Here is a 56,395-nt window from a genome sequence, read left to right as displayed (position 1 = left end):
CCCGGCAAGAGGTCCTCGAGCTCGGGGAGCGGGTCGATGCGGCCGAGGCGCCTGAAGTACAGTTCGAAGACGACCCCCGCGCCAAGTCCGGCGAGCGCGGAGAAGACGAACTCCCACATGACGGCGTCGTGGTCGGCCTCGAACGGGATACCGAAGACGGTGGCGACGCCCCAGCGGAACACCGTCCAGAGGGCGGCGGCGGCCATCGTCGTGACGACGACGAAGACGACGGCGAAGGAGGCGGTCATCCGTACAGCGGTGAACGTCTGGAGTTCGACCGTGAGCACGAGCGCGACCGCGGCCACCGAGAGGTAGGAGGCGACGTGGCCCGTCAGGAGGTCGGCCCCCAGCACGATGCCGAGTGCCGGAGTCGCGGCGAGCAACAGCACCTCCCAGGGGAGCATGACCAGCGGTGATCGGAAGGCGATCGGCGGAAGGATGGCGAGCCCGACCAGGACCAGCGCGAACGTCGCCCACAGGAGTTCACGGGTGGCCAGCCCGCCAATCCCGATTCCCGCGAGGGCGACCACGATCGCCCAGCCGGCGACGGCGTTCGTCCGGTCGTCGCCGATCAGTTCCTCGAGTCGCGTTTGAGACACGGTCACTGATACCGATGGAATCCTTAAAAAGGAGAGGGCTCTCCAGAGGGGTTCGATTCGATTTTGTCGAAGATAGTATCTACAGCGGACCCACGAGCGCGTACACTGCCACGTAGGCCAAAAGCGCGACGGTCACGCCGGTCAGCGCCGTAAGAGCGATGCCGAACACGCCCCTTGAGGTGCGCCAGCGCCGCGGAATCAGGCCGTGAATCCCCGGTACGGTTCCCTCCCGGACGACGCCACAGAGGATCCCGGCGCCCAGGATCGAGAAGACGAAGTGGTAGGACATGTCGAGCGTCGGGGGCGTGCTAACCAGGGCGACGATCCCGTAGGCGGCCCCGGCGGCGGCGCGGCGGTCCAGCGCCGTGAGGAGGTTTCGGTCGGCCAGGCGCGCGTAGGTGAGCAGGGCGAGCCAGATGATACCGAGTTCGATCGCGAACGCACCGAGCAGATTCAGCGTCGGATCCGGGTGGAGCAGGACGCGAGACTCGAGGGCGGGTGTGGCGAACGGGAACAGCCACGCCGGCGGTTCGCCGGTGAACAGGTCGCCCCACGGATGCGAGCACAGACCCCAGAGCGCCGCGAGGGCGACGGTCGTCGGCGAGAAGGTGGTCACCCGGGCGGTTCCGAGCGCGACGCCGGCGCCGGCGATCGCGAAGAGGGCCATCACGAACGCCGCGACCGGACCGGACGCGGCGAACGCGACGATCACGAGTGCGGCGAGCAACCCGGCGGCGGCGGTGTGTGCAAGTCGAGCCCCCGTCGTACTCGACCTCGAGTTCGAGTGTGTTCGCGTGCGACGAATCGCGAGCAGGCCGAACGCGGATGCGCCGACGAGACCAACGACCAGCGAGTGGGTGGCCGAGCGGTGGACGGTTCGGCTGGCGTCCCAGAACGCGGTCGAGGCCCCGAGCGCGCCGTCGCCGAGATTCCACTCGGCGAGGCCGACGAGCGCGTAGGCGACGTCGACGTCGGGGATCGCGGCGAAAAGGCCGGCGACGACCCCGATCCCCAGCGCACGGCGTGACTCCCAGCCCCGCCACTCGGCGACGAGTGCCGCGACGGCGAACGCGAAGAGTGCGTGACCGACGAACACGATACATCGGGTAGGGAACGCGTCGGCTTAAGCGACTCGCGTGATCTCGGTGGTCGAAAGTGCTCGAGGGAAGGGTGACGGCGGTGGTTGGCGGCTCGAGGGTGGCGCAACGGCGATGACCAGGCCGCTCGAGGGCGAGAAATCTGTAGCGACGCGATATCAGGCGCTCGTATCCTCGTTATTCTCGGCTGGCGCGTCGTCGTCCCCGTTCTCGTCCTCGCCTTCGTTCGAATCGCCACCACTCTCGTTCGCATCGTCACCACCCTCGCTCGCATCGCCCTCCTGGCCCGCCGTAAGTCCCTCGTTCGGCCCGCGCTCGAGCGCTGGCGACGCGTCGGTGTAGTCGCTGTAGCCGTCGAACCAGCGGACGATCCGCTCGAGGCGGTCGACGACGTGGGCCGGCTCGCCCGAGCGGGAGAGCTCGTGGCCTTCGCGGGGGTACCGAACCATCCGGGTGTCGACGCCGTGTTTCTTCAGGCCGAGGTAGAACAGTTCGGCCGTGTTCGCTGGCGTGCGGTAGTCCTGGTCGGCGTGGATCAGGAGCGTCGGCGTGGTCACGTCCGGGACGTGCGCGACGGGGGAGTGCGCCCAGAGGTGCTCGGGGTCCTCCCAGGGCGTGACGCCGTAGTCACCCTCGACGAGCTTGAACGCGTCCGTCGAGCCGTAGAAGCTCGTGAAGTCGTAGACGCCGCGCTGGCTGACGGCGGCCCGGAAGCGGTCGGTCTGTCCGACCGTCCAGGCGGTCATGAACCCGCCGAAACTGCCGCCGGTGACGTACTGTTCGTCGGCGTCGACGTACTCGCGCTCGCAGGCGAGGTCGACCCCTGCCAGCACGTCGGTGAGTGTCACGTCGCCCCAGTCGCGCTCGATGGCGGCCGCGTGGGCCTCGCCGTACCCAGTCGATCCTCGGGGGTTCGACCAGAAGACGACGTAGCCAGCGGCGGCGAGGCTCTGGAACTCGTGCCACATCGTCCCGCTGGTGGTCCAACGGGCGTGGGGGCCGCCGTGAATCTCGACGACGAGCGGGTAGGTCTCCTCGGGATCAAAATCCGGCGGCGTCAATAGCCAGCCCTGAACCGGCCCCTGGTCGCTCTCGTAGCGCAATTCTTCGGGCTGAGCGACGGCTCGATCCTCGAGGTAGTCGGCGTTGACGCGGGTCAGCCGGGTGACCTCGTTGCCCCCGCGCGTGGACGCGAAGACGTCCCCCGAGTGGTCCCACTCGCTCTGGACGTAGGCGATGGCGTTTTCACCTACCGAGAAGCCCTCGAGAGTGACGCCCTCGCCGTAGACGGTGGTTGGATCCTCGCTCCCGTCGCCGGGGGCCGACCAGAGCGCGCTCGCGCCCTCGTCCGGCGTGGCGAAGTAGAGGGTCTCCTCGTCGGGTCCCCACTCGAGCCCGCCGTCGTAGCCGAGGGTGCGATCGATCGATTCGGTGACGGTCGTCTCCGTACCCGTCGTTCGATTGAACACCTTCAGTTCGGTCTGACGAAGGGTAAACCCGTCTTTCGGCACCCACGGGTAGGCGACCCGGCCGTCGGTCGTCGCCGCGAGCATCGTCGCCCAGCCGATCGTTTCGGCGACCTGCTCGACCTCGCCCGTCTCGAGGTCGTGTGCGAGGATTTCGGAATCGATGGAGTCGTCGGGCACCTCGCCGAGCTTTCGGGCGTAGTAGACCGTTTCGTCGTCACCCCAGGCCGCCCCCGTGTGGTCAACGTCGCCGTCGGTGAGTCGCTCGAGGGCGTCGTTGTCGCCTACGGTCTCGGTAACGGTCCCTTGCTCGAGCGCCGACTCGACGTCGAGCGTGTAGACGTGGTTCCGGCGGCCGTCCGCGTAGCGCTGGTGGGCCCGATAGACGAGCCGGTCGATAACCCGCGGGTCGGGCGTCTCCGGTTCGTAGTCGGGCTCGACGGCGAAGTCGCGCCCCTCCTCGCGGTCATCGGCCGTCGAGGCCTGCGTGAAGAGAACGTGAGAGCCGTCGGGACTGCACTCGAGGCCGGAGACGCCGCCGACGACGCTCGTGACCTGGCGGGCCTCGCCGCCGTCGGTCGGAAGGACCCAGAGCTGCGGCCGGTCGTCGTCGGCGCCGCGGGTGCTGACGAACGCGAGGTGTGAGCCGTCGGGACTCCAGCGCGGCTGGCTGTCGACGCCCTCGCTGACGGTGAACTGGGTCGGCTCGTCACCGCCGAGCGGGACGACGTAGATCGTCGCCTCGTAGGACTCGTCGTCTTCCGGGGCCTTCCGGACGAACGCGACTCGCTCGCCGTCCGGCGAGAGCTGGGGGTCGGCTACCTGGACGATGTCGTGGTAGTCGGCGGGGTCGACCGTGTGCATAGTCCTCACTCCGGGCGGTCGGGAGTATATGTTTCGGTTCGTAGGAAACACGGGCGTCAATGACGCTGTCACAGGCTCATTACCGGGCGTTCAGCACGTCGTGAGTGTCCAAGAATCAGTACTTTCAGCAGATACAATCGGTTATGCTCGGCATAGTAATCAGCCGAAAACGCATAGACTGCCATCATGGCGCGAAAGTTCAATCGACGCGACTTCATCGCAGTAACTGGTGCAACAGGAATTGCAGGTATCGCCGGGTGCATCGGCGAGGACGCCGAAGATCCCGGAAACGGCAATGGGAACGGAAACGGCAACGAAACTGGGAACGGTAACGGTAACGAAACTGGGAACGGCGACGACAACGAAACCGAAGACGGGAATGGCAACGGCGAAGACGAAGAAGACATCGGCGAGGCCGACCCCGACGAAGGCGGCGAGGTCCTCTCCTGGCACGCCGGCGGCACCGGCGGCACGTACTACCCACTCTCCGGCGAGGTCAAATCCATCGTCGAGGAGAACACGCCCCACGGCCTCCAGGTCCAGTCGACCGGCGCCAGCGTCGAGAACGTCGGCAGCCTCGCCCGCGAGGAAGCCGAGTTCGCGCTGATCCAGAACGACGTCGCCTACTTCGCGTTCAACGGAACCGGGATCGAGGACTTCGAGGGCGAACCCGTCGAGAGCATTCGCGGGGTCGCGACGCTCTATCCCGAAACGATCCACATCCTCACCCAGGCCGACTCGGGCATCGAGTCCGTCGAGGACCTCGAGGGGGCGACGATCAACACCGGCGACGCCGGCAGCGGGACGCAGGTCAACGCGAACCAGATCCTCGAGTCGGCGGGCATCTCGGACTTCGAGGAACAGAACACCGACTTCGCGACGGCGACCGACCAGATCCGGGACGGCGACGTCGATGCGGCGTTCATCGTCGGCGGGTGGCCCGTCGGCTCGGTCGAGGAACTCGCCTCTTCGAGCGACATCTCGCTCGTGTCCGTCGACGGCGACGTGCGCGAACAGGTCAAGAGCGACGCCGAGTGGATGGCCGACGACACCATCCCCGGCGGCACCTACGACGGCGTCGACGAGGACACGGAGACCGTCTCGGTCCAGGCGATGATCGCGACCCACGAGGGAGTCGACGAGGGAATCGTCGAAGAGGTAACGACCGCCATCTTCGACAATACGGACTCCTTTACGATCAAGGCCGACTTCATCAGCGCCGACAGCGCCCAGGACGGGATGCCCATCGACCTCCATCCCGGCGCGTCCGCGTACTTCGGCGAGTAGCCTTCCACGACGCCTCTCACCGTGTTTACCGGTCACCGTCGCCGAACGCTCGTCGTTACCGCCGTCGTCGTCGCCCTCGTCGTCGGGAGCGTCGCGGCCGCCTCGAGTCTCGATTCGAACCCCGAACGAACCCTCGTCATTCAGGACGCCGACTCGGGCGAGACGCTCCTCGAGCAGCCGGTCGAAAATGGCGAGCGGGTAACGCTCGCGTACACCCACAGCGTCGAGAAGACACCGGTCGAGGACGTCTACGTCGTCGACGGTGATCAGTTGCGGATGACGGAGATGCGATTCAAGTCCCACGGCGCCGGACTCCCCGCCGACGAGTCGATGGAACGAGCCGACGGCTGGTTCGTCGTCGAACGAAGCTCGACGTACAGCCAGCTGCGAGTCGCACCAGGTTCCGTCGCCGGCCACGAACTACTCGTCGGCGAGGATCAGTACGACCTCGTAGCGATGTCGGACGGGCCAGTCGTCATCGTCGTCGACGAGGACGAGCCGGGAGCGCTCGAGGAACTGCTAGCGTTGTCAGCGCCGGCAGAAGTGACACAGGACAGACTATTGGGCGACGAGGACCGCTCGAGCGGTGCTGTCGCGACCCACATGCATATGGAACTCACCCACTGATACCGTACCAATGAGCGTCGACACCGGCGGGTCGGATGAATTGTCCGAGGCCGAACAGGAACAGATTCTCCAGGAGGTCGAACGACGCCGGACACTCCAGGGCGGGGCCGCCGTTCTCGTCTCACTGATCGGGATCACCTTCTCGGCCTTCCAGATGTGGATCGCTGCGAGATCCTACATCTTCGAGATTACCCTGCCGCTCTACGGCACGATCGATATCGGGTCCCTGCAACTTCTGCAGGTCGGCGCGATTCACGTCACGTTCGCCCTGGTGCTCGCGTTCTTGCTCTTCCCGGCCAGCCGGGGCGACGGTTTCGTCGCTCGACGACTCGGTCGCCTCGAGCCGGCCGCGAGACGGCGCTTCGGCGACGAGCACTCGGTCACTCGAGGGGTCTCCCGGGCGAGCGGATTCGTCAGATGGGCCGCCCTCGACCGGCAGATGAACCGCGTGACGCCGCTCGACGGCCTCATGATCGGCCTCTCGTTGCTCCCTGTACACTACACCGTCACCAACTACGACGAGATTCAATCGATCGCCATCAGGCGATTCGACAATACGCAGGGCGTCGGGGACGTGCTCTGGTTCCTCGAGCCAGTCGTCACCGGGATGGCAGCGCTCGGCATCCCCATCGACGAGGCCTCCTACGCGTTCTGGATGGGCGTTCTCGGGCTCTTGCTCGTGCTCGAGGCGACCCGGCGCACGCTCGGCTTTCTCCTGATGACGCTCGTCGGATCGTTCATCGTCTACGCGCGCTGGGGCTACCTCGTCCCGCGAGATTCCGCAATCGGGGCCCTCGCCATCCAGCCCGAGAACTGGGCGAACATCGTCTACAACCTGTGGTACACCGTCCAGGCGGGCGTCTTCAGCACGCCCGTCATCGTGAGCGTCCGGTACATCTACATATTCATCCTCTTTGGCGCCTTCCTCGAGATGAGCGGCGCCGGCAAGTGGTTCATCGATCTCGCCTACGCCCTCACCGGTACCCGGCGAGGTGGGCCAGCGAAGGCGAGCGTCGTCTCGAGCGGGTTCATGGGGATGCTCTCGGGGTCGTCCATCGCGAACACCGTGACGACGGGCGCGTTCACGATTCCGCTGATGAAACGGTCGGGCTACTCGCCCGAGTTCTCCGGGGCCGTCGAGTCCTCCTCGTCCTCCGGCGGCCAGATTCTGCCGCCAGTGATGGGCGCCGCCGCCTTTCTCATCGTCGAGTACACCGGCATCCCCTACACGACCGTCATCACCGCCGCGACCCTGCCCGCCATCGCCTTCTTCTTCGGCATGTGGGTCATGGTCCACTTCGAGGCCGTCCAACACAATATCGGCGGGCTGCCTCGAGACGAGTTGCCGGACGTCCGCTCGCGCCTGCGCTCCGGCTGGTTCTACCTGGTCCCAATCGTCCTCCTGCTGTACTTCCTCACCCGCTTCTCTATCAACCGCGCGGGCTGGTTCACCATCGTCTCGGTGTTCGCCCTCATCGCCTTCATCGCGGCCTACGACGAGCGCTCGCGCGTTCCCCTGGTCGGTACCATCGTCGCCCTCTTCGCCCTGCAACTGCTCAGCTACGCGACCGTCGGCGGGAACGTCGGCGACGCCGTGCAGGTGATGGCGGGACTCGAGGCCGCCGGGGCGGGACTGGGGCTCGAGGCGGCGGCCTACGCCGCGGCGAGCGGGCTGGGAACCATCGTGATCCTCGTGAGCGTCGCCGTCATGCTCGCCAGGCCCGGAACGGTTCCGACGCTGCTCGAACTCGACGACGCCGTCGACGAATCAGCGGAGCGGGCGGCCTCGACGGTCGGTCGACCGCAACTCGCTCGCAACAGGGCCTACCGGTTCGGCGCGTTCGTCCTCAAGTCGATGGATTCGGGAGCGCGAACAGCGACGACGGTCGTGATCGCGGTCGCGGCCGCGGGCATCATCCCGGGAGTCATCAGCGTCTCCGGGCTCGGACCAAACCTGGCCGCGCTGATCAACGCCGTCAGCGGCGGGTCGCTGCTGATCTTGCTCGTCCTAACGGGCGTCGCCTCGATCATCTTCGGGATGGGGATGCCGACGACGGCGATGTACATCATCCTGATCGCGATGCTCGGCGGGCCGATGGAACAGGCGGGGACCGCCCTGCTGGCTGCCCACCTGTTCGTGCTCTACTTCGGCCTGATGGCCGACGTCACGCCCCCGGTGGCCGTCGCTGCCTTCGCCGGGGCCGGCGTCGCGAAAGCCGACGAACTCGGGACGGCGCTGATCGCCTTCCTGCTCTCGCTCAACAAGATCCTGGTTCCCTTCGCGTTCGTCTTCTCGCCGGGCATCCTGCTCCTGCGAGAACGCGGCGACGAGTGGACGATCCTCACCGCCGCCGACGTGGCCGACCTCGGCTTCTTCGTCCCCGACGTCGTCATCCCCATCCTCGGCATGTTCCTCGGTGTCTACGCCCTCGGGGTCACGATCATCGGCTACCAGTACACCGGCGTCGGCCGGGTCAAGCGAGCGCTGTACGCCATCGCCTCCATCTTCCTGATGGTACCCGAGATTCCGCTGCTGGTCCTCGAGGGCACCCTCGAGGCGTTCGGCATTCCGGCGTACCTGGCCATCTTCGAGTTGACCGCCTCCCTGCGACTCATCGGCCTCGTCACGCTCGTGGCGCTCTCGACCCGAAACCGAACCCGTGGACGGACGACGGAGGCAGCGGAGACGGCGGAGACGGCCTAATCGCCGAACGTCGGGCCGCCGTTGCATTCATATCCCCCTGCAGAGAGTCGAATAACGTGTTCCCGAATCGACAGCAGTGTGCGCCCCGCCTCGAGCGCGCCGACCTCGAGGTGGCGGACATCGGCTTCCGATTCGGTTTCGGCGCGTACGTCGCCGCGGTGCTCACCGCTGCGGTGACGACGGCCGCCGTCCTCGCCGGCGTCACCGGCACCACCGTCCTCGCGCTCGCGCCCGGAACGGTTACCGCCGGCGTGATCGGCGGCGGCATTCTCGCCGGCCGATATCACGGGTTGGCCGAACGCCTCGGTCGCCGCCGCTGGCTCGGCGTACAGTGTTCGCTTCCCGCCCTCCCGTTCGTCGGACTGGCGCTCGTCCCGTTCGCGACCGACGTCGGAGCGAGCGCCGCCGGCGTCGCCATCCTGGGTGTGATCGGGATCGTCCTGGCGGGGCTGCTCGTCGCCGCGATGGCCACCAATCGCTACGTCGACGCGGTCACGAGCGACGAACCCGTCGTCGCCTGGACGTGGGTCAAAGCTGGCGTGCTCCGCCGGGAACTGGTCATCGGCGTCGGTTTCCTGCTCGTCAGTCTCGGGTCGCTGTACGGCGGCGACCTCACTTTCGCCGTTCTCTGGGCTGCCTACGGCCTGTTCTGGCTCCTCGCCGGCTACTGGAGTTCGCTCTTCGACGCCGATTCGGTGTCGACGCCCACCCTCGCCGTCTACGAGTCCGGGCTCGTCGTCGACCGCGGACTCACGAAACGACTGCTCTCCTGGGAGTCGGTGTCTGAAATCGAACTCACCGCAGACGAACTCGTGATCGAACGGGACTGGCGCTCGCTCCGCTGTCGTCGGGACGCGATCGACGATTCCGAATCGGTCGCCGCGACGCTCGAGAGGCTCCGAACAGATCGATAACCGTGCGACCGCCGAACCCTCACTCGAGCCGGGCCCGACCACTCGTCGCACTGCGAATCCGGTCACTGAGGGCGTCCGCGTCGGCGATCGGCACCCGAACCTCGAACTGCACGTCCGCTTCGTACTCGGCCTCGAACTCGAGCCCCTCGCTCTCTAAGATGCCGCGAACGGTGCCCGAATCGTCGTACTCGAGGGTGATCGACACCTGCTCGTGGGGCCGCTCCTCGATTACGCCCGCGGCGTCGACCGCCTCCTTGACCGCTCGGGAGTACGCTCGAACGAGGCCGCCGATGCCGAGGTTCGTCCCGCCGTAGTAGCGCGTGACGACGACCGCGACGTTCTCGAGGTCGCGCTGGGTGAGCACGTTCAGGGCGGGTTTCCCGGCGGAACCGCTCGGTTCGCCGTCGTCGCTCGAGTACTCCCGGAGCCGGCCATCGGCGTCGACTCTGACCCGGTAGGCCGGGACGTTGTGGGTCGCGTCGGCTTACTCCTCGCGTACGTTCTCGAGGAACGCCTCGGCCGACTCGAGGTCGACGACGGGGCGAGCGTGTCCGAGAAACTCCGAGCCCTGGACGACGAGGCTCGCGGTCGCGGCCTCGGCGACGGTTCGGTAGGCTTCGGCGTCCATGAGCGTTACCTCGAGCTGACGTCGTTGTCGGGACGGTAGAGGTTCGGGTTACGCCACCAGAAGAGGGCCCAGCCGGTGAGAAAGCCCACGAGCATGGCGACCAGGTCCCGCAAGAACTGCGAGCCGATCAGGTCGATCGTCAGGGCGATGGCGATGCCGGCGCCCACGGCCGTTCCCACGACCAGGAAGCCGACGTCGCCGAAGATCTTCGCTCGCGACTGCTCCCAGTAGTACTGCCTGTCCGGGTCGTACCAGACGCCGACGTAGACCAGAACCGGTGCCATCGCGGTGACGATGATCGCCATCCGCCAGTCGGTCGAGATCTGCAACACTACGCTGGCCAGGTTGGCGGCGGCCGCGGCAACCATCAACCCCAGAAACAGCCACGCCCACTCCGGCAGCGTCTCCTTGTCCATGTCTCGATTCGGTCACTCGAGGACGAATATTCTATCGACTCGCGACAGGTCACTCCGCACAGCAGGCGTCCTTGCTCGCCGGCTCGCCACTGCCGCCGTCGGCCGCGACCGGTTCGGCCTCCGTGATCCGGTAGAGGCTCTGGCGCGCGTCCGCAAAGTAGATGTTCTCGTCGACGGTGCCGATGTCACTGAGGCGCTCGAGGGCGTACCTGACCGTCCGCGCAGACAGCATCGACTCCTCGACGATTTGTTTCTGGGTCAACGGGCCGTCGTACTCGAGGACTTTGTAGACCAGCTTCGCACTCGGTGGCAAATCCGTGATGTCCTCCCCGTCAGTCTCACTCATATTACGAATCGAAATGCTCCAGGAGTATAAAGTTGAGCCTTTCTGGATGACAGAACGGGCAATTTGTTCACAAAAATATCCATGAATATTGTATTTAGAGCCTCGAGAGACGGGACATTCGCGACAATTTGACCAGTCAGTCAGTCGGCGTGACAGACTCGGGTAGTGAACAAAAATGAGCACACACGAGAGTACGCGACAGATTCCAAATATGCGCGAACGATCACCGGTGTACGCGACAGATCACAGATTGTTCCAGGCGTCGTCGTCCTCAGGGTCCGGCAAGTCCTCGAACGGCGGCTTCGGCCCACTATCGGCCGGCCGAGCCCCCGGTCCGTCGCCCTCACCAGGCGAGACCACGTCGCCCGGAGTCGGCCGCTCCTCGAGGTCGAAGTCCGGCCACGCCGTCTCCTCCCAGAGCCCGCGGTCGCTGTAGTAGTAGACGACGCCGTCGCTGACGACCGCGAACAGGCCGCGACTCCCGTCGTGGATCACGCGTTCGTTCGTGTCGATGGCGACGTCGACGACGTCCTCGAGCGTGTCGAGCGAGACATGCTCGTCGCCGATCCACATCGGAAGCGAGCCTCGCGAGATCCACTCTGCGTAGCGGTTTTCGTGGATCGCTTGCCGTGCTCGGTCGACATCGACGTCGGAGCGGGAGTTGACGAACGCGGCCCCGCCGAACGACCCCACCGTGAGGATCAGGAGGGCGCCGATCAGCGCAGAACTGGGTGGGTCCGTCGTCTCGACGGTCTGGGTAACCGGGTTCGGATCCGATTCTTCGGGGTGGTCCTCGAGGTAGTAGCTCCGCTCGGTGACGACGAACGGGGTCGACGGGGCGTGCTCGCCGACGTGTGTCCCTGTATCGTAACTCGTGCGGACGATCAGCGAGAGGTCGACCGTCCCGACCCCGTCGAGGCGAGTCCTGAGTTCCTCACGCCGGTCCTGGACCTCCCGAATGTCGACCGACGCCCTGGTGACGCCCTGTCCGTCCGTGACCGTCGGTTCCTCGGCCGCCAGCACCCGTTCTGACTCCCAGAACACCTCGCCGTTGCGCGAGGCCGCGTACCTGAGGACGATTTCGTGCTCGAGGCTCGTCTCGTCGCTCGGGACCGCCGTCTCGGCGACGATCTCGAGTTCCGGCGAGGCGTTGATCACGTACGCGGGGTTGTCCTCGAGCACCGTGCCCGCCTCCCAGAGACCGTCTTGGACGACCACGGCTTCCGTGCCGACCTGCGTCGAGACCGTCTGGCGATCGACTTCCTGGGTGGTCGTGGTCGTCGACGGGTTCGCGACGACCCAGCCGGTCGCGAGCAGGGCGATCGTGCCGATCACGAGCAACGCGATCAGAATCGGCCGGCCGGATCTGGCGATCAGCAGGTCGAGGCGGGGCGTGTTCGTCACGGTGCACCCTCCCTCCCGTCGGTTCCGTCGGCCCCGTCAATCCCGTCGGACCCCACCGCTGGTTGTGACTCGCCGTCGGCCAACCCCCCATCTAGCAAAGTGGCGAAAGTCACGCGATACGATAGGTCGTCGTTCATCGACTATAACAGTAGTGGCCGTCGATCGACCGGTCTGGGAGGGTGATAACGGTCACAACCACTTCTCGAGCAGGCGCTCGAGTCGCCTCGAGAGCGGGAGATGCGAGCCGGGCGTCCGTATCCGGAGGTCGCCGGTGCCGAAGAGGGCAAACACCAGACCGACGGCGACGGCGACGATCACGACGTTAACCGCGCCGACGGCCACGAACGGGTGGACGTCGTGGAGCCAGACGAGCAGCGTCGGTGGCAAGACGAGGAGGTACCGACTCTCGACGACGTCGCGGGTGTAGCTCCCCGTCGTCTCCGGCGCTGTCATCGACAGCGCGACCTCGGCGGTGTCGCGACTACCGACCGTCGTCGCCCGCGGCTCGGCGTCGACGGCGGGGTGGGGCGCGTCGAGCACAACGACGACCGGAACGTAGCCGCTGTTGTCGATCGTTCGCGTGAGCGTCGTCGTCTCCCCGGGGGCGACGATCTGCGGGTCGTCGGTCGGCGAGTCGGTGCTCACGAGTTCGTACGCGGTTCCGCCGGCCGGGATCACCATCGCCGCGGTCGCGAAGAGGGCAAGCACGACGACGACGGCCGACAGCGCCGACCAGAGGCCGATCACGTTCTCGCGGCTGGTTCGTCGCGCCGTCCGCCGTTCGGCGACGCCGACTCGCTCGAGCAGCAAGCCGACCCCGAGCAGGCCGACCCCGAGGGCCACCAGCAGGGCGCCGGTCCCCTCGGCGTCGAAGGCGGCCGTGATCCCGAGCGGCGCCGCCAGGAGACCGAAGACGGCCCCGACGAGTCCCTGGACGCTCATGATGACGGTCCCCAGATGCGGGACCCGGACGACCGACCCCCCGACCTGCCAGGCCTCGGCGACGATCTTCCCCTCGGTGACCGGCGGCTCGCCCCCGTCCTGATCGGTGAACGGGTTGGCGTCACCCCGCGTCACGTACCCCTCGTCGGTCTCGGCGACGATTCGATGGGTCGTGAGCCCGCCCCCGTGTAACGTCTCGGCCTCGAAGACGACGACGTCGCCGGGTTCGGGCGCGTCGGTCGCCGCGCTGGGCACCGCGACGAACCCGTCCCCGGCGGCAAGCGTCGGCTCCATGCTTCCCGTCGCAACGTAGCCGAGCAGTATCGGCTGGCCCAGCACCTGGCCGAGCACCAGCAGTACCACGACGAGCCCCACCAGCCCCATCGCGACCTGTTTGGCTATCGACGTCCCGTTCATCGTCGTCGCTCCCTCGAGTTCGCTCCTGGCACGGTCGTGTTTTTCCTGTCTCGCATTCGAATCGTCTTAACTGCTCGTCTCACGCTCGCCGCCGCCGGACGACGAACCCGACGCCCAGCGCGATCGGGAGCGCGAGTGCCGCCGTCGATCGCGAGGGGAGTGCGGCCGTGACCGCCGCAATCGCCGGCAGTCCGACGACTGTGACGGTACCCACCGCCTCGCCCTCGAGCGCCAGCGCGTAGCGGCCGGGGTCGGCGAACGATCGCTCGAACTCGACCTGTCGCGTCTCACCGGGTGCGAGTTCGACCCGCTCCGTCTCGACGACGAATCCGCCGACGGCGAACTCGAGGGTTCGTACCCCCGTCGCGTTACCTGTGTTCTCGACGGTCGCCGTGACCGAAACCGGCTCCCCGATTGCGACCTCGGTCTGATCGAGGTCGACCCCCGTCACCGTCATATTCGGCACCGATTCACCCGGTTCGGGTTCGGGATTGGTGACCGTCACCGTGTGCGTCCGACCGTCGATGCCGACCTCGTACGTGCCGGGGGCGTCCATCGTCCGCTCGAAGGAGACGGACCGGTTCTCGCCGCCGAAGACGAAGACCCGTTTCTGGCTGACGACGATGTCGTCAACGGTCAGCCCAACCATCGTCGCCATCGACTGGGACCCGCCCCGGTAGATACCCGTGACCGTGATCGTCTCGCCGACGGCCACCTCGGTGTCCGAGACGGTGACGCGCTCGAGCGTCGGCGGGTCGGGGTCGGTTTCGTCGTCCTCGTCGTCGTCATACCGCACGTGGATCGTGAATGACTCCGTTCCCTCCCCCGCCTCGTGGGTGTCGATGGAGACGCCGACCGTAATCGAGTGGCCGGTAGCGGGCTCGAGCGGCGACCTCGCGGTTATCTCGTCTCGAGGATCGCCGTTTCGGTAGAAGGTGACGCCGTCGGTGCCCGAGAGCCAGATGCGGTCGACGTTCTCGTCGGTGGCGCGGACGGTGAAGGCTTCATCGACCGTCGTCACCGCGTCGGCGTTGAGTCGCTCGAAATCGAGCTCGAGCTGGCCGTTTTCGGTGGTGGCGTAGGGGCTCGCGGACTCGAGTTCGATAGAGGAGGTTGTGTCTGTGGGCTCGAGAGAGATAGCCGCCGTAGGTACCGCTAACAGGAGTACAAGCACGAACGCGGTCCCGAGTTTCAGATACATTCAGCTATTCAACTCAGTTATTCTATCGAAAGGGAACCGCTATACGGTCGAGTCAGAGTCGTTGGCGATAATGGTGATCGTTTCGGGGATTTCATCATCAGCACCACTGGCACCATCGACACCTTCTTTTGACGTGAATCCATCAAGTCCAAAGACGACATCAAAGGTTACAGATCCGCCATTACCGGACACATTATTTTGGTCTCCGTCGGTAGTAACTTCGAATTGCATCCCGCCATTGTCGGTGGCAACATCAGTCACTGCATCTGTTTCATCAATGTGTATCTCGATATCGATCTCATCACCCTCATTCTCGCGGTTGTTGGTGATAGTGAGTGCACCATTGAACCTAGTGACTGCATCAAGGTTGATGTCATTGGTGAGATCGAATGAGATTGTATCATTCGTGGTTCCTGCGAGGTCACCCGTGACGTTGATTCCTATCAAGGCGTTATCCGTGTCCCCTGCAGTCTCGATTGATACATCACGCGTCGCTTCCACACTACTAAACGCACCCGTCGCGAGTGCGCCGCCGCCGCCAGCTACGATCGTTCCCAGTCCGACAAGCACGTTGCGTCTGTTGAGTCTCATTGTATGGTCTCCGTTCGATCCGCGCCGGCATCGTAGTCGCTGGATACCGACGTGATCATTACCTCTCTCACTCGAGGCCACCCCCTTTGTATTAGGTCGCCAGAAGCAGTTCTGGGCCACCAATCGATGCTTCAAGACGGCCTTGATCGGCCGAAATCAGCATCTGAGGGGTTGGTGTGTGAGCCAAAGACATGTTTGTGTTAGATCTACGCGTGACGGCAACAAACGTTATGTAGCCTTAGTTCAGTAATTCTAGATAGATTTCGGGGGGCCAATGTCGACGATTACCGAACAGGTAGGCGAGAACGAGGCTGAAAGGACTGATAGCGGCGGGAACGCCGCCGGCCCCACTCGAGGCGAGATTTTCGACCTCCTGAGCAATCACCGTCGACGGTACGCCATCCACCACCTCAAGCAGACCGACGAACCCGTCGAACTCGGTGCGCTGGCCGAACAGGTCGCCGCCTGGGAACTCGAGAAAGAGGTGCAAGGACTCACCTCTGCCGAGCGTAAGCGGGTGTACACGTCGCTTCAGCAGACGCATCTCCCGGCGCTCGAGCGCGCGGGAATGGTCGAGTTCGACGCTCGAGCGATCGAACTCACCGAAGAAGCCGAACAACTTGAGGTCTACCTCGACGTCGTTCCGGGTGATTCGATTCCGTGGGGGATTTATTACCTTGGATTGTCAGTGGTTGCGGCCGTGGTAATAGCGGGGCTGTGGTTCGAGATCGTCCCGACCGAAACAGTCCCTGAACTCGGCTGGGCAACGCTCACCGTGACTCTGTTTGGAGTTTCAGCGGTGATCCACGTGCTCGAGAATCGACGCAATCGCCTCGGCAAGATCGAGAAGCCACCATAAGCATACTGTCAGTGACTAATGTCTAAAACAACCAACATTACGCGGCGAACGGCCCTCGGTCTAATTGCGGGTGGTTCATTGTTGGCTGCGTCCGAAACCTACGGGTTTACAGAAGTCTCTGCCGGTCGCGGTCTAAGCGTGAGCACGGCTGACGATTCGAACGCATTGCTCGCCATTGCCAATGCTAAAGAGACGTCCGCCGTTCCAACGTTCACAAACCAGAGTAACAACGAGATGGAGGTCACGCTCGACAGCTCTAGCGAAATTGAACTTGACGTCGGAAACGATGGAAGCTGGTCTACGGCGCCGGAAACGTTCTCGCTACTTCTTGAGGAGTCGAAAGAGATCAATCTTCGATTCGTCGGCGAGTGTACCGACGCGGGAACGGCGACCGTGGATATCGACGCTGTGCTAAAAGACGAGAGCAACACACCTATCGGCTCGATAGCACTCACTCGAGACTTCGACATTCCGCAAGCGGGCCAAATACAACTCACTGGAAACGTGAGCAGTGCTGGTGCGAGCGGAAAGTACTCCTTCGAAATCGAGAATAGCGGCTGTGAGGACGTGACGATGACCGGTATTGGCATCAACGAGACGACTACCACCGCCGAATTTGTCTCTGGAGATGGGAGTCTGTTTAACGATGACACCGGTGAAGAATTGATTACTGAGGAGATTCCGATCGACAACACTGACCCCAACAGTGACACACGCCGCGATATGGATCCGAACATCACGTTAGCTGTAAATGATATTGTGAGGTTCGAATTCAATAGATTCAAAGAGAATAGTACGGGACCTGGCAACGGTAACGGCAATGGTAATTCAAGTAATATTGATATGAAAGGCGAAGACGTACGAATTACTCTGTACTTCGGTGACGACAGTACCTCGACGATAAAATTGTGTATTGACGGGTGCGACTTCTGAGAGGTACGGTCATCGAGAGGGTAAAGATATATAAATAGGGCTCACCCTCAATCATTCTTCTACTCGAGAAGGGGGTTGCGTGCTGTTGTTTTGATGAAAGATGCTGCGGGAAAATTATTCTTTGCCAATTATACCACTCGTCGTTCAAACATTGGCGCTATCCAATGCGAACGGCTTTTGAACGCCCAAAACAGACTCAGTAGTATGTCAACCGCAACGATGAGCGATCGGCGCGAGCACATTCGCTCGATCGGCGTGACGGCGTTCGCCTGTCTCGCCGGGGTTGGCGCCGCCATCGGCTCCTCGATACTCACTGCCGGGGAAGCCGTCGACGCCGCGGCGACCGAACCGCTCACCTACCTCCTGGTCTTCGGGCTCATCGCCCTGCAGGTCATCGCCCTGCCCGCGACCGGCCTCTACGATAGCGAGGAGTTCGGACCAAAACACGTCCTGTTCATCGGGCTGATGACCTTCTCGTTCTGGTTTATCACCTGGGGAATCATGCTGAGCACCGGCGCGAGCTTCTAACATGGCCAAAGACAGCATCGCCGTCGTCAACCTCGACCGGTGCCAGCCCGACCGGTGTAACTACGAGTGCAAGAACTACTGCCCGCCCAACCGCACCGGCAAGGAGTGCATCACGCTCCGCGGCGAAGAGGCCGACGAAGGCCAGCCCGAGCAGATCCGCATCTCCGAGGAGATCTGTCTGGGCGAGACCTGTGGCATCTGCGTCGAGAAGTGCCCATTCGACGCTATCGAGATCATCAACCTGCCACAGGAACTCCAGGACGACCCCGCCCACCGCTACGGCGAGAACGCCTTCTCCCTCTATGGCCTCCCGGCGCCACAGGAGGGGAGGGTAACGGGCATCCTCGGACCGAACGGCATCGGGAAGACCACCGCCGTCCGCATCCTGGCCGGCGAACTCGAGCCAAACCTCGGACGCTTCGAGGATCCGCCGGGCTGGGACGACGTGCTCGAGGCCTACCGCGGCACCGAGATCCAGGACTACCTCGAGGCCGTCCGCGACGGTGACCTCTCGGTCGCGCGCAAACCACAGTACGTCGACCAGATTCCGAATCAGTTCGACGGCAACACCCGCGAGTTGCTCGAGCGGACGAACGAGCGCGACGCCCTCAAGTACCTCGTCGAACGGCTGTCGATCGGTCCGGTGATGGACCAGTCGATCGACGATTTATCGGGCGGGGAACTCCAGCGCGTAGCGCTCGCGGCGACGCTGGCTCGCGACACGGACTTCTACTTCCTCGACGAGATTACGCCCTACCTCGACATCGGCCAGCGGGTCACCGCGGCCCGCCTGATCCGCGAACTCGCTGAGGACGAAGGAAAGTCGATGCTCGTGGTCGAACACGACCTCGCGGTGCTGGACCTGCTCGCCGACACCCTCCACGTCGCCTACGGGGAGCCCGGCGCCTACGGTGTCATCACGACGCCCAAGTCGGTCCGCAACGGCATCAACGAGTACCTCGCGGGCTACCTCGAGAACGAGAACATGCGGATCCGGCCGAATCCGATCGAGTTCGAGGAACACGCCCCACGGAGCGCCACCCGCGGGGACACCCTCGTCGAGTATCCCGATCTCGTGAAGTCCTACGGCGACGGCGAGTTCTCACTCGAGGTCGAGGGCGGCGAAATTCGGAAGAACGAGGTGCTCGGCGTCGTCGGCCCGAACGGCATCGGGAAGTCGACCTTCGCGAAGCTGTTGACCGGTGCGCTCAAACCTGACGAAGGTGAGGCTGAACTCGATCTCGATATCTCGTACAAACCGCAGTACGTCACCATCGACCAGCCGATGCGCGTCGACGCGTTCCTCGCCTCGATCACCGACCAGTTCGGCTCCTCGTACTGGAACACCGAAATCGCGGGCCCGCTCCAGCTCGAGCGAATTATGGAACAGAGCCTCTCGGACCTCTCGGGCGGGGAGCGCCAGCGGGTAGCAATCGCGGCCTGCCTCTCCGATACCGCGGATCTGTACCTGCTCGACGAGCCCTCGGCCCACCTCGACGTCGAACAGCGGGTCCAGGCCACGCGAGCGATCCGTCGCTACGCCGAACAGCAAGATGCCACCGTCCTGGTCATCGACCACGACATCTACATGATCGACCTACTGGCCGACCGCCTGATGGTCTTCGACGGCGAGCCGGCCGTCCACGGCCGCGCGGGGACGCCCCAGTCGATGCGCGGCGGCATGAACGAGTTCCTGGCGAACCTCGAGGTGACGTTCCGCCGGGACGAGCGGACCTCGCGCCCGCGGATCAACAAGCCGGATTCCCAACTCGACAGGCAACAGAAGCGCGAGGGTGAGTACTACTACGCGCCCTGATCGGCGCCGCCTAGTTTTTCGCGGTTCGCAGATCAGCGCTCAAGGTCGAGACTCTCAACAGGTGCTATTGCGCTGGCTCGAGGATGGACGACTGGAGAGCGAGGCTGTCCAAAAAACGTCGTGGTCTCGTGTTCGGCCGTGCGGCCGCCTCTCGTCCGTATCGTTACTCTTCGACGTCGCTGCCTCGAGACCGCAGTCCGCTAACGTTGGGCCCACCGCCGGATTTCAGGTCGTCGAAGCGCGACTGGACGGTCGGGCGGTGTTCGCCGAAGGTCGCGCCGACGAGCGCACCGAGGGCGGCCCCGGTGCTCGCGGTCTGTTTGCCCAGTAGTCCACCCAGGAAGGCGCCGACGGCGGCGCCCATCGCGGCATAGCGTGCGCGGCTCACGGCACGGACGAGTCTATCTCTCACCATGAGTGAGTGTACGTTCGAGAGGAAGATAAGCCTGTTCCCGGCTGGTGCCCTGCGGGTGTACTGATTCACTGGTTACGCCGGGCCCCACTCGCGAGCGAGACGGAACTAGCCGATCAGCCGCTGACAGCTCCCACAGAGGTGTTCTTCCTTGATGTCGACTTCCCGGACCGTGGGCGAGAAGTTCATCACGCAGCGCTGGTTGTCGCAGTGCTCGAGCCCGTAGGTGTGGCCGATTTCGTGGACAATCTCCTTGCGGATGCGGTCCTGGAAGATGTCGCTCGCGCTCTTGTTCGAGAAGCCGCCGTCGCTCGAGGTCTGGAGCCGATAGGTCGAGACGACGCTGCCGCTCCCGTCGAGGTAGGCGAGGCCGAAGACGTAGTTGCGCCGGCGGTAGAAGAGGTCGTGGGGGGTGACGGCGATGTTCTTGTCGCCCCGGCCGACGCGCTCGGCCAGCTGGATGAACGTCTCGGCGCAGTACTGGTTGCGCCCGGAGTCGTACGCGCCGTTCGGAATCGACTGGGCATCGTTGACCGTGACGTCGCAGTCGTAGACCGACCGGAGCGCCGCGGAGGCCTCCCGCTTGACGTTCGCGGGAACAGACCCGACCGGCACGATGTCGACGAGCATGGCAACGTCTATGCCGCCCCCCAGCATAAACGTCCCGCCGTGGTACGCTTTCACCGGGACCGAGACCGAAACCAGAACGCGCTCGTGGGGGAACTCGAGACCTACGAGCGCCTTCTCGAGGTCGGCATCGGACGGCGAACGGCGGTCGCCGAGGCGCTCGTCGAGGCCGGGTGTGCAGTCGTCGCGACGGACGTTCACCCGCACGAGACCCCCGAGGGAGTACAGTTCGTGATCGACGACGTCACCGATCCCGAACTCGAGGCCTACGCCAACGCCGACGCCATCTACGCGCTGAACCTCCCGCCGGAACTGCATCGGCCTGCGCTCCAGGTGGCCCGCGCGGTCGACGCCGACTTCCTGTTCACGACGCTGGGTGGCGACCCGCCGCTGGTGCCCGTCGAGCGAGTGTCGCTGCCTCGAGAGACGCTGTTCGTCTCACATCGTGGAACGGAGCGTTCCGGCGGCGGCCGTTGAGAGGGGAAGCGAGCGCTGGCGGGTGACGAACAACTTTTCACGGATTCTCGCGTTGGCCCCGGTATGCAGGCTGTCACCTTCACCGGCCACGGAGACACCGACGTAATCGAGTACGCCGAGGTTCCCGACCCCGACGTCGGACCCGAGGACGTGCTCATCGACGTGAAGGCGGGCGCGCTCAACCACCTCGACGTCTGGACCCGACGCGGGCTTCCCGGACTCGACCTCGAGCTGCCACACGTCCCCGGCAGCGACGCGGCGGGGGTCGTCGTCGACACCGGCGAGGCCGTCACCCGGTTCGAGGAAGGCGACCGGGTCGCCCTCTCCGCGGGCGTCTCCTGTGGCGAGTGCGAGTTCTGCCGCCGCGGGGAGTACCCGCTCTGCGTCTCCTACCACGTCATCGGCGAGCACGTCCCCGGCGTCCACGCCGAGTACGCCGCCGTCCCCCAGGACAACCTGATCCCCGTTCCCGAGGGCGTCGACTGGGTGACCGCAGGGTCGACCACCCTCGTCTTCCAGACCGCATGGCGCATGCTGATCGACAGAGCCGATATCTCGGCGGGCGAGTCCGTCCTCGTACTCGGCGCTAGCGGCGGCGTCGGCCACGCCGCCCTCCAGATCGCCGCCCACGCGGGCGCGGAGGTGTACGCCACCGGAAGCAGCGAGGAGAAACTTCGATACGCCGAGGCCCACGGCGCCGACCACGTCGTCGACTATGAGGAGGAGAACTTCGCCGACTGGGCGCGCGCCGAGACCGGCAAGCGCGGCGTCGACGTCGTCGTCGATTACATCGGCGCCGGCACCTGGCGCGATTCCATCCGGTGCCTCGCGAAGGGTGGGCGCCTCGTCACCTGCGGCGGCACCGCCGGGCCGAATCCCGAGACCGACATCCCTCGCATCTTCTGGAACCAGCTCACGATCCTGGGCTCGACGATGGCTACCCCGGGCCAGGTCGACGACGTGATGGAACTCGTCTGGGACGGCACGTTCGAGCCCGCCGTCCGCGAGGTGCTCCCGATGAGCGAGACTGACCGCGCTCACGCCCTCCTCGAGGACCGCGAAGGATTCGGGAAAGTCGTCGTTCGGCCGGATAGCGAACTCGAGTAGTCGAAGATCCGTAATGGACGGACGAGAAAGTCGAAGATCGGTCCTGACGTGCAAACGAGAACCGTGAGGGCTATGCAGACGCGCTCGTAACACTCGCACGTGACCTCGAGCGACGACGGCGGCTACGTCCACGACCCGAACGCGTTCGACCGAGAGGGTCGGCGTACCGCGGACAACCAGAAGGGGAGCGCGGACGCCGCCGACTCGAACGACGACGCCTGGCTCGAGCGGCCGATTCATCCTGAGTCGACCGACCGGGAGTTCGGCCGTCGCGGCTGGGTGCTCGTCGGGATGATCGTCCTCGCGTTCATCGTCGCTCCCGGCCTGATCCTGCTGACGCCGCCGGACATGGACTACTGGTTCGCGCTGTTGATCCTCCCGCTCCTGCCGGCGACGATGCTGGCGCTGACGGCGGTGTGGGCGACGACGCGGCCCTGAGCCCGAACGGGCGGTTCTCCGTCTCCTCGGGCTGCGGTTTTTCACTCCTTTGGCGCGAATGTACTTCCTCCTCGAGGCTCGTCTCGAGTCGAACCGTCCTCTCCCCCTCACTCCTCGACGTCCACGAACGCATCGTAGAACTCGCTCGTGAGGTGACGCCGTTCCCACCGTTCTCGAGCCTCGTCCCCGATCAGCGACGCCCAGGCCGTCAGGACGACGGTACAGGCGGCCAGTCCTGGAAGAACCGCAATCCCGGTTGTGATCAGTGGCTCGAATACGAAGAAGCCGACGAACCTCGATCGGAGCCCGGAGACGTCCGGGCCGAACAGGAGCCACCGCGCCGGAAACGGCGCGAGGACGACGATAGCGACCGGATACGGGAGTACGTTCAACACCGGCCCACCGTAGCCACGGACGAACGCGAGCGAGAAGTACGTCCAGACGGCGACGCCCGCGATCGCGCCGCCCGCCCGTTGGGCACCGATGTTCGACTCGAGCGCGAGCACCGAGAGGTCGCCGTAGACGGCGGCGACGACCCCGAAGTACGCAAGGAGGCAGACCGTGATTCCGCCGAGGACGGTCACCGTGTGTGCGAATCGCGACTGTGTGGCGAACGGATCGAGGCCGGGCGGGCGGTTCATCCTCACCTCGAGTTCCTCGAGGTGACGGTTGAAGGTTGCGAGTTCGGTGATGGGGATTCAAGATGGCGAGTACGGCGACGGCGCTTGAGGGTGACGAGTACGGCGGTGGGACCCCACAGACCGCCCAGCGACCGGAGACGCTTTGGGGGTCCCCTCACCTAGGTCGGGTATGGACGCGATCACGGCCGCGACGGCCGCCATCGAGTCGAGGGGGTATCGACCGTGATCGAGGACGCCGAGGAAATCCTCGAGGAGGTCGGCTTCGACCCCGAGGCGAGCGTCCTCACCCACCGCCAGGCGCAGGTGCTGGCGCTCCGCGAGCGTGGCTTCTCCCAGGCGTCGATCGCCGACGCGCTCGGGACCTCCCGCGCCAACGTCTCCTCGGTCGAGGGGAGCGCCCGCGACAACCTCGAGCGCGCACGCGAGACCATCGCGTTCGCCGAGGCGCTACGAGCCCCGGTTCGCGTGCAGGTCGAGGCGGGAACGGACCTCTACGACGTCCCCGAGGCGGTGTACGCGGCCTGCGACGAGGCGGGCGTCAAGGTCGAGTACACCGCACCGGACCTGATGAAGGTCGTTTCGGACGCCGCCGGCGACGCAGTGACGGGTCGTCAGGTGGCGACGGACCTCGTCGTCGGGGTCACGAGCGAGGGATCGGTTCGGGTTCGCCAGTCCGAGTGAAGAGGAAAGGGAATGGAGGCGGGTTGCCACGGCCCCGAGAGATTTGTCCTCGGCGAGCGTAGTCGACCCATGGACCTCGACGTCGACGGCAACGCGGCACTGGTAACGGCATCCTCGAGCGGCCTCGGCCTGGCGAGCGCGGCGGTGCTCGCCCGACAGGGCGCGGACGTCGCCATCTGCGGGCGCGACGCGGACCGACTCGAGACGGCTCGCGAGCACGTCGATGCGCAGGGAGACGGCGAGGTGCTCGCGAAGCAGACCGACCTCACCGACCCCGACCAGGTCTCGGACCTGGTCGCGACCACTGCGGAGGCCTTCGGCGGCATCGACCACCTGGTCACCTCCGCGGGCGGCCCACCGAGCACGACCTTCCTCGAGACGAGCGAGCGCGAGTGGTACCAGGCCTACGACCTGCTCGTGATGAGCGTCGTCTGGACGATCGAGGAGGCCCACCCGCACCTGCTCGAGTCCGACGAGGGATCGATCGTCTGCGTCACCTCCCGGACCGTCCAGGAGGTCGCCGACGGCCTCCTGCTCTCGAACGCGGTCCGCCGGGCGGTCATCGGCCTCGTCAAGACCGTCTCCCGGGAGTTCGCGCCCGAAATTCGCGCCAACGCCGTCCTCCCCGGCACCATCGAAACGCCCCGCATCGAGGAACTGATCGAGGCTCGCGTCGAGAACGGCACCTACGAGGACTACGAGTTGGGGCTCAAGGCGATGGCCAACGACATCCCGATGGGACGAATCGGCGATCCCGAGGAGTTAGGGGAGGTCGTGGCATTCCTCTCGAGTCCGCACGCGAGTTTCGTCACCGGGGTCGAGGTGGCCATCGACGGCGGGCTGTTGCGGAGTTAGAGCGCCTCACGGGAGGCGACTCGTAAACGCCAGTCGCAGTTCGTGCGGACGCCCCTCCCAGCATTTGTGTCTCGAAGTGGTAGCCGCCAGCGATGACGCGCGAGTCAGAGCCCGGACGGGGCCGGACGTCGGATCGCGACCGGGCGTCGAGCGATCGACCATCGGAGCCGAACCGGGCGCCCGGACGGGCCACCCGCCCTGCCTACTCGAGCGAGCGCCGCACCTGGTACGGCCACGGAACCCTGGCTCGAGCCGAGAAGCCGCCGGTCCGGCGCTACCTCCACGACGTGACCACCGTCTTCGCGGAACTCGCCGTGCTGGGACTGCCGGCGATCACCCTGGCCTTCCTCTCGCCCGACCCGCGCATCTACAGCGTCTCGAGTGCGATGCTCGTCGCCTGGCTGACGATGACGGCGGTCGCCGCCGGGATTCGTGGCGGCTGGGTCCGGCCACTCGGAACCGACGTTCGGGGCTGGCTCTCGCTCACGCCGTGGCTCGTCGTGCTCCGAGTCGCCTACTACAACCTCGTGCTCGGTGCGATTGCGTTCGGGAGTCCCGCCGTCGGGGACGCGGTCGGGTTTCCGCCTATCTCGCTCGTCGTGGCCATCGGCTCGAGCGCCCTCGCCGCCCTCGCGTTCCCGCGGCTGGGCGAGTGGGTGTATGGGCGGCTCAAGGGCGAGTGAAGAGCGTCTCCTCGCAATCAGCAGAGAGCGACGATCACCACGTCTCGATACGCCCCTCGTGAACGTCCTCAACGCAGCCCTCGCAGTCGGGGTGGTCCGCCTCGTAACACGCCGGTCGGAACTCCTCGTCCAGTTTCGCGGCTCGCTTCTCCGCAAATCGGCGGCAGACGATCTTTGCCCGCCCCGCGTCGTCCGTCGGCAGGCTCCGCGCGTTTCGCGCCACGCGGTAGGCCTCCCGGGCCTCCTCGAGCTGACCGTCTGCCGACCGGCGAACCTCCGCGTACTGGGTTCCCGCCTGCTCGAGTTTCGAGCGCAGAAACCGCTCGAGTCGACGCCGATCTGCCATTGTGGGTTGCGTTCGTGGGCCGGACACATATACTGTTGGCCAGAGCAGCTGCTCGAATCTCCTTCTCGACCGGAGAAGGAACGAAGACGGTCGACGCGACGCATCAAGCACTGTCGAGGACCACTTTCACTCCGGTAGCGGCAGTTTAAATACGATCGGGCGCGAACACCGGTATGCCTCCCATGGATACACAAGAGGAGGCGTGATCCGATGAGCGACGTACGCCAACACGCAGAAGACATACACGCGCAGTTTTCAGACCACATCGACCTCGAGGTCGAGGACGTCGAGAAGCGACTCACCACGCTGGTCGACGAGTACAAAGTCCCGATGGACGAGGCTCGCCGATCCGTGACGACGCACTACCTCGACGAGGCCGGCCTCGAGCGCGAGGACATCTCGAGCGGCGGCAGCGAGCGCGCCCAGATCGAGGACGTCGACGAACCCGAAGAGTGGATCGACCTCACCGCCAAGGTCATCGAACTCTGGGAGCCCCGCAGCGACTCCGTCGCACAGGTCGGCCTCCTGGGCGACCCGACGGGCACCATCAAGTTCACCAAGTGGGCTAAATCCGACCTCCCGAGCCTCGAAGAGGGCGGCGTCTACGACCTTCGTAACGTCGTCACCGACGAGTACCAGGGCCGGTACTCGGTCAAACTCAACTCGACGACGGTCATCGAGGAACTCGAGGAAGATATCGAGGTCGGCGACGACACCAGCGAAATCGAGGGCGCCCTCGTCGACATGCAGAGCGGCAGCGGCCTCATCAAGCGCTGCCCCGAGGAGGACTGCACCTACGTCCTCCAGAACGGGCGCTGTCCAGACCACGGCGAGGTCGAGGGTGACTTCGACCTCCGCATCAAGGGAGTCGTCGACGACGGCCTCGACGCCCACGAGGTCATCTTCGACGCCGAGGCCACCGAGGGGCTGACGGGGATCAGCCTCGAGGAGGCCAAGGACATGGCGATGGACGCCCTCGATACGACCGTCGTGGCCGACGAGATCCGGGATCGGATCGTCGGCACCTACTACCGCATCGAGGGGCCGACCTTCGGCCGCTACGTCCTGGCCGACGAGGTCGAGGAACTCGACGGGCCGGTCGACGCCGAGGAACTGCTGATCAAAGCGAGGTCGATGTAAATGTCTCAGACACAACTCACCCGCGAGGTCGCAAAGCGCGTCTTCGCCTCCGAATTCAACGACTCGACGTACGCGTTCAAGGAGTCCGACGACGAGCGCGCTCCGAACTACGCCCTGCTGCCGACTGGCGACCGCGCCAACCGCGTGTTCTTCGTCGGCACGCTCACCGAAACCGAGGACGTGGGCGACGAGAGCGAGTACTGGCGCGGGCGCGTCGTCGATCCCACGGGAACGTTCTTCGTCTACGCCGGCCAGTACCAGCCCGAGGCCGCCGCAGTCCTCCGGGACACGGAGCCGCCGGCGTACGTGGCCATCGTTGGCAAGCCGCGCACCTACGAGACCGACGACGGCACCGTGAACGTCTCCGTCCGGCCCGAGTCCATCGCGGTCGTCGACGAGGCGACCCGCGACCGCTGGGTCGTCGAGACCGCCGAGCGGACTCTCGACCGCGTCGAGGCGTTCCAGGCGTGGGAAACCGAGCAAGAGGCGCCCGAAAGTGGATCCACCGTGCCCACCAACGAGTACGCCCAGATGGCCCGCGAGCAGTACGACTCGCCCGTCGAGAACTACCGCCGCGACGTCATCCAGGCCCTGGAGAGTCTCGAGGACCTCGAGGCCTCGGCCTGACGCGAAATCGAAGTCGCACCACCCTGTCGTATTCCCTTTTTGTGGACGAAGATCGGTCCGCTGACAGCGTCTCGAGCGAGAGCCTATGGCGGAATCGTCACCCCATCGCCGACGAAGCGGACTGGAGGCGGCGATGACGTGCCGTGACCAGTCGTCTGACAAACGGTTAAGTGCCTCGCGCGACGATAGCTCATCGATACCGACATGGGCAACAAGAACAAGACCATCTCGTTCCGGGTGAACGAGGATGCCTTCGCGGCCCTCCAGGAGATCGCCGAGGAGCGCGACATCTCGTTGTCCGCCGTCTTCCGGGACTACGTCGACCTCCTGGTCGACCACGACGGGCAGGTGGCCGTCATCCCCGAGGACGAACTCGAGGCCCGAAGCGAGGGCGAACCGTCGTTCCCGCCCACCGTCGAGGTGCCAAAGAGTTTCGTTCGCGAGCACGAACGACTCGAACTCGAGGCCGAGCACCTGCGCGAACAGCTCGAAGAGCACAAGTCCTACGTCACCGACCTGCGCGACCGCCTCGAGGACGAGGAAGACGAGGTGTTGTTGCTGGACGACCTCGACGACTCGGGCGACTCGCCGACGGTTCGGTAACTCGTCGGACGAGCGTCGAAGCCAGCGAGCGGAACTGCGCAGTTACCGCGACAGTTCGTTCTTCACGCGTCGAATCTCTTCCCTGGCGTCGTCGTCCCCTTCGACTCGAGCCAGCCCCTCGGCGGCCTCGAGCGTGCGAACACCGCTGTCGAGAAACGAGAGGATGTCTCCGGAGTAGGCGTAGACCATGTAGTCGTCGCTCATCACGTCCACGATGGCGTCCGGACCGAGTCCCTGGGCGCGCAACTCGAGCAGGTAGCGAACGAACTTTCGCTCGGGACACCCGCAGTAGGGATTATTGTCGCAGTCACAGTCCAGAAAGTCCGTCGCGAAGTCGAGCACCCGCTCGCGGGTGGCGTCGTCGAGCTTCTCGAGGCCCCGGCCCTGGAAGAGCACGTCGAGCGTCGCCCCCTTGAACGCCCCCTTCGGGATGTTCGTCTCGAGCTGGGAGCTGAGCTGGCGGTGGTTCTTGACGTAGATCTTGTCGGTGATGGCCACGCGTTGGTGAGGGTACTCACGGCACAGGCAAAAGCGACTCGGATAGTTCGCGGCGAGGAGAGGAGAATCTCGAGCCATTACTATATATCCTATAGTAGAATCTCGACCGACGAATCGCTGGACTCCAAAACGCGCTACCGACTCCCACGGCGTCTCGAGAGTCGTAACGTATTTGAAGTTGACCGGGCTAGAAGCGCTTGCAAGCGTGTCCGGGTTGGGGTAGTGGTTATCCTTCAGCCTTGTGGAGGCTGAGAGGCGGATTCAATTTTCGCACCCGGACTCCATCAAATTTTTGATAGTTTATCGGCAGTCACGACTGGTGCTATCCGCAAGATTATATAGAAAAGCAGGGCCAGAGTGAGCGATGCGTGACTGTCCGACGTGTGGCAAGCGATTCGAAACGAGACGTGGACTCGGCGTTCACCACAGTTCCGTACACGGCGAACGGCTTCCAAATCGAACCTGTGATCGCTGTGAATCCCGATTTTACTCCGACCATCAGAAGAAGTACTGTTCAGACGAGTGTCTCGACGCATCCGTTTCCTTCGCCGGATCCGACAACCCAAACTGGAAAGGAGGAAAGGACCAAACGAAATGCGAGCTGTGCGAGTCTACGTTCGAGTACTATCCATCCGACAAGCCAGGTTTGTACTGTCCCCAGTGTTTTAAAACCGAACAATGGCGTGAGCGCCCAGCACTCGAGGGGGATGCAAACGGACAGTGGCAAGGCGGCAAAGTCACCACCGAGTGCACCGTCTGCACTGACTCGATCGACCGGTACCCGAGCGCGGTCGGCGACGTCGTCGTCTGTGGCGAAGACTGCCGACGGCGCTGGCTCTCGGAATCGTTCACCGGCGAGGGCCACCCCCAACTGGAAGGGTGGGGATACCGGCCCCTACGGGAAAGGGTGGGGAGCCGTTAGACGACAGGCCCTTGAGCGCGACGGCTACCAGTGCGTCCATTGCGGAACGACGAAGGACGAGCTCGGTCGCAACCCGGACGTTCACCACCTGATTCCGGTGCGAGCGTTCGCCGGAGCTGACGAAGTCGATCGGGCCGATGCCCACGTCCTCGAGAACGTCGTCTCGCTCTGTCTGCCGTGTCACCGACGAGCGGAGTTCGGCCAGATCAGCGTCGAGACGCTTCGGGCGTATGCCGGACTCGAGGCGGCTTGATTCGAGCGAAAAGCGGTGTCTGGAACCCGATCCTGATTCTGATCACTCCCGCCCGGTCCACTTGAGCAGGAGCAACGTCCCCTCGAAGAGGATGATCATGATGATCGCGACGATGATTGGCGCCATCAGCGTCGGGTCGATGGTGAACATGAACGAAAGGCCGGCGAACGCCGCCCAGAAGTACAGCCGTTTGTCGGCCAGCCATCGACGGGTCGTCACGCCCATCAGGACCGCGAGGATGACGAGCAGCGGGATCTGGAAGACGATTGCGAGGAAACCCGTCAGCGTGATTATGAGGCCGAACGTCTCGCCGAGGGCATACGCGATGTCCGCGCTCCCTTCCGAGTAGAACGTGAAGTACTCGAACAGGATCGGCAACACGACAATGAACGAGACGAACATCCCGATCCCGGCGAGGACGACGCTCGTCGGCACCGCCGCGAGGTAGTACTTGCGCTCGTTGGGGTACAGCCCCGGGCGCATGAACAGGTAGCCCTGGTAGACGAGCATCGGAATCGCGGCCATGATCCCCGCCAGCGCGGCGACTTTGATCCGGGTCAGCCAGAGTTCGAGCGGGGCGTAGACGTGCGGCGGCGGCACCTCGGCGGCCGGTCCGGGGAAGACGTTCTCCCAGATGAGTCCGATGGCCTGTGAGGACCACAGCAGGGCGATGGACGTCGCGGCTGCGCCGACGAGGAAGACGACGGCCAGCCGGAGAACCATCTCCTCGATGTGGTCGGCCAGAGGCATCTCCTCGTCGTCCGGCGGGGTCGAGATGCCGCCGATGTCGTCGTCGGGGTCCGGATAGCTCGGTTCCTGACGGTCTCGCGCCCCGTCGTGGTGGCCGTGGCCGTCGGTCTTCGCTTCTGGGCTGGCGGTCGCGTCGGTGTCAGTCTCGCCCGGCGGTTCGGGGGCGGGTTCCTCGAGGTGGCTAAGGTCGGGATTGGTGCCGACGCCGGCGGGGTCGTCTTCGTCTTCAACTTCGGGGTCATCTTCGACTTTGGCATCGTCGACATCGTTCTCAGACATCTCGTCTCCCTCTTCGGACGATTCGAGACTGGGGCCAAATTCGAATTCGGTGTCGGTTTTGGTTTCGTACGCGGTCTTGACATCGCCACCGGTACTCGAATCCTCGTCGTTCGAACGGCTCCACCCCGTCGGGCCGAGTTCTGGGCGTTCGTCGAGCGGAACGTCTTCGAACCCGCTGGGCGCGTCGTGGTCATCCGTTCCTCCGTGAGCCGTGAGTCCAGTCGATTCGTCGGCCGCGTCCGGAGTATCGGGGTCGTGGTCGCTCGACGCATCAGTGTCGTCGCTCAACGCATCAGTGTCCTCACTCGAGGGTTCGTCGGGCTCGCCAGAGGTATCGTCACCATCGGTGCCATCGGCGGTGGTGTCCTCACCGTCGTTCGCGTCCCCATCGCGGTCACTCGCGTCCGTGGCGGCGTCGTTTTCGGATCGGGAATCGGTAGCGGCCTCGGCGCTCGAGTCCCGTGGCTCCTCGGCCTCATCGGTGTCCGACCCAGCATCCGACTCGTCCGACATCTATCGGGATATAGATAGGCGCCCGGTTATAGGCCTTTTTCTTACGCCACGGGATTGAGAGTCGAGGAAGGTGACACAATCGGGCGCTAAAACGACCCTTCGGTTCGCCATCGTCCCGACCGGCCTGGCCCACGGCATCGACCTCAAGGGGACGAATTCGTTCGAAGGCATCGACCCGAAACAGCCTCCGGGAGACCGAAAACGGACGTCCATCACGAGCGTTGACTCGAAAAGTTGATAACTGCATATAAGCTACCGTGGAACACCGAATGAGCGCTATCGACGAGGACACCGTCCGGACGATAAATGCCGGACGGGACACGCTCGGGGCGATGCTCTCGAGTGCCCAGGCGAACCTCCAGAAGGTCTTTATCATCTTCGTGATCGGCTTCATCGGATCGTTCTACGTGCTCCGACTGTACATCTGGGACTTCCTCAAGGCGACGGCGAAAGCCGAAATGGCGCCAAACGTCGCCGATCAGGCGACGGTCATCACGCGGACGCCGTTCGAGGTGATACTGCTCCAGGCGAAAATCGGCATGATCGTCGGCGTCATCGTTGCGATTCCGGCGCTACTGTATTTCTCACGCGACAAACTTCGAGAACGCGGCATCGAGAGCGTCGTCCCGATTTCGGCGGCCTCCCTCGCCACCTTCGTCCTCCTCTCGCTCGTCCTCTTCGTCGTCGGACTGATCTACGCCTACGCGGTCTTCTTCCCCTACGCGTTCGGCTTCCTCGCCGGGAACGCCGTCGCGATGGGCGTCAACCCCAGTTTCGGGATTACCGAGTTCACTGAATTCATCGCCCTCCTCACGGTGTCGTTCGGCCTGGCCGCCCAGCTTCCGCTGTTCATGAGCGCCCTCTCGTACACTGAAATCGTCCCCTACGAAACCTTCCGGGACAAGTGGCGCCACGCCATCGTCGCCATCACGGTCTTCGGCGCGCTCTTCTCGCCGCCAGACCCGTTCACCCTCGTCATGTGGGCGGCACCGATGGTCATCCTCTACGTGTTCAGCCTCGGCCTCGCGAAACTCGTCGCCAACGTCCGCCGGAAGGGTGAAGCCGAACTCGAGAGCGGAACCGGCCTCGTCAAACGCCGGGTCCTCCAGTTCGGCCTCGGCATTCTCACGATCGCTGGCCTCTCGAGTCTCGCCATCAGCTACGGCGCGTTCGACTATCTCAAGGAGGAGGTCTACCCCGCCCTCCCCGCCTGGATTCGACCCGGCGGCGGCTCGATCCTCGAAACCCTGCCGGCCGAACACGGCCTCACGGGAACGATCGCCGCGGGACTGATCGTCGGCCTCGGCGTCGCACTCGTCGCGCTGATCGGCTACACCATCGTGGTCCTGCAGCGGCCGATCTACCCGCGTGAGTCCGCGCTCCGGACCGCGACAGACCCCTCCGAGATCGACCTGCAGGTGCTCGACGCCGAGGCCATCGAGCGCGCGCCGCCGCAGGTCTTCCTCAAGATGACCGAGGAAGAGGCCATGGAGGAGGCCCGCGAGGCGATGTACGACGACGACAAGGCGAAGGCGCAGGCGATCCTCGATCGGTACGATTCGCTGAATGCGGCCGCTGACGCCGACGGTGCGAACGCCGACACCAGCGAGTCGGCGACGGCACCCGGCGAATCGGCCGGAGGCGAAAGCGGCGACGCAGGCGACGCCGACGACAGCGGCAGTCTTTTTTCGAGCACGGCCGCCGGGATGCTCGATCCGTTCACCGAAGACGAGACGACCGAGGAGGACATCGGTGGCTACGCCTACGACTTCGCGTTCATCCTCAACAGCCTGACCTCGAAGATGTTCCGGCTGGTCGGCCTGTTCATGCTCGTCATGGCCGGGACGTTCTTCTGGCTCTACCAGGGCGGCGTTGGCGACGTCCTGGAACTGTTCCTGAGCCGAATGCCCGAGTCCGTCCTCGAGGAGGTCGCCGTCGAGAACGACGTCGATCCGAGCGGAATGGATCTGCAGACGTTCCTCGAGCAGACCGACCTCGTGGTCGCGATCCACCCTGTCGAGGTGCTGATCTTCGCCGTGAAGGTGAGCGTCATCGCGGGCTTCGTGGCCGTGCTTCCCCTCTTGCTCTACTACGCCTGGCCCCCAGCCAGGGAGCGCGGCCTGGTTCGGGGCGACCGACGCGTGTTCCTCGTCTGGGGCGGGACGATCGCGCTCGGGTTCGCCGCCGGGACCTACCTCGGGTTCTTCTGGATCGCCCCCTCCGTGATCTCCTACCTGGTCGCGGACGCGCTCGCCAACAATATGGAGGTCTCTTACCGGATCAAGAGCTTCTTCTGGCTCGTGATCTACACCACCGTTGGCATCGGCTTCCTGTTCAACATCATCGTCACGATGGCGCTGTTCCACGTCGGCGGTATCGTCAGCTATCGGACGATGCTCCGGCGCTGGCGACCGGTCGTCGTCGGCATCTTCACCGTCGCCGCGTTCGCGAGTCCGAAAGGGATACTGACCATGTTCCTGATGGCGATCCCGCTCGCAGTGACCTACATGCTGGGACTGGCCGTCCTCTACGTGCTCACCGGCGGCGGACGATTCTTCGGCGGCGGGGGGTCGACATCGGCGCCCGAACCCGTCGAGCACGAAACCGGATAGCGCGTCTCAGTTTTGTCCCCTGGCCGAAGCACCCGTCAAATCGCTTAAGAACTCCGCCTTCGAAGGAGCGACCATGCCAAAGATCAGCGTCGAGATCCCCCAGGAACTCCTCGAGGACCTCGACGAACACGTCGGCGACGACGGGAAGTTCGTCAACCGCAGCGACGCGATTCGCGCTTCGATCCGCAAGACCCTCGACATCCTGGACGAGATCGACGAGCGACACGATCGGCTCGAGGAGGAGTCATAGGGCGCCGTTGCCTTCGTTTCCGATTTCGTCGTGTCGATTCGGTGGCCGATGACTCACCGGACCGGTTTTCGCGCCTCGATGGTCACGGAGACGACGTACTCGCTCAGATCGCGGTCGTCGTCCCACTCGCGGATGAACGACCCGCTGTCCGCCTTCGGCTCGACGGAGACGTCCTCGAACCCGGCCTCGACAAGCATCGACTCGAGCTCGGGGATCGACGACGCGCCGGCGACGCAGGCGGCGACCGACGACGGGCCCGCTCGTACCGGGTCCGGCAGTTGAGCGGTGAGCACCACGTCGGAGATGGCGAGGCGCCCGCCCGGTCGAAGCGCGCGAAACGCGTCGGCGAACACCTGCAGTTTGTCCGGCGAGAGGTTCACGACGCAGTTCGAAATGATCACGTCGATCGATCCGTCGACGACCGGAAGGTGCTCGATTTCGCCGAGGCGAAATTCCACGTTCGACGCGTCGTTTTCTCGCGCGTTCTCGCGAGCCTTCTCGACCATCTCCGGCGTCATGTCGACGCCAATAACGCGGCCGTCCGGCCCGACTTCCCGGGCGGCGAGGAAACAGTCGAAGCCGGCCCCGGAACCGAGGTCGAGGACGGCGTCCCCAGCGTCCAGGCTCGCGATTGCAGTCGGATTCCCGCAGCCGAGTCCCAGATTCGCGCCCGCGGCGACGCTCTCGTGGGCTTCCTCGGCGTAGCCCATCGAGCGCGATCGATCATCGAGTTCACCATCCGTCGTTCCGCTCCCGCAGGACGCTTCGTCGTCACAGCAGGACGCCGAATCGGTGGCGATTTCGGCGTACCGCTCTCGTACCGCTTCGCGCTGCTCGGCGGCAGTGATCCCGGTCTCGCTCGAGCCGGATTCCGTCGAGAGTGCGTCGTCACTCATCCTCGAGCCTCCGGGTTTTGTCGAGCACCTCGAGCAGCCTGTCTGCCCGCGGCGTGGCGCCGTAGTACCGCCATCGGCCCTCCTTGCGTCGCGTCACGAGGCCGGCGGCGTACAGCCGCGATAGGGCCTGGCTGACCGCGCCCTGGCTCACGCCGAGGGCAGGTTCCAGTTCGCAGACGCAGATGTCTTCGTCGCGGTCGGCGATGAGACGTAGTGCCTCGTACCGGGTGTCGCTCCCGACGGCCGACAGCGTTCGGACGTCGGCGGCCAGTTCCCGTTCGCTCAGGGCGTGTTCGGCCGCGGAACAGCAGTCCGCGTCTCGATTCGACCGAGTGGATTCGTTCGCCGGGTGGTGCGCAGTCATTTTAGCTATCCCTAATATTAGCATGTGCTAATATAGATGTTTCGACGGTGATGGCTCGTATCGACGTCTACCGGAGAACATCCTACGCACGTTCGTTCGAACGATCTACGTGAGAAGCACCGTTCGAGCCTCAAAAACCGTCGCGGACTGTCTCGAGGCCGACGCTATCGACGAACCTCGACCGTCCGCCGCTCCTCGAGCGGGCGTAGCGGCTCTTCGGGGAACGCGACGCTGACGGTGTACTCGAGTTCGTCCGCGTTCGCACCGAAGACGCCGACGGGGACGGTCTCCGAATCGCGGAGGTACGTGCTGGTGCTGGTCATCTCGACGCCGTTGACCGTCACGCGAACCCCGGCCCTGGCCGGTTCGCCCACGTTTCGAATGCGGACCTCCTGGACGGCGTTCTCGCCGGCACTGATGGTCTCGGGAAAGTCTCCCCACTCGAGTTCGACCGCGGGGAGCGTCTGTGCGCCCTCGTAGATGCGCTCGGCGATGCTCTCGCCCAGCCCCGCGTCCTCGAGTCCCGAGACGCCGGCCGCGACGACGTCGCCCGGCGTCGAGAGTCCCTCCGTCGAAAGTTTGCTCGCCCGACCGGCGGCGACGCCGTCGATGGCCGTCAGGCCGACCGCGTCGTCGGCGACGCCGTTCTCTATCCGGGCCTCAAGTCGCCGAGCGAGGTTGGCGTCGTGGGGCGTCGCGAACCGGTCGAGGAACGCGCGAAGGGCGGCGAGCAGGCGAAGCGCGTTCTGTCGAATCACCCAGGCGTCGCTCCGGAGGTCCTGCGGGGTGTTGCCGTTGTCGGCGGCGCTTCGCAGGATAGCGAGCACCTTTCGCTGACCGGCGTCGAGGTCGCCAGTGTCCTGGCCGACGAGCGCAGCGTTGATCGCATCGCGCTCGGACTGGCGGGCAGAGACGGAGTCGAACTCGCCAGCCGTGGCGACGGCCTCGAGGACGTCGTCGGCCTCAAGGGTCGTTCCCGGCACCGATGCGGTGGTGGAGTCGTCTCCCCCGGCGCCCACGGCCCGGTCACACAGCGCTGCAAAACCGACGGCCGTCTCGAGGCGCAGGTAGTACGTGGAGGCGAGCACGCCCCGGGGCGTCGACTCGACCGAGAGGTCCTCGCCGGTCTCGACGAAGCCCTGCTCGACCAGTTCCTCGAGGCAGTCTCGAACGCGCCGTCGGAGGTTCTGGAAGTCGTAGGACTCCGGGCGCGACTGGCCGCGAACGTAGTAGAAGGTGGTCTCGAGCCAATCCATTACGTCCTCGAGGTCGGCGATGGTTCCCATCGCGATCTCGGCGTTGAGGTGGGTCTGGAGGCTGTCGGCCAGCCGGGACTCGATCTCTTTCCCCTCCCGAAGGAGGCGGCGGTAGTCGTCCGCCTCGGCGCCGTCGCAGACGACCCAGCCGTAGCCGACGTCGTCGTAGCCGGGTCGGCCCGCGCGCCCGAGCATCTGGAGAATGTCGAGCGGACTCATGTCCACCTCGCCCTCGAGCGGGTCGTGGTACTTCGTATCGCGGATGACGACGCAGCGGGCGGGGAGGTTGACCCCCCAGGCGAGCGTCGACGTCGAGAACAGCAGTTCGATCTTGCCCTCCTTGAACCACGCCTCGATCAGGTCCTTGTCGTTCTTCGAGAGGCCCGCGTGATGAAAGCCCACGCCGTCGAGCGCCGAGTTTCGCAGGGTGTCGTTCTCGAGGCGCTTCGTCTCAGTATGAAAGTCGTAGTCGCCGCGAGCCCCCATCGGCACGTCGCGCTCGCCAATCTCGTCTCTGGCCTTCTTCGCCGCCTGGACGGTGTCCTGGCGGGAGGCGACGAACACCAGCGCCTGGCCGTCCTCCCGGAGGTGAGGTTCGGCGAGGTCGAGCGCCCGGTAGAGGCGACGGTACTTGTCGGCGAAGGAGTTCTCGCCGTGGGTGTAGGTCTTGACGCCCGCGTTGAGGTCGACCGGGCGGTACTCGTCGCCGAACTCGAACGTGCACACCGGCGGGGCGTCGAGCCAGGCCGCCACGTCGTCGACGTTCGGCATCGTCGCCGAGAGCGCGACGACGCGTGGGTCACAGAGCCGACGCAGCCGCGAGACGGTCACCTCGAGGACCGAGCCGCGCCGGTCGGCGTCGAGCAGGTGGACCTCGTCGATCACGCAGACGTCGACGTCCGTCACGAAGTCGTATCGCGGCGAGTCGTGTTTTCGAGTCGCGGAATCGAGCTTCTCGGGCGTCATCACGAGGATGTCCGCGTGCTTCGCCCGGCGCGGATTCAGGTCGCGTTCGCCGGTGACGACGTACACCGAGTAGTCCATGGACTCGAAGCGATCCCAGTCGGCCTCCTTCTCGTTGGTCAGCGCCCGTAGCGGGGCGATAAAGAGGGCGGTTCCCCCATCGGCCAGTGCGTTACAGATCGCGAGTTCGGCCAGGGCCGTCTTCCCCGATGCCGTCGGCGCGCTCGCGACCACGTTCTCCTCACGCTCGAGTAACGCGGGCAGGGCCTCGCGTTGCATCTCGTTGAACGCCTCGAACGCGAACGCGTCGGCAAAGTCGGGCAGAACCTCGGCGACCTCCATCACTCGGACAGGGGGTGTGCCCGGTGAAAGGCGTTTCTGTCCCGGCCAGCGACGGGGGTGCGAGGCGTCTCGTACCGAATCCCGCTCACGTCGGCTGGATACCCGAATCGCCCTCGAGTTCGGCGCTCAACCGGCCGGCCGCCCGCTCGGGGTTCGGTACGTGCGTGAACGTGAGTTCGGGGTCGGCCGAGCCCGCCGTGTAGACAGTCAACTGCCCGTACCCGAGCAATCGCTCGAGGACGCCCTGCTCGAGGGTCGTGTTCTGGACGCGGTCGAGACGAAACTGGGTGACGTCCCGGGAGAGGATGCCACGTTTCCGGTACAGTTGGCTCGTGGTGAGGACGTAGCGCGTGCTCGTCCAGCGGAGGTACGTCGCGGTGACGACGACGAGGCCGATGGCCCCGACGGCCAGACCGATCGCCCTCGCGAGGCCGTACTCGGTCCCGGCTGCCAGGCCGAGGACGATGATTCCGAAGAGCATCAAGCCGAGGCCCATCGGCAGTTTCCACCCCATGTCGATCGGATGCGGCCGGCTCTCCCAGACGACGGCCTCCCCGTCGGCGAGGTGGAGCCAGTCCGCCTCGTACGTCTCCCCCATACCAACCGGTATCACGACCGGGGTCAAAAAGTCTCGTCTCGGTCACATCGAACGCGAAGACGAACGTGAACACGGGACATGGACGTGAACGAGAACGTGAACGCGAATCGAGACAATCCGTCCGCTGAGCGTCGAGGAGAGTCGCCAGGACTGGGACACACCGGCTCGAGAGTTTATATACCATCGCGCGGCCAGACCACCCATGCCCGACGACAGCATTCGCGTCCTCGCCGGTGACTGCACCGTGATCACCGACGGAACCGACCGCGAGGAGTACCGCGGCCGCGTCACGACCATCGTCAAGCCGGACAACACCGTCCTCGTCCACGACGTCGACGGCTACCAGCCCGTCGCCTGGCTCACCCGCGCCGACAGCGTCTCGAGCGACCGCGAGGACGGGTTCACCCTCGTCGCGAAGAAGGACACCCAGACGCTCCGGGTCGCCGCCCACGTCGAGGACGGCTTCGCCACCTATCCGGCCTCGAGCGCCGGCACCCCCGTGGGCGAGTGTCCAGGCGACGACTGCACCGGCGTCCTCGTCCTCTCGAACGGCATCCACTGCGTCGGCTGTGGCGACCGCTACGCCATCCCGCGGGATGCGACCCTCCGCGACGACCGCTGTGACTGTGGCCTCCCTCGCATGCGCGTCGAGCGCGGCCTCGCGTTCCACGTCTGCCTCGACCGTGGCTGTGAGTCGCTCGACGACGCCGTCCGCGAGGCGTTCGACCGCGAGTGGGACTGTCCGAACTGCGAGGGTGACCTGCTGATCCTCCGACGGGGCGGCCTGATCGCCGGCTGTGAACACTATCCCGACTGCGACACTGGGTTCGTCATCCCGACGGGCGTCGTCGACGGCGAGTGTGCCTGCGGCCTCCCCACGTTCGACACCACGACCGGCACCCGCTGCCTGGACGCGACCTGCGACCGCGCTCGAGCGGGGGCGCTCGAGTCCGAGGCGGCAACCGAAGGAGGGTCGGTGACGGCCGACCACTGACGATTCGCCGCCCAGACGAGCCCGCTCGGCGACGTGACCCACCAGCACCGACGACGGGATCCGCAGGGGCTTTGTGGCCCGCCCGACACCTCCGGGTATGGAACTCGAGGGACGGTTCGATGGCGACGTCGTCCGCGTCGGCAACGACGCCCGCCAGCGGTTTCACGACTCGCGCGGCTACGGCTACCCGCTCGAGGGCAACGAGATCGCCCTCGCACCGGTCGAGGCCGCCCACCTGCTGTATCGGGGCGACCTGGCTGCCGTCGGCGACGGCGACGAGCGACTGTCGTTCCGGTCGTTCCTCGCCCGCGAACCGGGACCGGAACCCGACTTCGGCGTTCGGTTCCTCGTCTACGCCGACCTCCGTTCGCGCGGGTTCTACCTCGCCCCCGCTCGCGAACCATGGGTAACGGATCCGCCCCGAGCCGAGTTCGCCGTCTTCCCCCGCGGGAAAGGGCCGAGAGACGGGGAAATCGAGTACGCGCTGAGCGTGGTCGGCGAGCGAACCGACGTGGCCGCGAACGACCTCGAAAGCGGCGCCCTCGCCGTCGTCGACGAGGAGAGCGAGATTACCTACTTCGACGTCGGCCGGCCCGAGATTTCGGGAACGAGCGAGACGGCCCTTCCCCAGAGGGTGGAAGCCGATCTGCTCGCCGATCGGGTCGTCATCTGGAATCCCCCACACGAGCTGTACGAGCGGACGTTCTACGGCCAGCCGCTCGAGGGCCGGGAGTACGACCGACCGACCCTGCAGTGTTCGTTGCTCGAGGCTGCCCACCTCGCGGCGGCGGGCGCGATCGACCTCGACCCGGCGGCGGTGCTCGAGCGCGGTCGTGACGTCGAGGGCGAACGATTCGACCGGCGACTGGCCGTCTACACCACGCTCCGCAAGGCCGGCGTCGTTCCCAAGACGGGCTACAAGTTCGGTGCGGACTTCCGGACCTACGCGAACGTCGAGTCGGTCGACGACCTCGGCCACTCGGAACTCCTGGTCCGGGTGCTGCCGGCAGAGCACGTCTTCGAGCCGCGAGACCTCTCGCTCGACGTACGGCTGGCCCACGGCGTCCGGAAGACGATGGTGTTCGCGCTGGTCGGCGAAGCCGGTCCGGGAGGCGACGGCGACGCCGACGCTGACGCCGAGGCCGACATCGAGTGGCGGTCGCTCGAGCGGCTGACCCCCTGACCGAACCGGATTCGAATTCGGTTTCGAGACCCGTTTCAGCGGTCGATTCCACGCCAACGTATTTGCCGCCTCGAGGCCACGTGAGCGTATGACAGTGGATGGGGGACGCCAACCGAGCGTTCTCGTCGTCGGCGACGGTCTCGAGGCAGTCGCGACGACGCTCGAGTCCCGACTATCCACGTCGGTCGCGCACGAGCGTCGGCTCTCGTCCGCGCTCGACCGCCTCGAGTCGGGAACCGTCGGTTGCCTCGTCGTCGGAGACGTGGCCGGCGACGAAGGACTTCGGCGCGAACTGCTCGAGCGAGTTCGAGCGCAAGCGACGACGTGTTCGGTCGTCCGCTGTGTCGACGGCGACGCGGAGGCGTGGCTCGAGGACGGGTCCTACCAGCCTGCCGCCGTTGCGGTGGACGCGACCGAGACGCTGGTCGACTACGTCAGAGAACGGGTCGACCGACACCGTCAGATGCGGATTTTGCGCGCCCTGCAGTCGGCGACACCGAGACTCTTTCGAGCGTCGACGGCCGACGAAATCGCCGAAACGACCGTCGAGACGGCGAGTACCGTTCTCGAGCAGCCACTGACGGCCGTCTTCGCCGCCAACGGTGGGACGGGCCAGTTCGACCTCGTGGCCACGACGGACGAACGGAAGGGCCACGGCGCGGTCCCGGAACACCTCCCGTTCGAAAATTCGATGGCCGGCGTAGTCTTTTGGGAGGGTCGAACGATCGTGTTCGCCGAAACCGAAGACGACCCGCTGGCCGACGTCGAGAACGCCAGCTTTCGGTTGATCGACGAGAGCGACATTCTCGGCGACCCGGACCACCCGATGACCGCCAGCATGATCGTTCCGCTCGGTTCCTACGGCGTGATGAGCGGCGTCACGCCGGAGTCAGGAACGATCTCCGTCGACGACTGCCAGTTCGTCGAATTTCTGGCGGAACACGCCGCCGCGGCGTTTCGGCGAACCGAGCGCGAGTACGACCTCGAGCGCGCCAACGATCGACTCGGGGCCTTCGCCGCCATCGTCTCCCACGACCTGCGGAATCCGCTGACCGTCGCGACGGGTCACCTCGACCTCCTCGCCGACGACTGTTCGAGCGACCACCTCGAACCGATTGCCGAATCGCTCGAGCGGATGGACGACCTGATCGACGACGTCCTGACGCTCGTCCGTTCGGACGTCGACGAGGACGACCTCGAGTGGGTGTCCGTCGGCGTCGTCGCCGGGCGTGCCTGGGAGACCGTCGACACCGGGCAGGCTACCCTCGAACTCGAGTCGGCAGCCGGCCTGGAACCGGTCGAGGCGACCCCGGGAGCACTTCGAGAACTGTTCGAGAACGTCTTCGGCAACGCCGTCACCCACGGCGGCGAGGGCGTGACGGTACGGCTCGGATCGCTCCCCGGCGGCGGCTTTTACGTCGAAGACGATGGCATCGGCGTCGACGTCGGCGAGGACGACCTCGAGGTGCTCTTCGAGTACGGTCACTCGGGCACTCAGAACGGGACGGGGCTCGGCCTGTCGATCGTCCGCCGAATCGCGGACGCTCACGGCTGGACGGTCGAGGCGGGCACGAGCCAGCACGCCGAGAGTGGGTTTCGCCTGGAGTTTCGGACAGGGTCGTCGGCGGGCGATGTGGACGAACTGGACGAACCGTCCTGATCGGGGACCGCCGGTGTTCGAGTCGAGACGGTGCGGAAGCGAAGGTTTTTGCGCGCTGGGCGGCGAATCCGGGACAATGACCGGTACGGGTACGGATACCATCGAGGAGGCCGAGGACGCCGAGGACGCCGAGGAACCACTGACCGACGGAGGGGCCGCTGGCGCCGACGAGGTCGCCCTCGACCCCTGGGGTTCCTCGAGCGTCTCCGACTACCGCAAACTGTTCGAGGAGTTCGGCATCGAGGAGTTCGACGAACTCCTCGCGGACCTGCCCCACCCTCACTACCTGATGCGCCGGGGCGTCATCTTCGGTCACCGCGACTACCGGCCGGTGCTCGAGGCCATGCGCGAGGGCGACCCCTTCGCCGTCCTCTCGGGGTTCATGCCGACCGGCGACCCTCACATCGGACACAAACTCGTCTTCGACGAGATCATCTGGCACCAGGAACAGGGCGGGGACGCCTACGCGCTGATCGCCGACCTCGAGGCCCACGCCGCGCGCGGGCTCACCTGGGACGAAATCGACGAACACGCCCGGGACTACCTGCTCTCGCTGCTGGCGCTCGGGTTCGATCTCGAGGACGGAACCGTCTACCGCCAGTCGACCGAGCGCGAGGTGCAGGACCTCGCGTTCGAACTGGGCATCGAGGCCAACTTCTCGGAACTGGGTGCAATCTACGGCTTCAACGGCGAGACCGACGTCTCGCACATGCAGTCGGTCGTCACGCAGATGGCCGACATCCTCTATCCCCAGCTCGAGGGGCCAAAACCCACCGTGATCCCCGTCGGCCCCGACCAGGACCCCCACGTCAGGCTGGCTCGTGACCTCGCCTCCCGGATGCGCTACTTCGGCGTGACGACGGCCTACGCGAGCTTCGAGGCGACGAAGGACGAACTCGCGGTCATCGGCGCTGCCTACGACACCCGGGAGTCGTACGCGGACGACCCCGACCAGCCGCGGTGTGTGGAGGCCGCCGAGTGGCTCTCGTCCGCCGACAGCGAGGTCGTCCCGGAACTCGATCTCGGGACCGTCACGGACGACGCCCTCGAGCGCGCCATCTCGAAACTCGAGAACGCTGGTATGGAACCCCTCCGTCCCCGAACACGGTTCCTGAATCGCCGGGCGACCGAGGAGGCCTTCGAAGCGCTGATCGACACCGTCGAGGGCGAGAAGCGGGTCTTCGACGAACACGTCGACGCCTTCGACCTGGATCACGAGGAGGCCGCCGAGATCGCCCGCACAATCGAACTCGCTCACGACGGCTACGGCTTCCAGCCACCGTCGTCGATCTACCACCGGTTCATGACCGGGCTCACGGGCGGGAAGATGTCCTCCTCGATTCCGGCCAGCCACATCTCGCTGCTCGACGACCCCGAGAACGGCTACGACAAGGTGAAGGCGGCGACCACGGGCGGGCGCGAGACGGCCGAACTCCAGCGCGAATTGGGAGGGAAAGCCGACGAGTGTCCCGTCTACGAACTCTACGCCTACCTGCTCGCCGGCGACGACGACGAGTTCGCGAAACGGGTCTACGACGAGTGCGTCGGCGGCGAGCGCCTCTGTGGCGACTGCAAGGAGCAGGCCGCTCACCTCATGAAGGAGTTTCTGCAGGATCACCAGGAGAAACGCGAGGAGGTCGCCGACCTGCTCGAGGCTGCGGACATCGAACTCGAGTCGCCGCGGAGAGGGTGATCGCGGCGCGACGGAGGGATTGGAGGAGTAGAACGCTCTTTCTCTCACGGCGGTAGCAATGTGGGAACGTGAGAGTCGTCTCCGCTCGGAATACAGGATATCGCTCCGTGATTCGGAGGCGAAATCGAAGTCGAACACGGCTCTCGAGAAGAAGTGGCGTGAGTGAGGCCCGTGACGAGCGATCAGCGAACCGCTTCGCGCTAGAGACGTCCGAACACGTCGCCGAACTCCGCGTTCAGGTACGCGCCGACCCAGCCGCCGAACCCGCCGGCGAACGTGCTGTAGAACACCATGAAGAGGATCAGACCCCCGTCGACGAACTCGAGCCCGCCGACCAGGTCGCCGACGCCGACGACTGGCCCCAGTCCGAGCACGAGCGGCAAGACGATCAGCGCGGCGTAGACGAAACCCGCGTACAGACCCGCGATGATCCCCTCCTCCTGGTCGGCCCCCTCGAGGTAGCCGGCGACGATGCCGCCGAGGAGCACCGAGAACGTAAGAAAGGAGGCGAAGACGGCGACGAGGCCGCCGAGGAGGCCGTTCATCGTGGCCGGTCGGGTGTCCGGCGCGTTCGGTTCGCTCGAGGGGGCTGGTTCGGCCGGTTCGACCGCGTGTTCCGTTCCGTCCGGCCCGTCCGGGGAAGAGGTTTCGGGGGACGACATGGCCGTCACTCTCGGGCCGACCGACGAGAATGTTCGTATTCGTGTTCAGTCCGCAGTCGAAGGAGTTTCGTCAGATCAGGGCTGCCGACGCTCGAGAACGAATCGGCCCCGACAGCACGGATCGGTCTCGAGCACTACCGTCGCACTCGTCAGCGCGAATCGACCCTGAGCGCCACCTTCTCAGCGCGGCGACGCGATCAGTCGGCGGCCAGTTTGTCCAGGCCCGCCGAGCGAATGTCCTCGCCGTCGACCGACGACCGGAGCGAGTCCATGCCGTCCTCGCGGTCGATGTCGAAATCGTTCTCGTAGAGATTGGCGACTCGAGCCAGTTCCTCGTCGCTCAATTTCGGCACGTCGCTGGCGGCCGCCCACTCGTCGATGTCGGCGGCGGTGCGGAACGTCGGCGTGACGCTGGCGACCGACTCGTGGCTCAGGAGCCAGGCGATCGCGGCCTGGCCCATCGTCCGCTCGCCGTCGCGCTCCAGGAAACGCAGGGTCTCGAGTTTCTCCCAGCCCGTCTCGTACCAGGCGTCGGGGCGGAAGCCGCGGTGGTCGCCCGCGTCGAGTTCTGTCTCGGGCGTGACCTGTTCGTTCAGGATGCCCGAGGAGTGGGGCACCCGGGGAATCAGGCTCGTCGAGGAACCGGTGCGCTCGATGGTCTCGAGGAAGTGGTTGCCGACCTCCTGCTCTAAGACGTTCCAGACCAGCTGCAGGGAGTCGAACTCCTCTTCGATGGCGAGGTCACCCTCGGCCAGCCAGCCGATAGAGGGGCCCAGCGCGAGGCCGCGGGCGCGAATCAGGCCCTCTTCCTCGAGTTCGTCGAGAAGTTCGAGGACATCCGGGGTGAGCTCGTCGACGTTCGCGTTGTGCAACTGGAGAACGTCCAGGTAATCGGTGTCGAGTCGCTCGAGGCTCTGCTCGACGGCTTCCCGGAGGTAGTCGGGGTCCATCGCTTTGGGCAACTCGCCGTGGCCCGCCTGCGGGTTGTTGTAGAAGTCGTAGCCGACCTTGGTGGCGATCGTGACGTCCTCGCGCACGTCCGCGAGGGCCTCCCCGACGAGTTCCTCGCTTCGCCCGTGGCCGTAGACGTCGCCCGTGTCGAAGTAGGTGATCCCCCGGTCGAGGGCGTGGTCGATCATCTCGATCGCGTCGGCTTCCGAGCGGTCGCCCCACCAGTCGGTCCCGACGACCCAAGCGCCGAAGCCGACTTCGCTGACCTCGACATCGGCGGTTCCGAGCGTCTGATACTGCATATCTCGGGCTTGGGAGCGAGGGGACTTAGGGTGTACGGAACGTCGCTCGTTCGTCCCGAACCCGCCGACACGACGGGGGATGGCCGACGATCGTTCGGGCCCGAGGACGATGGCGTCCAGTTCGGGTGCTGAACAGTATCGCTGGCATTCATTTCACGACCGTTGATCGACCACCTATCTGTTTTGGAACGAGGCTTAACCGACTATGGTAGTAAGCAGCGGTTGTATGAGCCAGACGGACTCTGCGGCACGTAATCTGTCGATTGATTCGACGTTTAACGCCATTACCAGCCGACGGCGACGGCGTATTCTGGCGTTCGTCGGCGAACGGCGCGAGGGTGGAATCGACCGGCTCTCGGTCGACGAGGTCGCCCGTGAACTCGCTGCCGAGGAGCGTGGGAAGCCGGTTGCGTCGATTACCACGGACGAGTACGAGGAGCGCCGAACGGCGCTCGTTCACGTCGAGTTGCCCCTGCTCGAGGACGCCGGGTTGCTCGCATGGGACCGCGAGGCGGGCGCCGTCTCGCTGCCCGACGACCTCGTCCTCGACGGGGCGACCATCCGAAAGACGACCGAGCGCAACGACACGAACTGGGACGCCGTCTTCGAGGCGCTCGCGAACGAGCGGCGGCGAGCCGCCCTCGCGGTGCTCGATGACGCGTCCGAGCCACTCTCCGTCGCCGTCCTCGCGTCGGAAGTCGCCGTCGAGGTCGGTGCCGATGAAGCGGACGTACGGACTACCCTCACCCACCAGCACTTGCCCGCCCTCGAGGCGTCCGGGTTGGTCACTGTCGGCGAGAAGGGCGTCATGTACGCCGACGACCACCTCGAGGACGGAATCGTCGACACCGACTTCACTACGCCCTCGCGTCCGCTCGTCGCCGGAACGTCGCTCTGATCGGTCCGCTGGCACCGAATCACGACACGACAGCCGCTTTCCGTCTTCTCGCCGCGTTCGAGGACCGTTCAGATAATCATCGAGTACGCCTTCGTCGAAGAGCGTCCCGATGGTCGAGGCTGATAGAAACTGATTCGCGAGCGGGAGAACCCGTTCTCGAGCGTGGGGAATCACTATCGGCGAAACTCCGGCTCTGCACCGACCGGTAGCGTCGGGCTACTCTGATACCGAACGCTCTCGAGAGGGAGCGAAAATCGAGAACCGAACGTCTATGACCTTCGCCACAGTACACCGCCACATGACCAAGCGGTACGTCTCGCTGCCGGACGAGGCGGAGGCGGGGATGCGGGAGTTCGTGACGGCCGTCGACGAGCGTCTTTCGAGCGACGAGAGCACCTGCTCGGTCGTCGAGGACGTGCTCATCGACCTCTCGGGGGACCGGGACGCCTACGAGCGCTGGCAAGCCGGTGGCGACGTCTCGCCGGCCGAACTCGTCAGGCTCCAGAGTTACGACCCCTGTAACACGACGCTCGAGAGCGAGTATTACGCCGAGAAGGACGAAGAGAAGTTCAAGCGCTCGAAGCACCTCCAGTGGCTCTGGCGACAGTTCGACAGTCTGCCACTCGCTGACAACGTCGAGTTCGCCCTCCGGTTCAGACGGATGCTCGCCGATCACCTCTTCGAGGACTGTGGTGAGAACTGCCGCTTCTTCAAGGGGATCACGTTCACGTACGGCCACAACATCACGGTCGGCGACAACACGGTCATCCACGACAACGTTCACCTCGACGACCGCGGTAAGCTCACGATCGGCGACCGGGTCTCCATCTCCGACGGCGCGCACCTCTACAGCCACGACCACGACGTCGTCGATCAGACCGAGGTCCGAAACTTCCACACCACTATCGAAGACGACGTCCGTCTTACCTACGACTCGATGGTTCGCGCGGGGAACAGAGTCGGCGAGAACGCCATCGTCGGCGCCCGCGCTATCGTCCAGAACGACGTGCCGGCCCACCACATCACCGTCGGCATGCCTGCGAAGAGCATCAAGATCAAACCCGGCTGGGAGGACGTCGCGACCCCGCTCGAGGACGCCGGCGAGAACCGACAGGCCGAACGCGAGATCGAGTACGACCTGGACGACGGCCTCGAGCAGTTCGACGAGTTCCAGCGCGACCTGACGCCACCCGGACGCTGAACGAACTGACGGCGCGCGTTCTTTCGAGGTCGTGATTGTCACGAGCAGCGATATTTCGGGCAATAACCAAGTAGGTTGAGAACGTATAGCACACCAATGAGCCTCTGGGTCTGGCTCGTCGGGTACGTGCTGTTGTTCGCCTTACTCCACCTGGTGCTCTACTACGCGTACGTGCGCCGTGACAGCGAGACCAGCCTTCCCGCGTCCGTCACCGACGGCGAGCACGCCGGCCTGCAGTCGGCGCCGCGATTGGATCGGGCCCGCGCTCACCACGACGGCGCCGACTCACTCGACGCCGACCTCGAGGTCGACGGCGAGACGACGGCCTGTCCACACTGCGGCGCGCCGAACGAACGGGAGCCGACGTTCACCTACTGTCGGGTTTGCGTCTCGCCGCTCAGACGGTAGCCGCGAAGAATCCGTTTTCTCAGTGCAGATCGGTTCGTCGGGTTCGTCGCCACCGGAGCCGCCGTTACCGGAGCCGTCGTCACCGCGGGCACTCGTCACCGCGGGCCGTCATCACTGTGAGCCGCCGTCACTGTCACTACTGGCCAGCGCCGTCTCGAGCGCCCGCAGGTGATCGATACCGACGACGGCGACAACTGACCCTTCCGCCTGGAGCGACTCGAGGTGGTCGATCATACACGACTCCCGCGTCTCGTCGCGGTACGTCGTCGCGTCCGCCCCGTCGCCCTGGAGCCGGAGGAGCGTTCTGACGCCGGAGACGTGTCGGCGCTCGTGTTCGGCCTGCGTCGCGGGCGAATCGTCCGCCGAACAGGCGTACTCGATCGGGTCGTCGCAGGCAACGGTCACCGACGTCGCGTTCGAGACGGTGGCGGCGACGCGACAGGTCAGCGCCGTTCGCGTCGCCCCACTGAGACTCGAGAGGACCCGTCGGGCGGTCGACGCCGGGACGCGGTCGGCGAGCAGGCGGGTGAAGAGGCGGCGGAGAAACGACCAGTTGGGGGCGTCGATACCCACGACATCCGCTTCCGGCGCGGCGCGGATCGCGGCCGCCATCTCGCCACCGAACTCGGGCGAGGGTGTCCCCTCGCTGTCGCGGGCGTAGGTTCGATACAGCGGAACGGCCGCACCCGGGAGTTCGAGGGCTAGCGTGTCGGGCTCCAGGTACTCAAGGACGGTTTCGACGCGGGCGATGCTTGCAGGGTGGTCGTGAACGACGCCGAGGAGCGTCACGTCCGTCTCGTCAGAGAGTCGACGGCAGAACTGCGTCGTAATCCGTGGATCGTCGAAACGGTCGACGAACGACGGGTCGTCAGTCATGAATCGAGTAGTAATATGCGACTACCGTCATAACCCTTCTGGCCTCGAGTCGCGAGCGTCGTTCGAATGCGACGTCCGCCGGAGCCAGTTTTCCGCCTCATCGTCTCCCTGGCGGCGTGTAACCGTCGCTTACCTGTGTATGGAGCGACGTAACCGATCGTTGTCGCGTGGCTCTCGAGTCTCGAGTGTCGTCGTGGACGTGTGCGTGATAGCGACGATGCATGGCTACGCAGCGTGCATAGAGAACGTCGATACCGCATCGAGAAGGCGTCTCGAACGACGAAGCAACGTCAAACGGTCGTGACATCCAGCAACCCGGGTACAGTCTGGCACCGTCGGAGCAGGGACGTACCCCCTGGCGACGTCCATGGCCGTTCCACCACCTCTGCTGTTGATGGCCACCGTCGCCACCCAAACCATGGGAAAGGTCTATCTTGAGCGTTGTGGCCGTCAGCCGGAATCGGCCGGCAAACGTGCCATCGGGCGTGAAAACGCGCTTTTCTCCCTGTGACACGTAGACACGCGTATGGACACCAGACAACGCCACACTCGTCGCGGGGTCCCCGGCCGGAGCTCGGCAGGGCGGGGTGTTGCCGCGCAACGAACGGACCAGCGACTCGAGGCTGTGATCGCTCGGCTCGAGGCCACGGAGCGGCGCCAGCGGTTGCTCGAGGGCACCGTGAGCGGCCTGGCTCGAGAGCTGGGAGCCTCCATCGCCGGATCGTGCGGTCGCTGCGAGCGGAGCTACCTCCTCGTCCATTCGGACGCGCTGTACTGTCCGGCGTGTGGCTACAAACGCGCGCTGTGAAGACGGTGATGGCAACCGTCACCTACTTTTGAGGGCCGTCCTAAGCCCTGTCAATGGAACTGCTGGAGCACCGTCGAGCGCTCCTCGAGGAGCGACTCATCGAGGTCGTCGACGGCGTCGAGCCGGAGGCGCTCAACGACGGCGTTCGTCACGCGACCCTCGCCGGGGGAAAACGCGTCCGCCCGACGGTGACCGTCCTCGCCTGTGAGACCGTCGGCGGGGAGGCGAGCGACGCCGTCGACTTCGGCGTCGGCATCGAACTCGTCCACACGGCGTCACTCGTCGTCGACGACATCATCGACCGCTCGGCCCTCCGGCGGGGCACCACCAGCGCCTGGTCGGAACTCGGCTACGGCCCCGCGATCATCACCAGCGACGGCCTCCTCGGGGAAGCCTTCGCGCTGTTCTCGAGCGACCCCGCCGCAATGCAGGTCGTCTCCGAGGCGATGGTCGAACTCGGCGTCGGCGAAGCGACCGAACTCGAGGCGAAACCCGAGACGGAAGCCGAGTACATGACCCTCGCCCGGCGCAAGACCGGGGCGCTGTTCCGGGCGGCCGCCGAACTCGGCGCCATCGCGGCCGACGCGGACACGTTCACGGTCGAGGCCCTCGGCGAGTACGCCGAACGGGTCGGCGTCGCCTTCCAGATCCGCGACGACGTCCTGGACGCCGTCGCCGACCCCGAAGCGCTCGGCAAGCCGACCGGACACGACGCCGTGATGGAGCGCCCGTCGCTCGTACAGATTACGGACATGACGCCGGCCGAGGCGAACGGCCGGGCCCGAGCGGAGGCCGACCGGGCCATCGACGCGCTCGGCACCGTCGACGTCGCGAACGCCGAGGCGCGAGACTACCTGCTCGAGCTGGCGGAGTTCGTCGTCGAGCGAGAACGCTAGTGGTGTAGTGCCGTAGAAAGGCCGAGCGAGTACTGGCACCGATCGTCAGGCCGTCTCGAGGCCACGGAACTCGAATCGAGCACCGCCCTCTTCGCCGTCCGTGATCGAAACTCCCCAGCCGTGAGCCTGGGCAATGTCGCGAACGACCGCGAGCCCGATACCGGTGCCGCTGCCCGACGTGTAGCCGTACTGGAGCACCTCGTCCCGTTTTTCTGCTGGGATTCCCGGCCCCGTGTCCTCGACGGCGAACCCGGGCTCGTCCTCGAGCGACCGGACGCGAACCGTGACCGCCTCACCACCGTACTGCACGGCGTTTCGAAACAGGTTCTCGAAGAGCGAGTGGAGCTGGTCCTCGTCGACGAGCACCCGCTCGAGGTCGTCGTCCACCTCGAGCGTCGCCTCGCCCGTTTCGACGTTCTGCCAGGCCTCCACCGAGGTCTCGGAGAGCGAAACGTGGTCCGGGTCGGAGACCGTCCGGCCCTCGCGCGAGGTGGTCAACAGGTTCTCGATGATCGTCTCCATGCGGTCGAGGGACTGCTCGATCTGGTCGAAGTCCTCGGGATTCCCCTCCTGCCGAGCCATGTCGGTGTAGATCTGGGCGATACCCAGCGGATTGCGCAGGCCGTGGGAGACGACGCTCGCGAACTGCTCGAGCTTCTGAATGCGCTCGTTTCGCTCGGTGATGTCCTGGGCCATCGCCATCCCGGCCGTCGAACCGCCCTGGACGTCGGTGATCGGCGCGGTGTGGATCGACCACTGGCGACCCGCGTACTCGACTTCGATCATCTGCTCGGTTCCGTCGAGTGCCTCCTGGAAGGCCGACTCGAGTGCTCGACCGGCGCTTTCGTCGACCATCTCCGCCGGCACCTGTCCCTCGAGTTCGTCCGCGGAGATAGGCAGGTGCTCGAACGCCTGTCCCGCCGCGAGCGTACACCGGAGGTCCTCGTCGAACAACATCACGACCCCGTTCGGGAAGTGTTCGGCGAGGGTGCGGTAGCGTCGCTCGGATTCCGCCAGCTGCTGTTCACGCTCGATGCGCTCGGTGACGTCCCTGAAGTAGACTGAGACGCCGGTTTCGGAGGGGTAGATGTTCGCCTCGACCCAGAAGTCGAGGAGATCGAAGTAGAGTTCGTAACTGGTCTGCTCCTGGGTATCCATCGCCGTGTGGAACGCGTCCCAGACCTCGTCGACTTCGGCCGCCTCCGGAAACATCTCCCAGAGCGATTCGCCGAGTAGCTCCTCTTCGCTGGCCTGGAGCAGTTCCTCGGCACGTTCGTTCACGTGTGTAAACCGGTACTCCTCGTCGAGGGCGTAGAACGCGTCGGAGATCCGTCCGAGCAATTCCCCGAGTTCGGACTCGAGTTGTTGCTCGCGTTCTTTGACCCCGGTGATGTCCTCGGCCGTGGTGATGATTCGCTGGAGGTCGCCGCCGTCGTCGAACACGGGAGCGGCGCTCACGGAGAGCCATAACCGGTCGCCGGAAGGGCGTTCGACGACGACTTTCTGGTCGAGAACCTGATTGCCGGTTTCGAGAACGCGAACCGCGGGTCGATCCGTCGGCGAAAACGGCGTTCCGTCAGCGTGCGAAATCGTCCACTCCTCGAGGCTCTCGGGACCCTCATCGAGGTCCGGTTCCGTGAGTCCGAACAGCTCTCTCGCGCGGTGGTTCGCCAGGAGGAGCGAGCTATCGGCGTCCCGGACCGAAATCGCGATCGGCGAGGTCCGCAGGAGTTGCTCGGTCTGGTCGCGCTCGCGACGGAGTTGCTCCTCGTACTCTCGCCGCTCGGTCATGTCTCGCGTGACCTTCGCGTAGCCGACCAGGTCGCCGTCGTCCCTGATCGCGGTGATGACGACGTTCGCCCAGAACCGCGAGCCGTCCTTCCGGACGCGCCAGCCCTCGTCTTCGACCTGTCCCTCCTCGCGCGCCGTCGCCAGGAGACGCTCCGGTTTCCCGTCTGCGGCGTCTTCCTCCGGATAAAAGGTCGAGAAGTGCTCGCCGACGACGTCGTCGGTGGTGTAACCCTTGATCTCCCGGGCCCCCGTGTTCCACGTGACGACCGTCCCGTCGGTGTCGAGCATGAAGATCGCGTACTCGTCGACCGCCTCGACCAGCGTCCGCAACTGCTCTTCTCGTTCGTACAGCGCGACCTCGGATCGCTTCCGACCCGTGACGTCGTAGTAGAGTTCGATTCGCCCGCCCGCGTACTGGCCGGCCGTGATCGGATTGCTTCGGTGCTCGAGCCACCGTTCCTCTGTCCCGTCCACCGACTGGAGGCGACACTCGAAGCGCTCGGCGACGGTGTTGTCCTCGTAGCTCGAGCGAATGACGTCGACGAACGACTGCGGATCGGCTACCCGGTCAGCGATCGTTTCCTCGAGCACGTCGCGCTTGTCGCGGCCAACGACGGCCTCCCGGTCGAGGTCGAAGAACCGCTCGATCGTCCGGTCGGCCCACACGATCTCGAAGTCCGAATCGAGGAGGAAGACGCCGACGTCGGCCTCGTCGAGGACCGAGGCCATCGACTCGAACGCGTCCTGGACGCTCTCGAGTTCGGCGTCTCGCTGGAGCCGGTCGGACACGTCGCGGACGGCACAGACCGCCCCTCGAGTCGTTCCGTCGACCGACACGCCGTTGAGCCGGAGTTCGCAGGGGATCGATTCGCCGGTGGCGGCCCGAGTCGTGAGTTCGAGCGTCGAGACGTCGTCAGCGCCGGTCGCCTGTCGCGATTGAAATTCGGCGTCCAGGCGGTCCGCGCTGTCGTTCTCCAGGAATACGGAGGGGTGCGCATCGACCAGCTCCTCGCGACTGTACCCCGTCAGTTCGACGAGGGCGTCGTTGACGGCGACGACGCGGCCGTCCGTATCGAGTTGAAAGACCCCACCAGGAACGGCGTCGGCGAGCGTCCGATAGAGTTCCGAGGAGAGAGGGTCTGTACCGGCTGGAGAGGACGTAACCCCCTCGTCCTTCGGACGTTCTCCCATACCCGTTGGCCACTCACTGGACACATAAATACTCTGTTACACACTGTGCCAGCCCGTACGGACGTTCTCGCCGGTAGAGCTCGTCTCTCGGTCGTCCGTCAGGCGCCTTCGGCCCGCCGGCCTCCCTCCGCCAGCCGCGACTCCGCGACGGCGAACGTGAGCGTGCTCACAATTCCCAGGAGCGTCCCGCCAGTCAACGCCGTCGCGAGGTACGGGATTCCGGCCCGATCGAGGAAGAAGGCGCTCACGGCGTGGAGGACGATCGCCATCGCGATCACGTAGAACGGGGCGTTGAGGTAGCGGAGCTCGAGGCTCCCGGCGATGTACTCGTCGGTGATCTGGCCCAGACTGGTCGTGATGCCGGCGGCGGCGATCCACTGGATCGAGCCGTAAACGAACGCCGCGAGCGCGACCGGAACGCTCCCGCCGGTCTCGCCCTGGACGGATTCGATCGTGTCGAGGCCGCTGACACCCCCGAGCACCATCAGCGTGGCGGCGACGACGTACGCGATGAGGGTCATCCGCCCGGCGTACAGCGAGAGCCGAAGTCGCTCGACGCTCTCGTCGAGGTGCTCGCCGAGGCCGAGGCCGCGCGAGATCAGGTACAGGCCGAGCAGTGCCGAGGTCACCCCCAGCATCAGTCCTGGCAGGTTGAACAGGCTCCCGAGCAGCGCGAGGGGGTACACCAGCAGCAAGATTCCGATCGGGATCAGGACCGTCCCCCGGGTCTCGGGGTCGGCCAGCACCTGCTTCATCGTGTAGTACATCGACTCGAGGTTCTGCGCCTGGCGGACGACCACCCGGCGGACGCCGTCGATGGGCACCCGCGAACGGATGATCGGGACGACCGACTCGTCCTGGGCGCCGTCGGTGACGAGCAACGCGGTGACGTCCTCGCCCGTCGTCAGACTGGCCAGCACGGTGTCGACCTCGTCGCCGACCTTGCGGTTGGCTTTGACGTCGGATCCTTCGAGGCCGGTGACGACGGCGACCTCGACGCTCTCATCGCGAGAATCGAGGTCGTCGTAGATGTGAAGCCCCTGGAAGACGACGTTGACGTCGGAGTCCTCCGGGTCCGCGGTCGCGAGGGCGACGGCCGCCTCCTCGACGTCTTCGCGGCCGATGACGGGCGTCGAGAATCCGGTCTTCCGACCGAGGTCGTCGTCGAGGTCGACGCAGAGGACCAGCAGCATCGTGGGGACGTTGGGTTGCCCGGTATTTCCCTCTTCTGGGAGTGAGAGGGCGTATCACACCGTTCCGAGAACGACAGCGAGAGTGCGCGCCATGGCCGAGGCCCGGTCGGGCGGACGCTCGAGCGGGCGAACGACCACAAGAGACCGCCTCGAGCGGCCGGTCGAAGCGTTCAACGCGCTCGAGTTCCACTCACCGGCATGAACGGACTCGAGACCCCGCTCCCCGCGAACGCGACGTTGCTCCTGATCGACGTCCAGCGAGGCTTCGACGACCCCGTCTGGGGCGAGCGCAACAATCCCGACGCCGAAGTGCGTATCGCCGACTTACTGGCGGCCTGGCGCGAAACCGGTCGTCCGATCGTCCACGCGAAACACTGCTCGACCGAGGCGGACTCACCGCTGCGACCGGGTCAGTCGGGAAACGACTTCAAATCCGTCGGAGAACCCCGCGACGGCGAATCCGTCCTCGAGAAGCGAGTCAACGGCGCGTTCGTCGACACGGATCTCGAGGACCACCTGCGTGACCGGGACGTGGAGACGGTCGTCCTCTGTGGCTTCACCACCGACCACTGCGTGTCGACGACGACCCGAATGGCCGAGAACCGCGGCTTCGACCCAATCGTCGTCGCGGACGCCACGGCGACGTTCGACCGCGAGGGCCACGACGGCACGACCTACGACGCCGAGACGAGCCACCGACTCGCGCTCGCCCACCTCAATCGAGAGTTTGCGACAATCACGGATGCGGTGGCAGTGATAGACGTGGCTCGAGCGTGATCGGGCCGGTACACTCACGATATACTTTTCATAGTTTGAGATTATATATTCTATAGTTATAGAACCGCCGCGGCCACCACCACCACCACCATCTTTCAAGCCTGCACGCGCCATAATCTCGATATGCGACTGTTCGTCA

The 56,395-nt window shown here is 65.4% G+C and carries 55 protein-coding genes and 1 pseudogene (2 of these 56 cut by a window edge); 31 read left to right on the top strand and 25 right to left on the bottom strand.

Features of this window, described 5'->3' with window-relative positions; translation table 11 throughout:
• The 3 genes from AC6I65_RS01105 to AC6I65_RS01095 all read right to left on the bottom strand — a co-directional run.
• Window positions 1-599: the 5' portion of a hypothetical protein gene (locus AC6I65_RS01105; RefSeq protein ID WP_497902270.1), read on the bottom strand. Its footprint begins 16 nt before the window's first position; 599 of the gene's 615 nt are visible here — the first part of the coding sequence; it begins with the start codon at window positions 597-599; its stop codon lies off the left edge, out of view.
• 79 nt (window positions 600-678) lie between these two features.
• Entirely contained in the window at window positions 679-1,695 is a 1,017-nt protein-coding gene (locus tag AC6I65_RS01100) for a metal-dependent hydrolase (RefSeq protein ID WP_497902269.1), read from the bottom strand.
• A gap of 159 nt (window positions 1,696-1,854) precedes the next feature.
• Window positions 1,855-4,026, bottom strand: a complete 2,172-nt coding sequence (locus AC6I65_RS01095) for a S9 family peptidase (protein WP_497902268.1) — start codon at window positions 4,024-4,026, stop codon at window positions 1,855-1,857.
• Between the two features lie 186 nt (window positions 4,027-4,212).
• On the opposite strand from AC6I65_RS01095, the gene AC6I65_RS01090 reads away from it, so the two are divergent.
• Genes AC6I65_RS01090 through AC6I65_RS01075 form a run of 4 tightly spaced genes read left to right on the top strand, consistent with a single transcriptional unit; the run spans window position 4,213 to window position 9,558 of the window.
• Window positions 4,213-5,313: a TAXI family TRAP transporter solute-binding subunit gene (locus AC6I65_RS01090; protein ID WP_497902267.1), complete on the top strand. Its 1,101-nt coding sequence runs from the start codon at window positions 4,213-4,215 to the stop codon at window positions 5,311-5,313.
• 21 nt (window positions 5,314-5,334) lie between these two features.
• Entirely contained in the window at window positions 5,335-5,940 is a 606-nt protein-coding gene (locus AC6I65_RS01085; RefSeq protein WP_497902266.1) for a DUF1850 domain-containing protein, read from the top strand.
• A 10-nt stretch (window positions 5,941-5,950) separates the two neighbouring features.
• Window positions 5,951-8,644, top strand: coding sequence for a TRAP transporter permease (locus tag AC6I65_RS01080; protein ID WP_497902265.1), 2,694 nt, complete (start codon window positions 5,951-5,953; stop codon window positions 8,642-8,644).
• 56 nt (window positions 8,645-8,700) lie between these two features.
• Window positions 8,701-9,558: a PH domain-containing protein gene (locus tag AC6I65_RS01075; RefSeq protein ID WP_497902264.1), complete on the top strand. Its 858-nt coding sequence runs from the start codon at window positions 8,701-8,703 to the stop codon at window positions 9,556-9,558.
• A gap of 19 nt (window positions 9,559-9,577) precedes the next feature.
• On the opposite strand, the pseudogene AC6I65_RS01070 reads toward AC6I65_RS01075, so the two are convergent.
• The 7 genes and pseudogenes from AC6I65_RS01070 to AC6I65_RS01040 all read right to left on the bottom strand — a co-directional run bounded on the left by AC6I65_RS01070 (window position 9,578) and on the right by AC6I65_RS01040 (window position 15,503).
• A pseudogene (locus tag AC6I65_RS01070) lies at window positions 9,578-10,186 on the bottom strand (IMPACT family protein).
• 5 nt (window positions 10,187-10,191) lie between these two features.
• Window positions 10,192-10,602 carry a hypothetical protein gene (locus AC6I65_RS01065; RefSeq protein ID WP_497902263.1) on the bottom strand — a complete coding sequence of 137 codons (411 nt, stop codon included), beginning with the start codon at window positions 10,600-10,602 and terminating at the stop codon, window positions 10,192-10,194.
• A gap of 49 nt (window positions 10,603-10,651) precedes the next feature.
• Window positions 10,652-10,948 carry a helix-turn-helix domain-containing protein gene (locus tag AC6I65_RS01060; protein ID WP_254159066.1) on the bottom strand — a complete coding sequence of 99 codons (297 nt, stop codon included), beginning with the start codon at window positions 10,946-10,948 and terminating at the stop codon, window positions 10,652-10,654.
• Between the two features lie 243 nt (window positions 10,949-11,191).
• A complete protein-coding gene (locus AC6I65_RS01055) occupies window positions 11,192-12,352 on the bottom strand; it encodes a DUF5305 domain-containing protein (protein WP_497902262.1) in 1,161 nt (386 codons plus the stop codon).
• A 189-nt stretch (window positions 12,353-12,541) separates the two neighbouring features.
• Complete coding sequence (locus tag AC6I65_RS01050; RefSeq protein ID WP_497902261.1) at window positions 12,542-13,711, bottom strand: S26 family signal peptidase; 1,170 nt, start codon at window positions 13,709-13,711, stop codon at window positions 12,542-12,544.
• 79 nt (window positions 13,712-13,790) lie between these two features.
• Window positions 13,791-14,912, bottom strand: a complete 1,122-nt coding sequence (locus tag AC6I65_RS01045; RefSeq protein ID WP_497902260.1) for a CARDB domain-containing protein — start codon at window positions 14,910-14,912, stop codon at window positions 13,791-13,793.
• 39 nt (window positions 14,913-14,951) lie between these two features.
• Window positions 14,952-15,503 carry a hypothetical protein gene (locus AC6I65_RS01040; RefSeq protein ID WP_497902259.1) on the bottom strand — a complete coding sequence of 184 codons (552 nt, stop codon included), beginning with the start codon at window positions 15,501-15,503 and terminating at the stop codon, window positions 14,952-14,954.
• Window positions 15,504-15,777: 274 nt separating this feature from the next.
• Here AC6I65_RS01040 and AC6I65_RS01035 point away from each other — a divergent pair, with 274 nt between their 5' ends.
• The 4 genes from AC6I65_RS01035 (at window position 15,778) to AC6I65_RS01020 (ending at window position 19,639) form a co-directional block, all read left to right on the top strand.
• Complete coding sequence (locus tag AC6I65_RS01035) at window positions 15,778-16,362, top strand: DUF7344 domain-containing protein (RefSeq protein WP_497902258.1); 585 nt, start codon at window positions 15,778-15,780, stop codon at window positions 16,360-16,362.
• Between the two features lie 81 nt (window positions 16,363-16,443).
• A complete protein-coding gene (locus tag AC6I65_RS01030) occupies window positions 16,444-17,295 on the top strand; it encodes a hypothetical protein (RefSeq protein ID WP_497902257.1) in 852 nt (283 codons plus the stop codon).
• Between the two features lie 204 nt (window positions 17,296-17,499).
• Entirely contained in the window at window positions 17,500-17,823 is a 324-nt protein-coding gene (locus tag AC6I65_RS01025; RefSeq protein ID WP_312911006.1) for an EMC6-like membrane protein, read from the top strand.
• A gap of 1 nt (window position 17,824) precedes the next feature.
• Window positions 17,825-19,639, top strand: a complete 1,815-nt coding sequence (locus tag AC6I65_RS01020) for a ribosome biogenesis/translation initiation ATPase RLI (RefSeq protein WP_497902256.1) — start codon at window positions 17,825-17,827, stop codon at window positions 19,637-19,639.
• 163 nt (window positions 19,640-19,802) lie between these two features.
• Here AC6I65_RS01020 and AC6I65_RS01015 read toward each other — a convergent pair whose 3' ends face one another.
• Both AC6I65_RS01015 and AC6I65_RS01010 read right to left on the bottom strand, forming a co-directional pair.
• On the bottom strand, window positions 19,803-20,054 hold the full coding sequence (locus tag AC6I65_RS01015) for a YMGG-like glycine zipper-containing protein (protein WP_497902255.1): 252 nt from the start codon (window positions 20,052-20,054) through the stop codon (window positions 19,803-19,805).
• A 105-nt stretch (window positions 20,055-20,159) separates the two neighbouring features.
• Window positions 20,160-20,681 carry an archaemetzincin family Zn-dependent metalloprotease gene (locus AC6I65_RS01010; RefSeq protein WP_253431834.1) on the bottom strand — a complete coding sequence of 174 codons (522 nt, stop codon included), beginning with the start codon at window positions 20,679-20,681 and terminating at the stop codon, window positions 20,160-20,162.
• A gap of 39 nt (window positions 20,682-20,720) precedes the next feature.
• Here AC6I65_RS01010 and AC6I65_RS01005 point away from each other — a divergent pair, with 39 nt between their 5' ends.
• From AC6I65_RS01005 to AC6I65_RS00995, 3 genes are all read left to right on the top strand, one after another.
• A complete protein-coding gene (locus tag AC6I65_RS01005) occupies window positions 20,721-21,155 on the top strand; it encodes a UPF0146 family protein (RefSeq protein ID WP_497902254.1) in 435 nt (144 codons plus the stop codon).
• A 63-nt stretch (window positions 21,156-21,218) separates the two neighbouring features.
• Window positions 21,219-22,262: a zinc-binding dehydrogenase gene (locus AC6I65_RS01000; protein ID WP_497902253.1), complete on the top strand. Its 1,044-nt coding sequence runs from the start codon at window positions 21,219-21,221 to the stop codon at window positions 22,260-22,262.
• Between the two features lie 99 nt (window positions 22,263-22,361).
• Window positions 22,362-22,700 carry a DUF7977 family protein gene (locus tag AC6I65_RS00995; RefSeq protein ID WP_497902252.1) on the top strand — a complete coding sequence of 113 codons (339 nt, stop codon included), beginning with the start codon at window positions 22,362-22,364 and terminating at the stop codon, window positions 22,698-22,700.
• Between the two features lie 107 nt (window positions 22,701-22,807).
• Here the strand turns inward: AC6I65_RS00995 and AC6I65_RS00990 are convergent, their stop codons facing one another.
• On the bottom strand, window positions 22,808-23,341 hold the full coding sequence (locus AC6I65_RS00990) for a hypothetical protein (RefSeq protein WP_497902251.1): 534 nt from the start codon (window positions 23,339-23,341) through the stop codon (window positions 22,808-22,810).
• Between the two features lie 222 nt (window positions 23,342-23,563).
• Here AC6I65_RS00990 and AC6I65_RS00985 point away from each other — a divergent pair, with 222 nt between their 5' ends.
• From AC6I65_RS00985 to AC6I65_RS00975, 3 genes are all read left to right on the top strand, one after another.
• On the top strand, window positions 23,564-24,022 hold the full coding sequence (locus AC6I65_RS00985; protein WP_497902250.1) for a Tfx family DNA-binding protein: 459 nt from the start codon (window positions 23,564-23,566) through the stop codon (window positions 24,020-24,022).
• A 69-nt stretch (window positions 24,023-24,091) separates the two neighbouring features.
• The gene (locus AC6I65_RS00980; RefSeq protein WP_497902249.1) at window positions 24,092-24,877 is read left to right on the top strand and encodes an SDR family oxidoreductase; all 786 of its coding nucleotides are present in this window, start codon (window positions 24,092-24,094) and stop codon (window positions 24,875-24,877) included.
• Window positions 24,878-24,969: 92 nt separating this feature from the next.
• A complete protein-coding gene (locus tag AC6I65_RS00975; RefSeq protein WP_497902248.1) occupies window positions 24,970-25,560 on the top strand; it encodes a DUF8215 family protein in 591 nt (196 codons plus the stop codon).
• Between the two features lie 34 nt (window positions 25,561-25,594).
• On the opposite strand, the gene AC6I65_RS00970 is transcribed toward AC6I65_RS00975, so the two are convergent.
• Complete coding sequence (locus AC6I65_RS00970; RefSeq protein WP_253431819.1) at window positions 25,595-25,906, bottom strand: DUF7091 family protein; 312 nt, start codon at window positions 25,904-25,906, stop codon at window positions 25,595-25,597.
• 210 nt (window positions 25,907-26,116) lie between these two features.
• Here AC6I65_RS00970 and AC6I65_RS00965 point away from each other — a divergent pair, with 210 nt between their 5' ends.
• The 3 genes from AC6I65_RS00965 (at window position 26,117) to AC6I65_RS00955 (ending at window position 28,276) form a co-directional block, all read left to right on the top strand.
• Window positions 26,117-27,046 (top strand): replication factor A, encoded by a 930-nt coding sequence (locus AC6I65_RS00965; RefSeq protein WP_497902247.1) that lies wholly within the window; start codon window positions 26,117-26,119, stop codon window positions 27,044-27,046.
• Entirely contained in the window at window positions 27,047-27,673 is a 627-nt protein-coding gene (locus AC6I65_RS00960) for an RPA family protein (protein WP_497902246.1), read from the top strand.
• Between the two features lie 204 nt (window positions 27,674-27,877).
• Window positions 27,878-28,276: a DUF8146 domain-containing protein gene (locus AC6I65_RS00955; RefSeq protein WP_497902245.1), complete on the top strand. Its 399-nt coding sequence runs from the start codon at window positions 27,878-27,880 to the stop codon at window positions 28,274-28,276.
• Between the two features lie 42 nt (window positions 28,277-28,318).
• On the opposite strand, the gene AC6I65_RS00950 is transcribed toward AC6I65_RS00955, so the two are convergent.
• Window positions 28,319-28,774 (bottom strand): DUF5814 domain-containing protein, encoded by a 456-nt coding sequence (locus tag AC6I65_RS00950; RefSeq protein WP_497902244.1) that lies wholly within the window; start codon window positions 28,772-28,774, stop codon window positions 28,319-28,321.
• Between the two features lie 809 nt (window positions 28,775-29,583).
• Here AC6I65_RS00950 and AC6I65_RS00945 point away from each other — a divergent pair.
• Entirely contained in the window at window positions 29,584-29,949 is a 366-nt protein-coding gene (locus tag AC6I65_RS00945) for an HNH endonuclease (RefSeq protein WP_497902243.1), read from the top strand.
• A 42-nt stretch (window positions 29,950-29,991) separates the two neighbouring features.
• Here AC6I65_RS00945 and tatC read toward each other — a convergent pair whose 3' ends face one another.
• Window positions 29,992-30,978, bottom strand: a complete 987-nt coding sequence (gene tatC / locus AC6I65_RS00940) for a twin-arginine translocase subunit TatC (protein ID WP_497903136.1) — start codon at window positions 30,976-30,978, stop codon at window positions 29,992-29,994.
• A gap of 782 nt (window positions 30,979-31,760) precedes the next feature.
• On the opposite strand from tatC, the gene AC6I65_RS00935 reads away from it, so the two are divergent.
• Entirely contained in the window at window positions 31,761-34,103 is a 2,343-nt protein-coding gene (locus AC6I65_RS00935) for a twin-arginine translocase subunit TatC (protein WP_497902242.1), read from the top strand.
• 73 nt (window positions 34,104-34,176) lie between these two features.
• The gene (locus AC6I65_RS00930; protein ID WP_253431802.1) at window positions 34,177-34,353 is read left to right on the top strand and encodes a ribbon-helix-helix domain-containing protein; all 177 of its coding nucleotides are present in this window, start codon (window positions 34,177-34,179) and stop codon (window positions 34,351-34,353) included.
• Window positions 34,354-34,406: 53 nt separating this feature from the next.
• Here the strand turns inward: AC6I65_RS00930 and AC6I65_RS00925 are convergent, their stop codons facing one another.
• The 4 genes from AC6I65_RS00925 to AC6I65_RS00910 all read right to left on the bottom strand — a co-directional run bounded on the left by AC6I65_RS00925 (window position 34,407) and on the right by AC6I65_RS00910 (window position 38,772).
• Window positions 34,407-35,249, bottom strand: coding sequence for an arsenite methyltransferase (locus AC6I65_RS00925; protein WP_497902241.1), 843 nt, complete (start codon window positions 35,247-35,249; stop codon window positions 34,407-34,409).
• Entirely contained in the window at window positions 35,242-35,613 is a 372-nt protein-coding gene (locus tag AC6I65_RS00920; RefSeq protein ID WP_497902240.1) for an ArsR/SmtB family transcription factor, read from the bottom strand. Before AC6I65_RS00920 ends, AC6I65_RS00925 begins: the two co-directional genes overlap by 8 nt.
• Window positions 35,614-35,777: 164 nt before the next feature.
• Window positions 35,778-38,174, bottom strand: coding sequence for a DEAD/DEAH box helicase (locus AC6I65_RS00915; protein ID WP_497902239.1), 2,397 nt, complete (start codon window positions 38,172-38,174; stop codon window positions 35,778-35,780).
• A gap of 85 nt (window positions 38,175-38,259) precedes the next feature.
• On the bottom strand, window positions 38,260-38,772 hold the full coding sequence (locus AC6I65_RS00910; protein WP_497902238.1) for a PH domain-containing protein: 513 nt from the start codon (window positions 38,770-38,772) through the stop codon (window positions 38,260-38,262).
• Between the two features lie 202 nt (window positions 38,773-38,974).
• On the opposite strand from AC6I65_RS00910, the gene AC6I65_RS00905 reads away from it, so the two are divergent.
• The 4 genes from AC6I65_RS00905 to AC6I65_RS00890 all read left to right on the top strand — a co-directional run bounded on the left by AC6I65_RS00905 (window position 38,975) and on the right by AC6I65_RS00890 (window position 44,302).
• Window positions 38,975-39,766 carry a DUF91 domain-containing protein gene (locus AC6I65_RS00905; protein WP_497902237.1) on the top strand — a complete coding sequence of 264 codons (792 nt, stop codon included), beginning with the start codon at window positions 38,975-38,977 and terminating at the stop codon, window positions 39,764-39,766.
• 97 nt (window positions 39,767-39,863) lie between these two features.
• Window positions 39,864-40,949 (top strand): tRNA-intron lyase, encoded by a 1,086-nt coding sequence (gene endA / locus AC6I65_RS00900; RefSeq protein ID WP_497902236.1) that lies wholly within the window; start codon window positions 39,864-39,866, stop codon window positions 40,947-40,949.
• A gap of 88 nt (window positions 40,950-41,037) precedes the next feature.
• A complete protein-coding gene (locus AC6I65_RS00895; protein WP_497902235.1) occupies window positions 41,038-42,609 on the top strand; it encodes a sensor histidine kinase in 1,572 nt (523 codons plus the stop codon).
• A 76-nt stretch (window positions 42,610-42,685) separates the two neighbouring features.
• On the top strand, window positions 42,686-44,302 hold the full coding sequence (locus AC6I65_RS00890; protein ID WP_497902234.1) for a tryptophan--tRNA ligase: 1,617 nt from the start codon (window positions 42,686-42,688) through the stop codon (window positions 44,300-44,302).
• Window positions 44,303-44,502: 200 nt separating this feature from the next.
• On the opposite strand, the gene AC6I65_RS00885 is transcribed toward AC6I65_RS00890, so the two are convergent.
• Together AC6I65_RS00885 and AC6I65_RS00880 are read right to left on the bottom strand one after the other, a co-directional pair.
• Window positions 44,503-44,964 carry a DUF5518 domain-containing protein gene (locus tag AC6I65_RS00885; protein WP_497902233.1) on the bottom strand — a complete coding sequence of 154 codons (462 nt, stop codon included), beginning with the start codon at window positions 44,962-44,964 and terminating at the stop codon, window positions 44,503-44,505.
• A 197-nt stretch (window positions 44,965-45,161) separates the two neighbouring features.
• Window positions 45,162-46,217 carry an aldo/keto reductase gene (locus tag AC6I65_RS00880; RefSeq protein ID WP_497902232.1) on the bottom strand — a complete coding sequence of 352 codons (1,056 nt, stop codon included), beginning with the start codon at window positions 46,215-46,217 and terminating at the stop codon, window positions 45,162-45,164.
• Between the two features lie 226 nt (window positions 46,218-46,443).
• Here AC6I65_RS00880 and AC6I65_RS00875 point away from each other — a divergent pair, with 226 nt between their 5' ends.
• The 3 genes from AC6I65_RS00875 to AC6I65_RS00865 all read left to right on the top strand — a co-directional run bounded on the left by AC6I65_RS00875 (window position 46,444) and on the right by AC6I65_RS00865 (window position 48,724).
• A complete protein-coding gene (locus AC6I65_RS00875) occupies window positions 46,444-47,115 on the top strand; it encodes a DUF7344 domain-containing protein (RefSeq protein WP_497902231.1) in 672 nt (223 codons plus the stop codon).
• A gap of 298 nt (window positions 47,116-47,413) precedes the next feature.
• Window positions 47,414-48,316, top strand: coding sequence for an acyltransferase (locus AC6I65_RS00870; RefSeq protein ID WP_497902230.1), 903 nt, complete (start codon window positions 47,414-47,416; stop codon window positions 48,314-48,316).
• Between the two features lie 96 nt (window positions 48,317-48,412).
• Complete coding sequence (locus AC6I65_RS00865) at window positions 48,413-48,724, top strand: DUF7577 domain-containing protein (RefSeq protein ID WP_497902229.1); 312 nt, start codon at window positions 48,413-48,415, stop codon at window positions 48,722-48,724.
• Between the two features lie 111 nt (window positions 48,725-48,835).
• On the opposite strand, the gene AC6I65_RS00860 is transcribed toward AC6I65_RS00865, so the two are convergent.
• Complete coding sequence (locus tag AC6I65_RS00860) at window positions 48,836-49,600, bottom strand: hypothetical protein (protein ID WP_497902228.1); 765 nt, start codon at window positions 49,598-49,600, stop codon at window positions 48,836-48,838.
• A gap of 526 nt (window positions 49,601-50,126) precedes the next feature.
• Here AC6I65_RS00860 and AC6I65_RS00855 point away from each other — a divergent pair.
• Window positions 50,127-50,408 carry a hypothetical protein gene (locus AC6I65_RS00855; protein WP_497902227.1) on the top strand — a complete coding sequence of 94 codons (282 nt, stop codon included), beginning with the start codon at window positions 50,127-50,129 and terminating at the stop codon, window positions 50,406-50,408.
• 53 nt (window positions 50,409-50,461) lie between these two features.
• Window positions 50,462-51,304 carry a polyprenyl synthetase family protein gene (locus AC6I65_RS00850; protein WP_497902226.1) on the top strand — a complete coding sequence of 281 codons (843 nt, stop codon included), beginning with the start codon at window positions 50,462-50,464 and terminating at the stop codon, window positions 51,302-51,304.
• A 45-nt stretch (window positions 51,305-51,349) separates the two neighbouring features.
• Here AC6I65_RS00850 and AC6I65_RS00845 read toward each other — a convergent pair whose 3' ends face one another.
• Together AC6I65_RS00845 and AC6I65_RS00840 are read right to left on the bottom strand one after the other, a co-directional pair.
• Window positions 51,350-54,286 (bottom strand): PAS domain-containing sensor histidine kinase, encoded by a 2,937-nt coding sequence (locus tag AC6I65_RS00845; RefSeq protein WP_497902225.1) that lies wholly within the window; start codon window positions 54,284-54,286, stop codon window positions 51,350-51,352.
• A 98-nt stretch (window positions 54,287-54,384) separates the two neighbouring features.
• On the bottom strand, window positions 54,385-55,479 hold the full coding sequence (locus tag AC6I65_RS00840) for a DUF373 family protein (protein ID WP_497902224.1): 1,095 nt from the start codon (window positions 55,477-55,479) through the stop codon (window positions 54,385-54,387).
• 198 nt (window positions 55,480-55,677) lie between these two features.
• On the opposite strand from AC6I65_RS00840, the gene AC6I65_RS00835 reads away from it, so the two are divergent.
• Together AC6I65_RS00835 and thpR are read left to right on the top strand one after the other, a co-directional pair.
• Window positions 55,678-56,256, top strand: a complete 579-nt coding sequence (locus AC6I65_RS00835) for a cysteine hydrolase family protein (protein WP_497902223.1) — start codon at window positions 55,678-55,680, stop codon at window positions 56,254-56,256.
• A 123-nt stretch (window positions 56,257-56,379) separates the two neighbouring features.
• Window positions 56,380-56,395 carry the beginning of an RNA 2',3'-cyclic phosphodiesterase gene (thpR, locus tag AC6I65_RS00830; RefSeq protein ID WP_497902222.1) on the top strand. 542 nt of this gene lie beyond the right edge of the window, so 16 of the gene's 558 nt are visible here — the first part of the coding sequence; it begins with the start codon at window positions 56,380-56,382; its stop codon lies beyond the right edge, outside the window.

It is taken from the genome of Natronosalvus sp. KLKA75, assembly GCF_059736265.1.
Note: the sequence above shows the minus strand (reverse complement) of the source record. Positions and strands in the feature narration are given on the sequence as shown.

Coding starts and splice junctions, on each gene's coding strand:
- AC6I65_RS01095 (WP_497902268.1), bottom strand. CDS start 4,026: ATGCACACGGTCGACCCCGCCGACTACCACGACATCGTCCAGGTAGCC.
- AC6I65_RS01090 (WP_497902267.1), top strand. CDS start 4,213: ATGGCGCGAAAGTTCAATCGACGCGACTTCATCGCAGTAACTGGTGCA.
- AC6I65_RS01080 (WP_497902265.1), top strand. CDS start 5,951: ATGAGCGTCGACACCGGCGGGTCGGATGAATTGTCCGAGGCCGAACAG.
- AC6I65_RS01065 (WP_497902263.1), bottom strand. CDS start 10,602: ATGGACAAGGAGACGCTGCCGGAGTGGGCGTGGCTGTTTCTGGGGTTG.
- AC6I65_RS01060 (WP_254159066.1), bottom strand. CDS start 10,948: ATGAGTGAGACTGACGGGGAGGACATCACGGATTTGCCACCGAGTGCG.
- AC6I65_RS01050 (WP_497902261.1), bottom strand. CDS start 13,711: ATGAACGGGACGTCGATAGCCAAACAGGTCGCGATGGGGCTGGTGGGG.
- AC6I65_RS01045 (WP_497902260.1), bottom strand. CDS start 14,912: ATGTATCTGAAACTCGGGACCGCGTTCGTGCTTGTACTCCTGTTAGCG.
- AC6I65_RS01040 (WP_497902259.1), bottom strand. CDS start 15,503: ATGAGACTCAACAGACGCAACGTGCTTGTCGGACTGGGAACGATCGTA.
- AC6I65_RS01035 (WP_497902258.1), top strand. CDS start 15,778: ATGTCGACGATTACCGAACAGGTAGGCGAGAACGAGGCTGAAAGGACT.
- AC6I65_RS01025 (WP_312911006.1), top strand. CDS start 17,500: ATGTCAACCGCAACGATGAGCGATCGGCGCGAGCACATTCGCTCGATC.
- AC6I65_RS01020 (WP_497902256.1), top strand. CDS start 17,825: ATGGCCAAAGACAGCATCGCCGTCGTCAACCTCGACCGGTGCCAGCCC.
- AC6I65_RS01015 (WP_497902255.1), bottom strand. CDS start 20,054: ATGGTGAGAGATAGACTCGTCCGTGCCGTGAGCCGCGCACGCTATGCC.
- AC6I65_RS01010 (WP_253431834.1), bottom strand. CDS start 20,681: ATGCTCGTCGACATCGTGCCGGTCGGGTCTGTTCCCGCGAACGTCAAG.
- AC6I65_RS01000 (WP_497902253.1), top strand. CDS start 21,219: ATGCAGGCTGTCACCTTCACCGGCCACGGAGACACCGACGTAATCGAG.
- AC6I65_RS00990 (WP_497902251.1), bottom strand. CDS start 23,341: ATGAACCGCCCGCCCGGCCTCGATCCGTTCGCCACACAGTCGCGATTC.
- AC6I65_RS00980 (WP_497902249.1), top strand. CDS start 24,092: ATGGACCTCGACGTCGACGGCAACGCGGCACTGGTAACGGCATCCTCG.
- AC6I65_RS00975 (WP_497902248.1), top strand. CDS start 24,970: ATGACGCGCGAGTCAGAGCCCGGACGGGGCCGGACGTCGGATCGCGAC.
- AC6I65_RS00970 (WP_253431819.1), bottom strand. CDS start 25,906: ATGGCAGATCGGCGTCGACTCGAGCGGTTTCTGCGCTCGAAACTCGAG.
- AC6I65_RS00965 (WP_497902247.1), top strand. CDS start 26,117: ATGAGCGACGTACGCCAACACGCAGAAGACATACACGCGCAGTTTTCA.
- AC6I65_RS00960 (WP_497902246.1), top strand. CDS start 27,047: ATGTCTCAGACACAACTCACCCGCGAGGTCGCAAAGCGCGTCTTCGCC.
- AC6I65_RS00955 (WP_497902245.1), top strand. CDS start 27,878: ATGGGCAACAAGAACAAGACCATCTCGTTCCGGGTGAACGAGGATGCC.
- tatC (WP_497903136.1), bottom strand. CDS start 30,978: ATGTCTGAGAACGATGTCGACGATGCCAAAGTCGAAGATGACCCCGAA.
- AC6I65_RS00935 (WP_497902242.1), top strand. CDS start 31,761: ATGAGCGCTATCGACGAGGACACCGTCCGGACGATAAATGCCGGACGG.
- AC6I65_RS00930 (WP_253431802.1), top strand. CDS start 34,177: ATGCCAAAGATCAGCGTCGAGATCCCCCAGGAACTCCTCGAGGACCTC.
- AC6I65_RS00925 (WP_497902241.1), bottom strand. CDS start 35,249: ATGAGTGACGACGCACTCTCGACGGAATCCGGCTCGAGCGAGACCGGG.
- AC6I65_RS00920 (WP_497902240.1), bottom strand. CDS start 35,613: ATGACTGCGCACCACCCGGCGAACGAATCCACTCGGTCGAATCGAGAC.
- AC6I65_RS00915 (WP_497902239.1), bottom strand. CDS start 38,174: ATGGAGGTCGCCGAGGTTCTGCCCGACTTTGCCGACGCGTTCGCGTTC.
- AC6I65_RS00910 (WP_497902238.1), bottom strand. CDS start 38,772: ATGGGGGAGACGTACGAGGCGGACTGGCTCCACCTCGCCGACGGGGAG.
- AC6I65_RS00905 (WP_497902237.1), top strand. CDS start 38,975: ATGCCCGACGACAGCATTCGCGTCCTCGCCGGTGACTGCACCGTGATC.
- endA (WP_497902236.1), top strand. CDS start 39,864: ATGGAACTCGAGGGACGGTTCGATGGCGACGTCGTCCGCGTCGGCAAC.
- AC6I65_RS00895 (WP_497902235.1), top strand. CDS start 41,038: ATGACAGTGGATGGGGGACGCCAACCGAGCGTTCTCGTCGTCGGCGAC.
- AC6I65_RS00890 (WP_497902234.1), top strand. CDS start 42,686: ATGACCGGTACGGGTACGGATACCATCGAGGAGGCCGAGGACGCCGAG.
- AC6I65_RS00885 (WP_497902233.1), bottom strand. CDS start 44,964: ATGTCGTCCCCCGAAACCTCTTCCCCGGACGGGCCGGACGGAACGGAA.
- AC6I65_RS00880 (WP_497902232.1), bottom strand. CDS start 46,217: ATGCAGTATCAGACGCTCGGAACCGCCGATGTCGAGGTCAGCGAAGTC.
- AC6I65_RS00875 (WP_497902231.1), top strand. CDS start 46,444: ATGAGCCAGACGGACTCTGCGGCACGTAATCTGTCGATTGATTCGACG.
- AC6I65_RS00870 (WP_497902230.1), top strand. CDS start 47,414: ATGACCAAGCGGTACGTCTCGCTGCCGGACGAGGCGGAGGCGGGGATG.
- AC6I65_RS00865 (WP_497902229.1), top strand. CDS start 48,413: ATGAGCCTCTGGGTCTGGCTCGTCGGGTACGTGCTGTTGTTCGCCTTA.
- AC6I65_RS00860 (WP_497902228.1), bottom strand. CDS start 49,600: ATGACTGACGACCCGTCGTTCGTCGACCGTTTCGACGATCCACGGATT.
- AC6I65_RS00855 (WP_497902227.1), top strand. CDS start 50,127: ATGGACACCAGACAACGCCACACTCGTCGCGGGGTCCCCGGCCGGAGC.
- AC6I65_RS00850 (WP_497902226.1), top strand. CDS start 50,462: ATGGAACTGCTGGAGCACCGTCGAGCGCTCCTCGAGGAGCGACTCATC.
- AC6I65_RS00845 (WP_497902225.1), bottom strand. CDS start 54,286: ATGGGAGAACGTCCGAAGGACGAGGGGGTTACGTCCTCTCCAGCCGGT.
- AC6I65_RS00840 (WP_497902224.1), bottom strand. CDS start 55,479: ATGCTGCTGGTCCTCTGCGTCGACCTCGACGACGACCTCGGTCGGAAG.
- AC6I65_RS00835 (WP_497902223.1), top strand. CDS start 55,678: ATGAACGGACTCGAGACCCCGCTCCCCGCGAACGCGACGTTGCTCCTG.